This window comes from Bradyrhizobium sp. B117 (genome assembly GCF_038969555.1).
Taxonomy (GTDB): domain Bacteria; phylum Pseudomonadota; class Alphaproteobacteria; order Rhizobiales; family Xanthobacteraceae; genus Bradyrhizobium.
The window spans coordinates 8,249,366-8,307,036 of sequence record NZ_CP152414.1; the positions used below are offsets into that span (position 1 = coordinate 8,249,366).

General features: G+C 57.9%; 36 protein-coding genes and 4 pseudogenes (1 of these 40 cut by a window edge). 15 read left to right on the forward strand and 25 right to left on the reverse strand.

Annotated features, from left to right (window positions below; all coding sequences use genetic code 11):
• Positions 1–423, reverse strand: the 5' portion of a protein-coding gene (locus tag AAFG16_RS39660) for an alkaline phosphatase family protein (RefSeq protein WP_342734152.1). 1,062 nt of this gene lie to the left of the window's left edge; 423 of the gene's 1,485 nt are visible here — the first part of the coding sequence; it begins with the start codon at positions 421–423; its stop codon lies beyond the left edge, outside the window.
• Positions 423–1,565 carry a PLP-dependent aminotransferase family protein gene (locus tag AAFG16_RS39665; protein ID WP_342734154.1) on the reverse strand — a complete coding sequence of 381 codons (1,143 nt, stop codon included), beginning with the start codon at positions 1,563–1,565 and terminating at the stop codon, positions 423–425. The genes AAFG16_RS39660 and AAFG16_RS39665 overlap by 1 nt, the downstream gene beginning before the upstream one ends.
• 1,641 nt (positions 1,566–3,206) lie before the next feature.
• Here AAFG16_RS39665 and AAFG16_RS39670 point away from each other — a divergent pair.
• Together AAFG16_RS39670 and AAFG16_RS39675 are read left to right on the forward strand one after the other, a co-directional pair.
• On the forward strand, positions 3,207–4,406 hold the full coding sequence (locus AAFG16_RS39670; protein ID WP_342734156.1) for a pyridoxal phosphate-dependent aminotransferase: 1,200 nt from the start codon (positions 3,207–3,209) through the stop codon (positions 4,404–4,406).
• Positions 4,407–4,441: 35 nt separating this feature from the next.
• Positions 4,442–5,290 (forward strand): isocitrate lyase/phosphoenolpyruvate mutase family protein, encoded by an 849-nt coding sequence (locus tag AAFG16_RS39675; RefSeq protein WP_342734158.1) that lies wholly within the window; start codon positions 4,442–4,444, stop codon positions 5,288–5,290.
• A 685-nt stretch (positions 5,291–5,975) separates the two neighbouring features.
• On the opposite strand, the gene AAFG16_RS39680 is transcribed toward AAFG16_RS39675, so the two are convergent.
• The 3 genes from AAFG16_RS39680 to AAFG16_RS39690 all read right to left on the reverse strand — a co-directional run bounded on the left by AAFG16_RS39680 (position 5,976) and on the right by AAFG16_RS39690 (position 8,275).
• On the reverse strand, positions 5,976–7,001 hold the full coding sequence (locus AAFG16_RS39680) for a nucleotidyl transferase AbiEii/AbiGii toxin family protein (protein WP_342734160.1): 1,026 nt from the start codon (positions 6,999–7,001) through the stop codon (positions 5,976–5,978).
• Positions 6,994–7,584, reverse strand: a complete 591-nt coding sequence (locus AAFG16_RS39685) for a DUF6088 family protein (RefSeq protein ID WP_081494606.1) — start codon at positions 7,582–7,584, stop codon at positions 6,994–6,996. Before AAFG16_RS39685 ends, AAFG16_RS39680 begins: the two co-directional genes overlap by 8 nt.
• Before the next feature lie 238 nt (positions 7,585–7,822).
• Positions 7,823–8,275 (reverse strand): hypothetical protein, encoded by a 453-nt coding sequence (locus AAFG16_RS39690; protein WP_342741111.1) that lies wholly within the window; start codon positions 8,273–8,275, stop codon positions 7,823–7,825.
• On the opposite strand from AAFG16_RS39690, the gene AAFG16_RS39695 reads away from it, so the two are divergent.
• Positions 8,231–8,899: a hypothetical protein gene (locus AAFG16_RS39695; protein ID WP_342734163.1), complete on the forward strand. Its 669-nt coding sequence runs from the start codon at positions 8,231–8,233 to the stop codon at positions 8,897–8,899. The genes AAFG16_RS39690 and AAFG16_RS39695 overlap by 45 nt on opposite strands.
• Before the next feature lie 46 nt (positions 8,900–8,945).
• Here the strand turns inward: AAFG16_RS39695 and AAFG16_RS39700 are convergent, their stop codons facing one another.
• Positions 8,946–9,953, reverse strand: coding sequence for a CBASS cGAMP-activated phospholipase (locus AAFG16_RS39700; protein ID WP_271608622.1), 1,008 nt, complete (start codon positions 9,951–9,953; stop codon positions 8,946–8,948).
• Between the two features lie 140 nt (positions 9,954–10,093).
• Between AAFG16_RS39700 and AAFG16_RS39705 the strand changes: the two genes are divergently transcribed.
• Together AAFG16_RS39705 and AAFG16_RS39710 are read left to right on the forward strand one after the other, a co-directional pair.
• Positions 10,094–11,257, forward strand: coding sequence for a CBASS cGAMP synthase (locus AAFG16_RS39705; protein WP_342734166.1), 1,164 nt, complete (start codon positions 10,094–10,096; stop codon positions 11,255–11,257).
• Positions 11,250–13,355 (forward strand): ThiF family adenylyltransferase, encoded by a 2,106-nt coding sequence (locus AAFG16_RS39710; protein ID WP_342734168.1) that lies wholly within the window; start codon positions 11,250–11,252, stop codon positions 13,353–13,355. Before AAFG16_RS39705 ends, AAFG16_RS39710 begins: the two co-directional genes overlap by 8 nt.
• A 30-nt stretch (positions 13,356–13,385) precedes the next feature.
• Here the strand turns inward: AAFG16_RS39710 and AAFG16_RS39715 are convergent, their stop codons facing one another.
• Complete coding sequence (locus AAFG16_RS39715; RefSeq protein ID WP_342741044.1) at positions 13,386–13,763, reverse strand: RES domain-containing protein; 378 nt, start codon at positions 13,761–13,763, stop codon at positions 13,386–13,388.
• 888 nt (positions 13,764–14,651) lie between these two features.
• Complete coding sequence (locus AAFG16_RS39720; protein ID WP_342741045.1) at positions 14,652–16,157, reverse strand: porin; 1,506 nt, start codon at positions 16,155–16,157, stop codon at positions 14,652–14,654.
• 898 nt (positions 16,158–17,055) lie between these two features.
• Between AAFG16_RS39720 and AAFG16_RS39725 the strand changes: the two genes are divergently transcribed.
• Positions 17,056–17,334, forward strand: coding sequence for a helix-turn-helix transcriptional regulator (locus tag AAFG16_RS39725; protein WP_271608628.1), 279 nt, complete (start codon positions 17,056–17,058; stop codon positions 17,332–17,334).
• Positions 17,335–17,779: 445 nt separating this feature from the next.
• Positions 17,780–18,882, forward strand: a protein-coding gene (locus AAFG16_RS39730) for an IS3 family transposase (RefSeq protein WP_342734171.1) whose coding sequence is annotated in 2 segments (ribosomal slippage) — positions 17,780–18,041 and positions 18,041–18,882 — 1,104 coding nt in all. Because the reading frame shifts where the segments join, the coding sequence is not laid out codon by codon here.
• Between the two features lie 1,268 nt (positions 18,883–20,150).
• Here AAFG16_RS39730 and ectB read toward each other — a convergent pair.
• Together ectB and AAFG16_RS39740 are read right to left on the reverse strand one after the other, a co-directional pair.
• Positions 20,151–21,449 carry a diaminobutyrate--2-oxoglutarate transaminase gene (gene ectB, locus AAFG16_RS39735; protein ID WP_342734173.1) on the reverse strand — a complete coding sequence of 433 codons (1,299 nt, stop codon included), beginning with the start codon at positions 21,447–21,449 and terminating at the stop codon, positions 20,151–20,153.
• A gap of 261 nt (positions 21,450–21,710) precedes the next feature.
• Positions 21,711–24,179, reverse strand: coding sequence for a CoA transferase (locus tag AAFG16_RS39740; RefSeq protein WP_342734175.1), 2,469 nt, complete (start codon positions 24,177–24,179; stop codon positions 21,711–21,713).
• Positions 24,180–24,985: 806 nt separating this feature from the next.
• Here AAFG16_RS39740 and AAFG16_RS39745 point away from each other — a divergent pair.
• Positions 24,986–25,474: pseudogene (locus AAFG16_RS39745) on the forward strand (transposase); the annotation flags it as partial.
• A 145-nt stretch (positions 25,475–25,619) separates the two neighbouring features.
• Here the strand turns inward: AAFG16_RS39745 and AAFG16_RS39750 are convergent.
• The 5 genes and pseudogenes from AAFG16_RS39750 to AAFG16_RS39770 form a co-directional block, all read right to left on the reverse strand.
• A complete protein-coding gene (locus tag AAFG16_RS39750) occupies positions 25,620–26,369 on the reverse strand; it encodes a hypothetical protein (protein ID WP_342734177.1) in 750 nt (249 codons plus the stop codon).
• Positions 26,370–27,918: 1,549 nt separating this feature from the next.
• Positions 27,919–28,242: a hypothetical protein gene (locus AAFG16_RS39755; protein ID WP_342734179.1), complete on the reverse strand. Its 324-nt coding sequence runs from the start codon at positions 28,240–28,242 to the stop codon at positions 27,919–27,921.
• Between the two features lie 1,694 nt (positions 28,243–29,936).
• Complete coding sequence (locus tag AAFG16_RS39760) at positions 29,937–31,112, reverse strand: Xaa-Pro peptidase family protein (protein ID WP_342734181.1); 1,176 nt, start codon at positions 31,110–31,112, stop codon at positions 29,937–29,939.
• 230 nt (positions 31,113–31,342) lie between these two features.
• Positions 31,343–31,564: pseudogene (locus AAFG16_RS39765) on the reverse strand (IS630 family transposase); the annotation flags it as partial.
• 136 nt (positions 31,565–31,700) lie between these two features.
• The gene (locus tag AAFG16_RS39770; protein WP_342734183.1) at positions 31,701–32,120 is read right to left on the reverse strand and encodes an SET domain-containing protein-lysine N-methyltransferase; all 420 of its coding nucleotides are present in this window, start codon (positions 32,118–32,120) and stop codon (positions 31,701–31,703) included.
• Positions 32,121–32,313: 193 nt separating this feature from the next.
• Here AAFG16_RS39770 and AAFG16_RS39775 point away from each other — a divergent pair, with 193 nt between their 5' ends.
• Positions 32,314–32,559, forward strand: a complete 246-nt coding sequence (locus AAFG16_RS39775; RefSeq protein ID WP_342734185.1) for a hypothetical protein — start codon at positions 32,314–32,316, stop codon at positions 32,557–32,559.
• A 910-nt stretch (positions 32,560–33,469) separates the two neighbouring features.
• Here AAFG16_RS39775 and AAFG16_RS39780 read toward each other — a convergent pair.
• Positions 33,470–33,961, reverse strand: a complete 492-nt coding sequence (locus tag AAFG16_RS39780) for an N-acetyltransferase family protein (protein WP_342734187.1) — start codon at positions 33,959–33,961, stop codon at positions 33,470–33,472.
• Between the two features lie 249 nt (positions 33,962–34,210).
• Here AAFG16_RS39780 and AAFG16_RS39785 point away from each other — a divergent pair, with 249 nt between their 5' ends.
• The 3 genes and pseudogenes from AAFG16_RS39785 to AAFG16_RS39795 form a co-directional block, all read left to right on the forward strand.
• Entirely contained in the window at positions 34,211–34,717 is a 507-nt protein-coding gene (locus tag AAFG16_RS39785) for a GNAT family N-acetyltransferase (RefSeq protein WP_342734189.1), read from the forward strand.
• Between the two features lie 168 nt (positions 34,718–34,885).
• Entirely contained in the window at positions 34,886–35,905 is a 1,020-nt protein-coding gene (locus AAFG16_RS39790; protein WP_342734191.1) for an IS110 family transposase, read from the forward strand.
• A 201-nt stretch (positions 35,906–36,106) separates the two neighbouring features.
• Positions 36,107–37,011, forward strand: a pseudogene (locus tag AAFG16_RS39795) (IS3 family transposase); the annotation flags it as partial.
• A 258-nt stretch (positions 37,012–37,269) separates the two neighbouring features.
• Here the strand turns inward: AAFG16_RS39795 and AAFG16_RS39800 are convergent.
• A complete protein-coding gene (locus AAFG16_RS39800; protein WP_342734193.1) occupies positions 37,270–38,292 on the reverse strand; it encodes an IS110 family transposase in 1,023 nt (340 codons plus the stop codon).
• A 78-nt stretch (positions 38,293–38,370) separates the two neighbouring features.
• Between AAFG16_RS39800 and AAFG16_RS39805 the strand changes: the two are divergent.
• Together AAFG16_RS39805 and AAFG16_RS39810 are read left to right on the forward strand one after the other, a co-directional pair.
• Positions 38,371–38,595, forward strand: a pseudogene (locus AAFG16_RS39805) (transposase); the annotation flags it as partial.
• A gap of 134 nt (positions 38,596–38,729) precedes the next feature.
• Positions 38,730–39,770, forward strand: a complete 1,041-nt coding sequence (locus AAFG16_RS39810) for an IS110 family transposase (protein WP_342734195.1) — start codon at positions 38,730–38,732, stop codon at positions 39,768–39,770.
• Positions 39,771–41,885: 2,115 nt separating this feature from the next.
• Here the strand turns inward: AAFG16_RS39810 and AAFG16_RS39815 are convergent.
• The gene (locus AAFG16_RS39815; RefSeq protein WP_342734197.1) at positions 41,886–43,529 is read right to left on the reverse strand and encodes a class I adenylate-forming enzyme family protein; all 1,644 of its coding nucleotides are present in this window, start codon (positions 43,527–43,529) and stop codon (positions 41,886–41,888) included.
• A gap of 593 nt (positions 43,530–44,122) precedes the next feature.
• Here AAFG16_RS39815 and AAFG16_RS39820 point away from each other — a divergent pair.
• Positions 44,123–45,225, forward strand: a protein-coding gene (locus AAFG16_RS39820) for an IS3 family transposase (protein ID WP_342734199.1) whose coding sequence is annotated in 2 segments (ribosomal slippage) — positions 44,123–44,384 and positions 44,384–45,225 — 1,104 coding nt in all. Because the reading frame shifts where the segments join, the coding sequence is not laid out codon by codon here.
• 616 nt (positions 45,226–45,841) lie between these two features.
• Here AAFG16_RS39820 and AAFG16_RS39825 read toward each other — a convergent pair.
• The 7 genes from AAFG16_RS39825 to AAFG16_RS39855 form a co-directional block, all read right to left on the reverse strand.
• The gene (locus tag AAFG16_RS39825; protein ID WP_342734201.1) at positions 45,842–46,063 is read right to left on the reverse strand and encodes a hypothetical protein; all 222 of its coding nucleotides are present in this window, start codon (positions 46,061–46,063) and stop codon (positions 45,842–45,844) included.
• A 599-nt stretch (positions 46,064–46,662) separates the two neighbouring features.
• Positions 46,663–49,134, reverse strand: coding sequence for a CoA transferase (locus AAFG16_RS39830; RefSeq protein ID WP_342734203.1), 2,472 nt, complete (start codon positions 49,132–49,134; stop codon positions 46,663–46,665).
• Positions 49,135–50,286: 1,152 nt separating this feature from the next.
• Positions 50,287–51,147 (reverse strand): acyl-CoA thioesterase II, encoded by an 861-nt coding sequence (locus AAFG16_RS39835; RefSeq protein ID WP_342734205.1) that lies wholly within the window; start codon positions 51,145–51,147, stop codon positions 50,287–50,289.
• A 438-nt stretch (positions 51,148–51,585) separates the two neighbouring features.
• Entirely contained in the window at positions 51,586–52,446 is an 861-nt protein-coding gene (locus AAFG16_RS39840) for a MaoC/PaaZ C-terminal domain-containing protein (RefSeq protein ID WP_342734207.1), read from the reverse strand.
• Between the two features lie 849 nt (positions 52,447–53,295).
• A complete protein-coding gene (locus tag AAFG16_RS39845) occupies positions 53,296–54,081 on the reverse strand; it encodes an SDR family oxidoreductase (protein ID WP_342741046.1) in 786 nt (261 codons plus the stop codon).
• A gap of 224 nt (positions 54,082–54,305) precedes the next feature.
• Positions 54,306–55,202, reverse strand: coding sequence for a 3-keto-5-aminohexanoate cleavage protein (locus AAFG16_RS39850; protein ID WP_342734209.1), 897 nt, complete (start codon positions 55,200–55,202; stop codon positions 54,306–54,308).
• Positions 55,203–56,615: 1,413 nt separating this feature from the next.
• Positions 56,616–57,446 (reverse strand): enoyl-CoA hydratase/isomerase family protein, encoded by an 831-nt coding sequence (locus AAFG16_RS39855; RefSeq protein ID WP_342741047.1) that lies wholly within the window; start codon positions 57,444–57,446, stop codon positions 56,616–56,618.
• Positions 57,447–57,671: the final 225 nt, after the last annotated feature.

The following is a 57,671-nucleotide window of genomic DNA, read 5'->3' on the forward strand; positions in this document are numbered from 1 at the left end:
GCCGAAATCCTCGGCCTTGTGGTGGAATAGCCTGGTGGTACCCGCTGTGTTGGTGGCGAGGACAGCAAGGCTCCGCCCCTTCGCCGCCAAGATCTCGCCGAGCGATGGCGCCGAATAAAGCCGGCCATTGCTCTCGACATCGAGCCGGCGCAGCAGAACCGCGTCGGACGTGTCGATATAGCGCGGCGGGGTCACGGCTCGATCGAGGTACTTGTTGCCGACCATGCCATGCCGGTCGGTGGTGGCGCCGGTGACAAGGCTCGGGAAAGCGGATCGGGTTTCGCTCGGATAGATGGTGCGATGCTTAGCAAGCGTCACTCCAGCCGCCTTCATGCGCCAAAGATGAGGGGTCAATTGCGGGCTAATGAGGTCGGGGCGCAAACCATCAAAGCTCGCGATAATAAAACGGGGATCGCGAGACATCAGCGAACGCCCGCCATAGCCCCCTTACGGGCCGCTTGGAGAACACCTCCAACCACAGCCATAGCCGCCTCCAACTCATCGCGGCTCTCGGGGCTGCCGATGACAAGACGGACATGGTTTACAGGCAATTTCGGATCAGTTGCAAAAATCCGCCCTGGCCGGATGGTGATATATCTTGAAGCGCATTGCGCAACCAGTTCGTCCTGATCGATAATCCCCTCAAGATCGAGCCAGAGGAAAAGCGCATCCGGCCGGGTCCGAAATGAGATGCCAGTGAGCCATTGCGCGGCAATCCTCTGTCTGGCGACCGCCTCTTCTCTGACGCCGGCTACGATCTTTTGCATCGAACCGCTGGCGAGCCAGAGGTTCACCAGCTCGACAGACAAAGGGGCCGCAAACCAAGTCGACATGCCATAGAAGCGGTCAAGCGTTTTTTGCGCCGCCTTGCCATGAGGCGCAACGAGGTAGCCAACCCGAACACCAGGGCCGACGCATTTTGCAAAACTTGTGATATGCCATGTCATCTCAGGCGCCAACGCGCCAAAGGGAGCTGGAACGCTGTCTGCGAGCACTCCATACACATCATCTTCGATGATGCTCACTCCATATTGCCTTGCGATTTGAACGATTCGTTGCCGCCGCTCGAGCGACATGACGATCGTGGTCGGGTTGTGGATAGTCGGCATCAGAAAGAGCGCCTTCGGCGCGAATTTGCGGCACGCCGTCTCGAACGCCTGAGGTTCGGCGCCGTCGTCATCCATCGCTATTGTTTCTGTCCGAATGCCCTGAAGATGCGCATGCTTGCGAAAGCCGTAATAGGTGAGCTCCTCGGTTAAGATGGTATCGCCCGGCGCAGCGACTGATGCGAGGGCAAGAACCATCGCGCTCTGGGCCCCATTGGTGAGGATGATGCGTTGCGGATCGACAGCCCTCTCGAAGCGCAAGGCCAGCCACTTCGCGGCATGAGCTTTGTCCGCTTCCGTTCCGGAAAACCGATGTTGTCTTACGCCGTTTTGGATCTCCGTTGAATCACTGAGTGCACGCAGGCCCTCTCTGACTGTCTCTTTCAGGTTCGGACAAGCCGGTGGCGTTGACCGTTCAAGGCTGATAGGCGCCGTTCGGGCCTGATGATCTCTAGACATGTGCTTGTTCCGCCGTTTGTGATTGTATCTGTAGTGACGTGAGGCTCGAGAAGATCGCGCGGTGCAGTGCATCAGAGATCGTGCTGGAAACGATTGCCGGTGAACGGCAACGCCCGTCGCTCTCTTCCTGCGTCACGATGGACGATTTGCAGATGCGTTCGCCCGCGGACTCATGGCCCTGCGTGGTTTTAATGAGAGCCTCGAAGATCGCGATCCGGCGCGACACCCTCAATGGAGCGCTCGCATTTGCGGCCCACCGTTTCGCTAGCAGGTGTTGGCGTAAACGGGGCCGCGCTGGGCTCCCACTAGCACGGCGCCCAAAGATATGAATGCCTGGCCCGCAACGTGCGGCAACAAAAACGGATGCCGGCCCGGGTCGGGGCAGGATGAGCATCGCGGTCCATGGCCTGAGGGCCTCTGAGATCAACATCACGATCCGAGCTTGCCAACTGAAGAGACGTACGAGCCGCGTAATCGAACAGATGCTGCCGACGAATTCAGGTTCCAATCGAGCGCTTCCATATCGTCCCGAAAACTCGCAGCGAACGAGAACCATTCCACTTCTCTCGTCGCATCGGCCGCCGTTAGGAGCTTCAAAACCCGGCCTGCTACAGTTGGATGACAGTCAGCGAATAATTCGATCTAAACCAACCAAATACGCGATGCCCAAGACGAGATGTCGAAGGGCGCTGCGGCTCGAAGCAACGTGTTCCTTTCTGACAGATTGGCCGCGAAGAAAGTACGCGCTTGCTGCGATGGCCGGAGCACGCTTATGCTCGTTAAGATCCAGCGCAGCGCCCTATCTCGTTCGAAGCCGATCACCCGCGCCAGTCGCAATAATGGACTGCCTACGTCCGTCAACCCCTCTCCGGGTTGCCGTTGAGGCCCTGCAGACGCTCGTCAACCGCTGAGCGCTGGCTGCTTCGACAAGATGGATGCGAACTGCTCGCCCGTCGCGCCCCATTTACGATTGTTACCAATCCGAGGCTCGTGAAGATCTTCAGCCTCCCGTCGAAGTTGGATAGGACTGCAAACCAACTCATCAGCTCACCATGCATGTACACGACCACTCATCGTTTCAAGCACAGGTCAACGCGACCCTTTGATGTCCTTCAAGACCATTGGGGCATCGACGACTTTGCGGAATCTAATCTGCCTGGACGCAGCGCAATCGCCACCAGCCACTTTGCGTGCTGCTAGTGCGCTCTATCCGTCGGCACCCATTGCTCTAGCCGGGAGCGCCTTCCCACAGATCCGTCGTGAACATGCAGAGCGCGGAAACCGAGCTGGCGTGCCCCGGCGCAACAAGATCGATCACGTTGACTGATGACATTCAAGAACCGCAGACAGTTCACTCCGACGCGCGTCCGCGGCGGTTCCTCGCCGTACGAAGACACCTGGGGCTGCCAGGCGGTATCGAGTGCCGAACCGAGGCGGCTGGCCGTGCAGTCTCAACGTCCGCGAGTCTTCCATCGCCGTCTGGACGGTCCGCAGATGCGGCAGGTCCGGCGGAGACGGCAACTAAGCATCGCCACTTTCGATTATTTCATGCAAAAACATGATTGTGCGATTGGTTAGACTGTTTGGAAGCGGGTAGGAACTGTAAAGAATTTGTCCTTCCAAGTCCGCAGGTCCTCTATCGTGTCTCTCATTGCAGAGCGCCTCCGCGCCGTCCGCCCCTCTGAAACCAAAGCCATGACAGCGCGTGCCGCCGAGCTGCGCGAGCAAGGCATCGATGTGATTACGCTCAGTCAGGGCGAACCGGATTTCGACACGCCAGCCGCTGTTTGCGAAGCCGGCATCCGGGCAATCCGCGGCGGTCGGACGAAGTACACTGCGGTCGCCGGGATCAAGCCGTTGCGTCAAGCGATCCGCGAGAGCTTCAGCCGTGACCACGAGCTCGATTACGCTCTCGACCAGATCACGGTCGGCTGCGGTGCCAAGCAGGTTGTGTTCAACGCGCTCTTTGCCAGCCTCGATCCGGGCGACGAGGTTGTGATCCCGACACCGTGCTGGGTCTCCTATCCCGATATGGTGGCGCTCGCCGGCGGTAAGCCAGTTCTTGTCGCCTGCGATGAGCTCGATGGTTTCAAGCTCCGTCCCGAGGCGCTGGAGGCTGCGATCACGCCGCAAACTAAGTGGTTGATGCTGAATTCGCCGTGCAACCCAACCGGTGCAGTCTACAGCCGAAGCGAGTTGCTGGCGCTCGCCGCGGTGCTGCGGCGGCATGCGCAAATTTATGTGCTGTCGGACGACATTTATGAAAAGCTCACCTATGACGCCGACTTTGCGACCATGGCCGCCGTCGCGCCCGACCTCTATGAGCGCACTTTGACCGTCAACGGCGTGTCTAAGGCCGATGCAATGACTGGATGGCGTGTCGGTTACGGTGCGGGGCCCCTCCCGTTGATCAAGGCCATGAACCTCATCCAAGGCCAGACGTCGTCACACACCAGCTCGATTTCGCAATACGCCGCCATTGAGGCATTGTCTGGCGGACGAGACCATATCGATGAATTCGTGCGCGCCTTTCTGGAGCGCCGCGACCTCGTGATCAGCAAGCTGAACCAGGCGGAGGGGTTATCGTGCCGGGTGCCGGACGGAGCCTTTTACGTTTTTCCCTCCTGCGCGGAAGTTATTGGCAAGCGCACGCCCGGCGGCAAGGTGATCGAAACCGACACCGATTTTGCCACGTATTTGCTCGACGCATTCGCTGTGGCCGTCGTGCCCGGCAGCGGCTTTATGGCCTCGCCCTATATCCGCATTTCATATGCCTCCTCACTCGAGGACCTCACCCGCGCCTGTGACCGCATCATCGCCGCCTGCGCGGCCCTGTCCTGAAAGATCTGCCGATGCCCCCGGCCAAATGCCTCCGTATGCGCCTCTGCGAAACCAACCTCCTCCACATCATGGCTGCCCATAGTCCTCTTTCAGCGATTCTCGCCGAAGAGGCGGGATTTGATGGCCTGTGGGCCTCGGGCTTCGAGCTGTCAGCGCTTTACGGCCTGGCGGATATGAGCCTGATCTCGATGACGCAGCATCTGGATACGCTGCGGGCGATCGCCGGCCGCACGACGCTGCCAATCATCGCGGACATCGACACGGGCTACGGCAACGCCATCAATGTCATCCATGCTATCGGCGAATATGAGCGCGCCGGCGCCAGCGCCGTCGTCATCGAGGACAAGACCTTTCCAAAGGTCACGAGCCTTGCAGCCGATGGGCGCCAGGAGCTGCTGCGCATTGCGGAGTTCCAGGGCAAGATCGAGGCTGCCGTCGCGGCGAGACAGGAGCCGGATTTCCTCGTGATCGCCCGCACCGAGGCCTTGATCGCAGGCCTCGGCGAAGCGGAAGCTCTGCAGCGCGCCCACGCCTATGTGGACGCCGGCGCTGACATGATCCTGATCCACTCGAAAAAGCGGGATCCCTCCGAGATCGAAAGCTTTTCGCGCGCCTGGACCGATCCGGTGCCGCTCGTGATCGTGCCGAACGCCTATCCGGATCTCGACGCCGAACGGGTCAAGGCGCTGGGCAATGTCCGTATGATGATCTATGGCAATTACGGCATCCGCGCTGCTGCAACTGCCATGCAGGAGACTTTCCGCCGGATCATTGCTGACGGTGGCGTTCAGAACGTCCACAAGGATATTCTGCCGGTGGAGGAGATTTTCAGGCTCCAGAAGATGCGCGAGGTCAAGGCCGCTGAAGCTCGCTTCCTTCGCTGAACGCTGCGCTTTGATCCCTCCGCAACTCACGCATGCTTGCCCCGCCATCGCCTGCTTGAACATCTCGGCCGCCTTTTCAATTCGTGGTCGAACGGGACGCGAGACTTTTCCGTCTCGCCGCGCAAGCGAAGGTCCTTGAGTCGGAATACCTGTAGCCGCGTCGGATGCGCCAGATTTTTCAGCATGCAGCGGCTTTGCTGGCCGATATCCCGGTCGGCAGTTTTGGAGTTTATCTCGCCGGAAATGACGCGTCGTGCCACCAGTCGACATAGCTTAGACCGTCATTCTCCGTCACTTCGATCAACGACTTATCGCCAACGAGTTGAATAAACTGCTGCGGGGATTGAATCCGGCTGGTCCGCCCAATCCGCAACTGTTCGGGTGAAATCCCTTTAGCGCGTCGCCCGGCTACGGCTTCATGCTCCTGTTGGAGCCGGGAGAGAGGCGGCACAGACGGGTTCAACCTGCCCAACGACGGCGGCACACGCCTCAGGGTCTCTCGTGAAGTCCCTCTGCGGCAAGCACTTCTAATCTGTTGACTGTTGCTGCGGCGGCAGCCCCGGGAATCCGTAGCCGCCAATCCAGCACCTGTCGCTCGAGTACGAGCTGTAAGCGGAGTTTTCGTCGCGGTTTAGGTGATCTGCACGATAACTGATCGAGCTCAGCGCATGAACTCCGACCATCTCTAGATTTTCAAGGCTGGTCTGTTCGCTCGGCGTTCGATGTCCGCACACCGTTGCATTAGCGTCTCAAAGGTCTCCGGCTCATCCAGCAAGAGGCCGTCGTCGACCATGTGTTGATAGTCCTGTTCCAAAACGGCTCGCGCTTCGCCTTCAGGGACGAGCTTCAATGCACCATTGACTACCTTGTGATAGTCAATCGTCGTACCGGCACGGTCCTTTTCAGAGAAGAACCATGTTTTATGCCCTGCCACCGTGTTGGCCAGTTCTCGGTCTTTTAATGCGGCGTCCGCGATCCCCGCGTCATCCAGCCTCACGAGATCGTACCAGTGGCGAGCAAAACGCTCGCCTCGCAGTTTGCCCTGGACACAAAAAACATGGATGGCGGTCGCCTTCTCCCAGAAGGTGCGCTCCGCTTTCATGGTTTTCGGCCGTGCAGTGGGAAACTCGAGAGTTTCAAGATACTGGGCGGCGTCGCAAACCACGTCGTGAAGCTCGCTCGGCTCGCCGGTGGATCTTGCGCCGAATTCAAGCATGACGGCGGGGCTCACATAGCCATTGCCTGTCTCCAAGGGAGCGTATCGGACGAAGATTTTGTCATCATCGGCTTCCGCCTTTGCACTCAGCTTGTCGTTTTCCAGACACTGATTGACAACGGGAAGCGCCTTTTCTTTCACCCAAACTGGAAGTCGCTCTCGGACCTGGTCGCTCCATTTTTTGCCCTGGCTTCGGGTCTGAGGGACGGGATTGCTCTCGCTTGTTTTCACGAGATCAGGGGCTATTGCCCGAATATCGTAGGTAAGGTCGACGTCCTCTGAGAAGCGGCGGATTGCGCGGTACGCCTTGGAAAGGGAGGTTCCGCCCTTGAAAACGAGGTGCTCTCCCAGTGGAGAGGAAAAGAGTGCGTTCAAGCACCAAACAACCCAGACATCTTTCTCAAGGAGATGTGCCGGACGTCCTGAATTGGAAGCAGCAACGCCGAGCGCCTCTCGGCGCTCGGCGTCAGACAGATTTAGGAACCTGTCAGACATGTAGTTCGCTTACCGGCCTGGCAAGCCAAGTCGGCAATGAAGACGCCGCAGACTTGAGTTCCCTCACTTCGGTTGGTGTCAGTTTCTGACTGACCGACCGCAATGCTCGTTCTGCCGTCTTGGGACCCACCCAGGCAAGCGCACGCACCACCTCACCAGCACGACGGTTCGCCAGCGTAAGCTGCCAAAGCGGCGCATGCTTGAGCTGGACAACTTGCTTGCCAAGGTGGAGCTCGCGAGAAGGACCAGAGGTCAGGTAAACCTGACGGACAGGTACCTGCGTTGTCAAACCAAGATGGTTGGCCGCCGCCGCGCCGCTGGAAACAATGGTCTCACCACTGCGAGCCTTGGTTTCTTCGACGACTTTTTCGACCGACGGAGCTCTAACCCCGAAACGGCTTTCGACCGGACGCAGATACACCCCTCGCCTCGCGCGCAGGAGCTTTCCTCGCTCGGCAAGACGCGAAAGGGCCTGATCGACAGCAGCACGCTTTCCAAGGTGCAAAAGCGCCTTGGCAGCAATCGGCGCGCCTTCGGGCAGTTCTTTGGTGACTTCCAAAATCCGGGTGCTAAGGGCGGTCATGGCTCTCACTCCAGTGTCAGAAACATAGGAGAACTTCTGACACCCTACAAGAGCTAGATTTCAAAAAGGTTTTCGTTGCCAAATCAATGATTTACACGATTGCGGCCGATTCGGACCTTTTTTTTGGAGACAAAAAGGTGGTTCCTGCCCTCCCCGTCCAGCGTGCTGGGCTGGATCGGTATTCAGATGGGCCTGGTTATCGGCGGAGCAACCGCAATCGCTTCCCATATGATATGAACTAGCGACCCTCAACGAGGGTTGCCCGCCTCCCACCCACGAAGATCTCCAGATCCCGGGAAAACAGGCAGACGAGATCGACACCGCGGCTCAGCGACAATGAAATTGCGCTGTTGTAAGCCGCACCCCTGTTTGCCTCTGCCGCACCAGATGCTGTTGTCGCGACAATGCGGTAAGACCAGCCCGCGCACTTATAGGAGCTGGACTTCCTCGATCGGCCGAACGCAACCGCTCCATCGTGGGCGCTCTCGTTATCCGCCATTGCTTGCCGAACCCGGCTGCCAAAGTCCTCGCCAAAGACAAAGCCTCCACTCAGCATCGGAACGCGAAGCATCGAAACACAATCCGGCGGCTCTTCGCTTCCGGTGAAGAACACGACCAGCAAAGGGTAGCGAGGAAGTCCTTCAGAATGTACTTTCCGAAGCAGCGCTTCGATAATCATTTCCTCAGACATTTGCTTCGGACATGCCTTCAGGCTTTTCGATCTCAGTTATCATCATCGTTGCGGCCGCGGTCTGGGCAATTTCACTCCTGTACTGCGGTCTGGGCAATTTCACTCCTGTACTTCGGAGTAGACCTATCCTGGGATTACGCCAAGCCATTTTCGGTCACGGTCGCGGTCGTCACCGGCCTCTTGACGGCCTTCGACCGGGTATTATGGCGGCACTGGCCGTTCCGGCTTTTTCACAAGAGACCCGACCTCTCCGGCGAGTGGGGCGCTGAGTTATTGTCCTCCTACGCCGAACAGGGCGGCCGAGAGAACAAGACGATAACCGGCGCCGCCACGATTACGCAAACCTACACATCGTTATCGGTTCGATTGGTGACAGGCGAAGAGCCCAACACAAATAGATCCTTTCAGCTAGCTGGACGGCTGATCCGTCACAATGACGGTGTCTATGAAGTGATTGGCGTTTACCAGAGCGACCCCGACATTCTCGCCCGCGGCACGCAGACCGAAATCCACTATGGCGCATTCCGCTACCGCGTCATCGGTACGCCGCCGAAGAAGATGAGCGGTCATTACTGGACCGATCGCAATACCAAGGGATCGATCCAACTCAAGAAACGCCTATGAGAACTTGGTCTTCCAGGTACCGACTTTAGAGCGTTCGCCGTTCAATCTAAGCCGAGGTCACGCCGGGAAAGTCGGGCGGATCGGGCTTGTGAGTCAGAAATTTTTGAAGTGCAGGATCAGCAGAAACCTTCTGGAAGCTACCTTCCGCCAAGCCAAGCAACGTGCCTTGAGCGTTCGCGTCAGCAACATCCAGGGCCAAATCTGCCTGCTGCTCTTCCGATTGGGTGGCATCGATTCGCAGATAGCGTTCGCCCAGTTGGTGGCGCAGCATGTAATCGACGAGCTGCTGCTGTGAGGAAACGATCGTTCTCAATAGCCGGCCTCGCATCATCCATTTCGCGCTGCCGAGATCGCGACCGAGGGATCGCTTGAGGGAAAATCCGGTCGAAGTGGTGCCGATGCTGAGGATCGAGATCTGACACACATCTTGCTTCAGAAAGTGCGTTGCCTCGTGCAGGGCACATTGGTCAGGGGCATTGGCGACGAGACCGCCGTCGGCATAGTGCGCAGCGCCAACCTCCGCCAGTGGGAAGTAGGTCGGCGCGGCGCTGGTCGCCATGACCACGTCGACCAATCGCCGCTTGGGATCCAGCGTGAAATCCGGGTGATGGCCCGTCTTGAACATCTGGACACTCCCCTTCGTCATGTTGACCGCGGGGATGATCAAGCGGTGCTTGCAGGCAGCCAGCATCGTTTGGTCGCCAATAATTTCGGAAACAACGCTCCGCAAGGCTTCGCCATCGTATTTCGGACCAAGCACTGACCGCCCCGCGTCGATCCAGCCGAACTTCGGCCGCGGCCGGCCCGAAAAGATGTCTCGACCCCGCTCGATGAAGAGGTCTCGCATCCGGGCAGCCGGCACATCCAGCGAAACGCCCGCTGCAAGGATCCCACCGACGGAAGTGCCAGCGATCAAATCAAAACAGCTTCCAATGGGTCTGCCAGCCCTTTTCTCCAGGCGGGCAAGGATCTCGGCCGCGTACAGCCCGAGGTACCCGCCCCCGCTGAGCGCAAGTATCTGAAACGGCTTCTTTTTGGTGGATTCTGTTGTCAATTCGTTCTCCAAAGCCCCCCCCCAAAAGCGCTATTCTATAGCGTAGCCATCGATTCGTGCCGCTGGATGCAAGCCGTCCCCGACGCCCGGATCGCCGAACCGTCGGTGGCGAGCGAGCTGTAACCAGAAAAGGTACCACTGTGGCAAACGTCGATAAGCTGCTTCACGGCGCCCAAGGGGGCGTCGATCTTCTTGCCAAGCTCGAGCTGCTAGCTGACGAACAGGACAAGCTACAAAACGCCAAGCGAAAGATCCGCGCCCATCTGAGGACGGTGATCGCGAGCGAGACGAAACGGCAGTTCGGAAGACAGATCACACCGCGCTTCTTCACGCAGGGCAGCGAGGCGTACAAACTGCTCAATCGGCGCGCATGGATGCCGCCGCAGCAGATTGACGTTGACGACGGCCTCTATCTGCCGATGACATTCGTCAAGGGCAACGGTCCCGCCGAAGCGGCGAAACTCTACTTCGACATTATCGACGCGGCCCTGAAGGTACTGATCAAGCGCGAGAAGTGGAAGGGCTTCGAGGAGAAAGACACCTGCGCGCGGGTCATCATCGACGATTGCCTCCACGTTGACGTCCCCTTGTATGCCATTCCCGACGATCAGTTTGGCAGGCTGACTAAGGCTGCGATGGACCGGGCTATTGCCGACTCCGAAGACAACATCGACTTTATGGGTTCGCGAAAGATGCGGATCGACCGCTGGGATCAGGTCGATTCCGACAAGGTTCTGCTCGCGCACCGCAAGGACAACTGGAAGCAGTCCGACCCGCGAAAGATTCATGACTGGTTTCTCAATGCCGTCGATTTCTATGGCGAACTCTTGCGGCGCGAATGCCGCTACCTGAAGGCCTGGCGGGATTATCACAAACTTGAACATATCTCGTCGATCATACTGATGGCCTGCGCCTTCTACGCATTCGAGGACGTTGGCCATCTGAGTGTCCCGCGCCGCGATGATCTCGCGCTCCTCGAGGTGACTTCGCGCCTGGCCGATATGTTCGCCGGTGAGATTCTCAATCCGGCCGACACCGCTGAAGTTCTCGGGTCATCCTGGACCCGCGAGCAACGTCAGCAGGCCATCAAGGCTGCCAACGCGATGCACGAGCAGCTGGATGACGCAATCAACCATTGCTACCTGCCAGAGGTCGCCGTGGACCATCTGAAAGCCGTCTTTGGCGAGCGAATTCCCAATCGTCCCGATCTTGTCAAGGCTCACGCCGCTGCGGCTGCGGCTGTTGTAGCTGCACCGGCCATCATCTCGCCGGCGCCGTCTGTGGGACGGTCGACCAGTGGATGAGCAGGAGGTCCTCCGAACCATCGATGCGGCACTAAGACAGGAGGGCTTCAAGAAGGATTGGAGCCAGAGCGCGCATCCATACTACGTCGGCCGGATCGAACGGCATGGTCTGGAGGCCGAGGTGTCGATCGAGGTGCCTGACCTTGATTTCGTCGATCCGCCGGTCATCAAACTGCTCTCGCGCGGCAAAGCGGAAGGTAAGCGAACGCCACATTTGCTCGGGCCGGACGACCTGGTCTGCTATGTCGCAAAAAGCGCCATGGTGTTGGATCGGTACGATCCCGGCGGGACCGTTCTGCAATGTCTAAAGCTGGCGGAGAAGGTTCTGGGCGACGGGCTTCGTGGCCGCTCCGATCTCGACTACGTCGACGAATTCAGCCAGTACTGGACCGCCGGGCCTTCAATCCTGGTGGATCTGCCAGAGGGTTTTCGAGGCGAAGGTGAGATATTCTATGTCGGGCTATCGCGGACGGCTAAAGACAAGCTGGTGCTGGCACCGAAGGACGGCCTCGCCCCTTCCCTCAAGGCACTACATGCGGCTAACCGCGGCATTAAGGCCACTCCGGAAACAGTCCCCTGCCGGATCGTGCGCGTGGACCGCGATCTTGGCGCAGATCGAGGCGGAGCCCTGCCCCGCAATCTTCGAGGCCTTGCCGCATTCCTCGACAGGATTGGCGTAGCACACGAATTGAAGCTCGCGCTGGAGCTGGGCACCGGTCTGACGCGTTGGATCGCGATCTGCGCACCAAATGCCATCTGTCTCGCCGAGATCCAGATTCCCAAACGATTTGATCGCCCCGAATTCATGAAATCCCGGAAGTCGGCCCTGCCCAAGCTCCTGCTCGACCGCACCGAGGATGTGGCGGTCGAACGCCATCTGGGTTCTCCAATCGATGAGCGCTTCCTCTACCAGCGCAATCTTGGGACTGTGCCAAGCCTCGCCGGAAAGAACATTGTTCTGATCGGTTGCGGGACCATCGGCGGCTTTCTCGCCTACAATCTCGCGCAAAGCGGCGCCGGGTCGCTAGGAGGATGCCTCACGCTGATTGACTCCGACAGATTATCGCCGGCCAATCTAGGGCGGCATATTCTCGGAATCTCATTTCTCGGCCAGAACAAAGCGGGCGGTTGTGCCGAGTACATTCGCGAACAGCTTCCGCACCTTGCGGTCGACAGCCGTCCTGTGGACGCGACAGCGATCCTGAAGCGATTGTCGGGCGACCTGGTCATCGACGCAACGGGTGAGGAACCGTTCTCCATCGCCTTGAACCATCATGCCGTGTCGCAGCGACCGAACTATCCGCCAGTTCTTCACGCCTGGATTGTCGGCAACGGCGGTGCGGCTCAGGTTTTGCTCTGCGACGGACCGGAGCACGGGTGCTTCAAATGCCGAAAGCCCAACCTTGCTGGCGAGCCGCGCTACCGGGTCATGCGTCCAGACTCCGACAACGAGCTGCTACGCAATCCGGCCTGCGGAGACGGGCTCTATGCACCGTTCCCGGTCTCGGCATCGATGTCAGCGGCGGCCTTGGCGCTCGACCTCGTTCTCGCATGGAATAGCGGCGAGCCAAGGCATCGCTACCATGAACCTCACACCCGCTCCAGAGTGCCCAGCTTGCCAAACACGGGCTCAATGATCTTCCGCGCTGGCATGCGGCTCGTCGTCGTCCACAACCAGGTGATGATGAGGATAGAACGCTACTTGCGCGTTCCCGAGAATGCGACAGAGGCTGGAGGGATCCTGATCGGCTGCTACAGAGGTCCCCACATCGAAATCACCGAATGTTCGGAGCCTCTGCGGCGCGACCGCCGTGCACAACTTCGGTTTGATCGAGACGATCCCGGGCATCAGGGTCTCGCCAAGAGGCGATGGACCGAGAGCGGGCGCACTCATACGTTCGTTGGTGAGTGGCATACGCATCCCGGATTTTCGTCGACGCCATCCGGGACCGATCTCAAGACGTGGCGAGAGGTCACGCGGAACAACCTCGCCGGGAGCTCGGTCTTCCTCATCAAAGGCGGCGATGGCTGGTGGGCGGGCCTTGGCGTCGGAAGAATATTGACAAGGATGTCGATCGTTCCGTCCGACGACGAATGACCGCCACTGCAGTCTTGATTGTTGATCGGCTCAAGGGGCCAACTCGACCATAAGGTCGTCCAGCACAGTCGCGAGGCCGGCCACGCCGCTCAGAGGCTGCACTCCGATAGCTTTCAATTTTGGCACCGCGCGGTCGAAGAGGTTCGTTTGGCCGTTTGACCGTGACGGATAGACGATGCCGTCTGGCCCGGACGGATGTTCGTGCCAAGCGAGCGACCAATGTCGCGCCAGCGTTTGCCTTGAGGCCCGCGCAACATCGGTCGGAACTCCCATACGGACAGCACCGTCGCCACGCAAGTCAACCATATTCAAGTGAGAAGCAATCTCGATCGTGACGTAGTGTCTGTCTTGAAACTCGTTGGCGACGCGACTCCTTGAGGGCCAGGCCACGCGAGGGCCTGACGCCATCTGCGGGACGCCCAGGCCAGAATGCGCAGCGCAGGTCGATTTCGTCAAAAACGCCGTACTGCCGGTATCTCTATCAAGGTGAGATCAATCTCGTGACTTGATAAGCCGAGCAACGAGTGGGAGGACCGCACCGAGGGCGATCAAGCTGAAGATCGGCTGAAGTTATCGCATTCGCGCATTGCAACGCGACGATGCCGGTGAGGATGAGTACTGCAAGAAGCGCCTCATAGGCCCCGAGCGCGCTCGCCATCTCACTGATGCGCTCCAAGATACCCTTGACCAGCTGAGCCAATGGTCCGGTTGGGAAATGTTGCGCGGGGCCGGCGTGGCGATGGAGGGCTCGATGGGGGCAAGCCCGGGCAACTGTCGGCGCCGTTTTGCACAAGGGCGCGAAGAACCTTTATCCACCTTCTTAGATCTCGTTTTTGCAGACATGTCTTCAGCTACGGCGAGTGACCAGAGCTGAGAGGAGTGCGCAGCGTCAACGGCGAAATCGGCGACTAACCGCGAGGGTTAATCTTGCTTTAGTGGTCCACGCCGGCGTTGAACTGCCGGGTAGAGACCAAAAAAGCCCGATCCGCCCAGCCAGATTGGCGCGCGGAGCGCCGCGTCAGGCCGCCTTTGGGCTCGGTACGGTGGTTGTATGAAAATCGAGAGCGAGCAACAAAATCCGGCCCAAAAAGCGGATGCAATATCCTGCTTTCATTGAGGAAATTCCTTTGGAGCCGGTGAAAGGAATCGAACCCTCGTATTCAGCTTGGAAGGCGGCCGACGCGCGTCGGCCGCCTTCCAATGATGTTAGCACCGAGCTAGCCACCCGATCGAGGACGGCCGCCTCGACCCTCGCGAACTCTTCTGGAGCATATTTCCGCCCGTCGAAGCGACGACCTACCAATTGCGCTGGATGCGCAGCAGCATACTGAACGCGCTCTGGTTCTTGAGTTCATATACTGCAGCAGGTTTGGCAACTGCCGCGACCGCCGGCGCCGCAATAGTGCCAGAATATTTCTGATCGAGGAATGTGGCGAACAGATCCGCGGAGAACGTCAGGTTTCTGACCGGCGTCCAGCGCGTAACCGTGCCGACCGCAGCAATATTGAAGTCGGGGTTGCAAACACCTGTCAACCCGAGTGCGGCCATGCCAGCGCTGCCGCAAATCTGAGCCTTGGCCGTATCGGTGTAGCGAATAGCGGCCCACCCGCCGTAAACCGCAGTATTCCAATACGGATCCCAGTTATGAATGTAACCACCGTTAAAGCCGTACGTCGTGGTCAGCTGAAAAGCCGTGCTAGTTGCCGACGTCGAGCCGGAATAGATGGCATCAGCAACGCCGGCGAAACCGAGGCTCTGATACGCCCCCGGTCTGCCAGTGCCCCCGTACATCGCCCACGCGGTCGGGATGTTTTCCTGGATGCTAAAGCTGCTGGCACCCTTGGTGTAAGCCGCCTGCAAATTGATCGTGTCCCCCGGGCCGGTCGGAATATTCTTGATCGATAGCGCCAGCTGACCGGCCCAGCCCCACTTATCGTCGGCGTGTCCTGTGACTTCGCTCCCACCATAGTACGCCGCATGGTTGTTGTGCGCCGCGGCCGACGCCTGGAAGAGACCCCAAGCCTGGTCGATCCGCATCATGCCGACAATATCGGGAGCCACGGTGCCGCCATAACTCTGCGAGCCGTAAGTACCCGTCACGATGCCGGCGGCCGTGGCATTCGTCGTATTCCAGATATTGGTCTGGTAATAGGCCGTTGGATCCTGCGCAGAAAGCGTCGCCGTAATCCCCTGGCCGAAGTCAGCAGTATAGCTGAACTGGTTGACACCCGAGGCATCGCCACCGCCGCCCGGCAGACCATCGAAGAAGTTGTTCGCCGGATAGTTTGTCCAAGGAGCGCTGAACTGGGAGACCGCCTTTCCCATCGTAAAGCCCGCGAATTGGATGAAGGCATACCAGATGCTAAGCGTCCCGAGCCCGACCCCATCGCCGGAATACGCTGTTGCGCCCGATCCGGCCGCACTCGTCGAACCCGTCTTCCAGGTAAAGTTCCCCTCGAAAAAGGTGCGGACCACGCCGTATTCGCTTGCTGTACGCGTGTCGATGCTGAGGTCTGCGCGAGACCGAGCGGTGTAGGCATTGCTCAGGCGGTTGTGCGCAGCACCGACACCGGAAACCGGGTTCAGAACAAAACTATTGCTGCCCAGCATCACGTCGGCGCGAACGAAACCACCCAGCTTGATGCAGGTGTCCGTGCCCGGGATGTAATAGAATCCGGCACCATAGGTGGAGCACACCTTCACGTACTCGATCGCTTTGGCTTTGACGGGAAAATCGGCCGCCTGCGCCCCGCCAGAGGCGATCACGCCTGCCGCTGAAGCCAGCACGACCTTCTTAACAATCGTGTTCGAATAGAGCGGGGGCTCTTCAGCGCTCGCGTCAATCACGACAGAGCGTGACTTGGTCTCGGCCACTCTGGTCAACAAGCCCCGACGCCCCTCGCGGCGGCGATGCAACGACCGGAAAGATATTATTGAATAGAAGGTTGGCCCATCCGCTCTTAGTCCGAAGATGTCTTTCAGCACCGAAGTTCTCCGCTCAAAAGTACGCAAACATATACCCCTATGTTTCTCACGTAGGAAAATACAAACCCGTCGATGTCGGTGTTCGCCCCTGTCGCGCGCGGCACCAAACTAACGAGAAGCGAACGCGCTACACATCAGGCCGCTCGTGCTCGGCGTGACCGGGCACCGTCGGCAACTCGCTGCGCGCAGAACATCCCCTGCAGGCTACGGAATGCTCGCGTTGCCTCAGCTCAGTACGCCGCACATACACGGCTAAGAAACGAGGTGCGCGCGCACATGAACTGACCGTGCGGCGTGTACGAGGTACGCTCACACGACGCTCTATCGGCGCGCTCGCAATTCGATGAGGACTAACAATGTCGGCCGTCGACTTACCTTGCGCAAAGTCGCAACCATGTAAGCCAATGCACCGAGTTGAAAATGCCATGTCTTTGTCCCCACGACCGCGCTCGTTTCGCCGACGCACTAACGTGGGGACGCAATGGTTAGGTGACAGGCATCAACTAATGCGATGGACGCCCCTGAATTAGAGATGAATTTGTTCGGAGGATCTGGGGCTTCTCAAGCCAGGCGGCGTCGCCATTTGCACAATCAAGATGCGCGACAATCCAGCCGCCAAGCGCAGGCTCCGCTTACCTGTATCAGGAACAAACTTACTGTAATAGTTTGGTTTTATACCGTGTTTTGATGGCCTAACAAATGGCTGTTTTAGCGCATGAGAGCTCGTGCGCTGGTAGGCTGGAATGTGCGCCGGATCCGCGTGGATCGCGGCATTCCGCAAGAGCAACTCGCTTACGATGCGGGCATCGACAACTCCTATATGAGCGGTCTGGAGCTCGGAAAAGCGAACCCGACGATTGATCTTCTCGAGCGTATCGCCGATACGTTAGGTGTTCCCCTGACTGACTTGGTTGTTCAGCCAGACCAGGGGGCGACAGTTCCGAAAACCCTGCCCAAAGGCCGCAAGCCGAAGCGCCCACGCGATACCAAATAGAACTCTCCACGTAGAATCACTTTGTGGCACAGGAGCCCGCAACGGAACGCTATGCCTGGTTGAGCGTCGTGCAAGTTGCCGAGCCATAAGCTAACCAAGCAACCAAATAGAACGTTCACGCGAAACAAACGCTCCGAGGCCTCCGGCGCTTTCAAGAATCCCCGTCAGCAATTTGGAGCTTAGGCGGTGCAATCCCACGGTGTGAGGCCGCTCGACGGAGCAAGATGGTCCGAGGCCAACATCATGAGGCCAGCTGAGGCGAGGATTCACTAGCAGCTGGGGCAAGCCGCGCGCTGAAGAAGACGAGCTGCCCGATCCCTTCGGGTGGGCTTTGGGAGTTAGGTTATATTTGCCGTTCTCCCGCATGATCTGAGGCCGGCAAACTGGACCAGTTTTGGCTAGAGTTTTCGCGGCGTAAATCCCTCGGCTGGGAGGAGCGACGACGATGAAGGCCTCGAAGTTTTCGGACGCCCAGAAGGCGTTCATTCTCAAGCAGGGCAGCGACGGGGGCGCGGTGGCGGAGATCTGCCGCAAGGCCGGGATCAGCCAGGCGACCTACTTCAATTGGAAGAAGAAGTATGACGGTCTGCTGCCGACCGAGATGCGCCGGCTGAAGCAGCTCGAGGACGAGAACGCCAAGCTGAAGAAGCTGGTGGCCGATCTGTCGCTCGACAAGGAGATGTTGCAGGACGTGATCCGCCGAAAGCTATGAAGCCTGGTCGGAAGCGCAAGCTCGTCGATGAGGTTTGTGGTGAGTGGCAGGTCTCGATCCGCAAGGCTTGTGAGGCCCTCGAGTTCGATCGATCGACCTACCACTACAAATCTCGTCGCTCCGGCCAGGCCGCTCTCGAAGCTCGGATCAAGGAGATCTGCCATGTTCGCGTTCGCTACGGCTATCGCCGCGTCCACGTCCTGCTCCGCCGCGAGGGATGGGGTCATGGGCAGAACAAGACCCGTCGCATCTATCGCGAATTGGGCCTGCAACTGCGCAATAAATCGCCGAAACGGAGGGTCAAGGCTAAGCTGCGCGATGACCGCAGGCCAGCGACGCGCGCCAACGAGACCTGGGCGATGGACTTTGTTCATGACCAGTTGGCAACTGGTGGCAAGCTCCGGGTGCTCACGATTATCGATATCTTCTCCCGCTTCTCGCCCGCCTTGGAGCCGCGGCACACTTTCCGCGGCACCGATGTCGTGGAGGTGCTGGAAAGGGTTTGCAACGAAGTGGGCTTCCCGGCGACGATCCGCGTCGACCAAGGCAGCGAGTTCGTGTCGCGCGACGTCGACCTCTGGGCCTACCAGCGCGGCGTCACGCTGGACTTCTCACGCCCGGGCAAACCGACCGACAATGCTTTTATCGAAGCGTTCAATGGCCGCTTCCGGGCCGAATGCCTCAATGCCCATTGGTTTCTGTCGCTTGCGGACGCCCGGGAAAAGGTGGAGACTTGGCGCAGATACTACAACGAGGAGCGGCCCCATGGAGCCATCGGCAATCGGCCGCCGATTTTGCTGCAAAATCACGCCGGCGCCACCAGCCCGCCAACGTGATAAGAGCGCAAAACTCTAGTTCTGGGTGGTCCAAAGTTCGGTCTCGCTGCAAGAGCAAAACTCTAGTTCTGGGTGGTCCAAAGTTCGGTCTCGCTGCAACTTCGGGCCGGACTCTAACTCCTTCTGGAGGAAATACGCAGTGGCAGGTCAACACTGCCAAACGGCTGGGAACGATGAACGAGACAGCAAAAGAGATGCGGATTATTCAGGATGCGGTCTCTATGGTTAGGAAGAGGGCGCGAGCAGATGCCGGAGGAAATCCACAAGAACGTTCTCAGCCCCAAACATGCCTCAACACATTTAACGTACGAGAGCCGCCATGAAGCCCCCGATCTTTCGGCCATTGACTTCGTCTCCTCCGGCCTGGACTAGTACGCGAGGGCTCGCTTGTATCGAGATCAGGCGCATGGGATGACCGATATTGTGACCGGGTAGCCGAATTGGGCCAGATACTTCCTACTGTCGCACGCGGCTGAATTGGCAATTCAATCTGTTTTGGTCCACTCGTCACAACATCCATAGGCGTCATTGCCGGGAAAGCGCCAGGCGCTCCTGATCTAGTTTATGCGCATAACTGTCGGAACGGAATGACGTCAATCCACTGTTTTGCGCCAGGTTGCAGTACCTCAGGAAGATACACAATGACTACGTAGCTCGTTACCCTAAAGGCCGTCCAAGTTTGTCGCGTCAGAGTTTGATGACGCAGTCGTTGCGTTGCTATCATATGCTTCACAGCAAATCCGCGTCACGTGAATTCGATCTAGCTTCCGGCGCGGCGGGTTGGTCCCGGTCCCATACTTTACGTGGTCGCACGTTTCTAACAGACCAGATTCTCCGGAATGGCGACTATCGACTTGAGCCACGACTGCTACAAATTCTTCTGTAACGCCGCATGGGAGCTCGCGCGGATCAGCGTGCTGCGCCCCGGCCGCGCCGCTCGGCGAAACATCGAGACGGCGAACGACTTTGGCACCACTGGTCGATCACGAAGTTTGGCTCCGCATGGCTCGCGAGGGCGTCGTCCTGTCCATTTCTGGAAACGAGCCGCATGTCCCAAGTTCCTCGTGGGCTTTGTGCCACACTTCGGCCCTGGGTTCGGGCACGCGCGGTGGAGGCGGTTCGTACCTACAGCCCGCAAATTAGCTTGCAGCCTGTTCGGTGGCTGACGCCGCAGGCGGAATCTATCCTGCTTGCGACGGCGATCGCCCAAAGCGGCGACGAAGCAAAGATGCTGAAGAGGTACCAATCCATCGGCGGCCGCTCGCGTTTTAGATGCCCGATAACTTCGAGCTTCTTAGTGTTTCGGCCAAGGATTCCTCGAATATCTCAAGACCTTGACTTAGCGTATCAGAGTCAATCGTGAGCGCAGGAAATAATTTTAGAACCTGATCATCAGGCCCGCATCGTTCGACAATCAATCCCTTGTCAAACGCCTTACGCGAGGTCACTTCCGCGATTTCGGCCATCTGGCAATCAAAGCCTAACGCCAGACCTCGCCCTCGAACGGCAAACCTGTTTCCGTGCTTGAATGAGATGGCCTCAAGCCGGCGTCGAACAAGGTCTGACAAACGTCGGATATCCTCCGAGAACGTCTGACTGCGCCAATAGATATTAATAGCTGCGGTTGCAGATACGAGCGCTAGGTTATTACCTCGGAAGGTACTCGTGTGCTCTCCGGGCCCCCATGCATCGACCTCCTCTTTGATCAGCAACATTGACAGTGGCAGACCGTACCCACTGAGCGATTTCGACATTACGACGATATCTGGCGACAATCCTGCGAACTCGAAGCTAAAGAATTCGCCCGTGCGGCCACAGCCCATTTGGATATCGTCGACTATGAAAAGAGCACCAGCCTCTTTTGCTATGGTTTGAACTGATTGCAGCCATTCCTTGCTCGCTACGTTTATACCCCCTTCTCCCTGTATAGATTCGATGAGAACAGCTGCTGGAGCATCAATGCCGCTGTTACAGTCCAGCAGTACTTTCCGCATGTACTCAGCCGTATCAATAGCCTGCCCAAAATAGCCGTCATAAGGCATGAAAGTTATACCCGATAACGAGACCCCGCTGGCCTTGCGATGAAAACGACTACCGGTCGCAGCAACCGCTCCTAAGCTCAGACCGTGATATGCATGCGTGAATGAAACGATATTTTGCCGCCCCGTGACTTTGCGAGACAGTTTTAAAGCTGCCTCAATTGCATTAGCACCTGTTGGTCCCGTGAATTGAAATCGGTATTTCAGCCCCCGCTCCTGAAGAATGATAGAGCTGAAAGTTTCCATAAACTCGAGCTTTGCAGGAGTGGCCATGTCAAGTCCATGCACCACAGCATCCGATGCCAGATACTCTGTAATGGCGGCTCTGATTTGGTGATTGTTGTGCCCGTAGTTCAGGGCTCCAGCACCAGACAGGAAATCAATGACCTTATGCCCCCCCTCCGATAGCATAATGGAGCCGCGCGCGCGACTGAACAAGGCTGGGAACGAACGCGAGTATAGCCGGACGTTTGATTCTAATGCTTCGAAAGTCTGCAAACGACGTGAATCGCCAGTCGCTCCAGCCATAGTTGTCTCCTTCGTAAATAAGCGGTTCAGGAAGTAGCGACAGCCTTCTGCCAAGAAGGACGTGTTTACTTACCTGCGGATCGGCAGCAATGAACCTACTCTTGCTGGTAGTCCTCCATGCATCAGAGTTAGGCGCTTGAGACTCGGCCTGCCGTGAAGTGGTGCTGCGTCGCGCACTCGGGCGGAGACTCGGTAGGACTTTGCGGGGCGACAAATCCCGGCCAGCAGGCGGCCCATCTGCCAAGGCTGAATGTGGCTAAGCTAGAGGGTAGGCTCGATCTTACAGTCCGACGACACGTTGTTTGATTCCGCGAGTTCTCGTTCGGAGAGCATCTTCGTGCCGATGATGCCTTCCCTCGCCAGCTCTGTTATCTCGCTCTCGGAGAGGCCAACAAGCTCTGACAGGATCTCTTTATTATGCTGCCCGAGCGTCGGCGCCGCTGTGCGGATGGATTGGGGTCTGCCTCCTTCGCGAATTGGCATCGAGGGCTGGGGATGCAAACCTATGAAAGCTCGTTCGACCTCCTGGAGGTATGCACGCGACCGAAGATGCGGATCTTTGAGCAGGTCAATTGGAAGCCGGGCAACGCCCGCGGCAACCTTTGAGCTCTGCAACTCCGACATGGCGGTATCCGCATCGCGGCTAAGCGTCCAACCTGCGATCTCCATCTCGATGGCGCTCTCAATCGCCCGGCGAGCTTCATTAGATTTGAGCGAATCATCCTTCGCCCAGTCGGACCGGCCAATGAGCAGCGCAAGCCTATGCCACATCTCCGAGTCGGTCGCCGCCACCACGATCCAGCTGTCCTCACCCGCACATCGGAAGCAGCCGTGCGGCACAAACTGCGGATGTCGATTACCGTATCTTATCGGCGGCGTGCCGCCGATCGACTGGACGGTCATCCATGGGGCCACGAACGGCATCATGCATTCGATTTGCGCGAGATCGATAAACTGGCCCTGTCCCGTGCTGTGCACGTGAAGCAGAGCCACCAGAACGGCAGCACAGCCGTTTAACCCGCCGATGGGGTCGCCAAAGGCGGTGTGGCTCATCACCGGTGGCCCATCGGGATTCCCGATCACGCCCGGCAACCCCGATGCCTGTTCGAGAGTCGAACCGTAGGCCCGGCAATCGCGATGAACGCTGTTCGCACCAAAGGCTGACATCGACATCATAACGAGCCGCGGGTTGAGTGTTCTCAGCTCGTCATATCCAAGACCGAGCTTCGACAGCACATCAACTGAATAATTGTCAACAACCACATCAGCTCCGGCGATAAGCCGCTTTGCAAGGGCGAGGCCTTTCGGTCTTTTCAGGTCGAGTGTGATACCGCGTTTGTTGCGGTTCAGGATGCTAAAACGTACTCTTTTTTCGTACATCTCAGCGTCGACGTAATCAGGTCGACGGTCAACGCCGCGGAACCAGTCCGGATACTGGATGGCCTCGATCTTGATGACGTCCGCGCCCAGATCAGCCAATGTGCGCGTACACAATGGCCCAGCCCAGCCCATAGAGAAGTCAATCACGCGCATCCCATGCAATGGCTGCCGATCGGCATCGATGGAGCCAGACGACTGTGCCCCAGAGTTGGATAGGTGCCTTCGCGTGTTCGAGCGAACCTGCTGCTCGCCAGGAGCGGGAACTCTTCCGCCCCGGCGGGGCGGTGTTAGTGTCAGCCGCTGCATCGAACCGGCGGTCAAGCCCTGTTCATTGCCGATAAAGATAGGTACGATCGCGCCGCGCGCCTTCTTCTCAGAGTCCTCGAGCAGATCAGCTATCTCAGGCAGCGGCACGATGGGGATTTTTCGTTTCAGCCCCTCCGCAAACCATTCTTGCGCTGTCCGCGTTTTCAGCTGCGGCGCAAAGTGCAGGTCGATCTGGTCCATGTGTTGCAGACGATCTTCGCCGGAGAGGAGCGCCGGGTCATTCGACAGCTCGGACAAACCAAGCATATCGCAGAACGCGAGCCACTGTGCTGGCGTTTGCAGTGTGACGCCGAGCCACCCTTGTTTGGTGTCATAAATGCCGACCGGAAAGCTAGGCCAGAACCGATTGATGCCGAGCCGCTGCATAACGTCGCCTCGCACGAACGCCTCACACATGAGATATTCGGACAGCACAAGACTCGCTTCGAAGGTATTGAGCGACCATGAGCGCCCTGCTCCACCGCGCTGTTTGGCAAGCGTCGACGACGCAGCAGCGATGAACCCCCAAAGGCCGGCTACGATACCCGTCTGAAAATCCGGTGCCTGCAATGGCGGGCCCTTGAGAGGTCCAACTAGCTTGATAAGACCAGCGAGCGCGCGGACCGCCGAATCCGTTGCCGCAAAGCCGGCATAGGGGCCTTCTTGACCGAACCAGCTTACGCCGAGGTGGATCAACTCGGGGCGGCTCTTGCGGATCGCTGCGACATCAATCGATGGGCACTCCGCAGAATCAACATCACGGCCGTCGACGAGGACATCGCAATCCTCGATCAGCTTCGTCAGCCGAGCGATCGCATCTGGGTCCTTAGCATCGATGATAATGCTCGACTTATTGAAATTCAAAAATGCGAACCACGCGCTCTGCCCACCAGGTGTAAGTGGTGCGCTTCGTCGGAGACTATCGCCCACTGGCGGTTCGACTTTCTGAACATCGGCTCCGAAATCGGCAAATAGCCGGGCGCAATAGCTGGCTGCAGCGGAGCTACCGATCTCGATGACCCGCATATGCGATAACACTTCCATCGATGTCTCCATAGTTCCGTCAATTCATATGCGCGGTGGAAAGTCACCTTCTGACCAATGCGAGCCTGAGGCCTCCCAGGTGAGGCAACTGGGGGACTCGCGTCAAAAGACCGCCCTCTACGGCGCAGATTCGACGGCATCGACGGCGTTGCTAATTCCTGAACGTCGGGTCCGGCGACAGTGCTTCGGTGTTGGCATAAAGCTCCGTCAACCTCTCTACGCGAGGATCTCGACCTCACGTGGTAATTGAGGCTAGCGATGTTCCGAAGGGCCTGCCTGGAGAAAGAGTAAAGACTCTCGGTCAGCTGGAGCATTTCAGTTTTCCATTCTCGTGAACAAATAACTCTCACCAAGTTACCTATACTCGGCATCTGGAGCGACTCGTGCAGATCCTGGAACTCCTACGAACAAGTCGGCCTTGCCTTTCTTCGACGAACTAGACCATTCGGTGGCTCGCGCGTAGCTACCAAAGGAAGTGGGTCAGATGATCTAACGGGTGCCGTCGCGGCAGTGTCCGAACAGCCGGAAAGTCCAGATAATTCAGTCGCGTCTCGCACACTTTTACAGATGAAGGGGAGTTAACACGCAACTCGCGCCCAGATAGTCTCCATCACCGTGCCGCATCATAGAAACACCAGTGAATATGGCCGCATGCCTCAAGATCGATATTAGCTCTGGTAAGGATCTCTGGGCTTGGTCTCGTCTGCCTCAAGCAAGGAACATGGCACCGAGCCGTCGACATCGCCGGTTCGAACGATATGGCACAGATTTCTAGGCTAACAAAAAATATGGTCAGCCGATAACATGTGGAAGAGCAGATTATCGCGATATTGAAGGAGCATGGCGCTGGGGCGAAGACGGCTGACCTGGCTCGCAAGCACAATGTTTCCGAACCGACGATCTACAATTAGAAGGCAAAACTCGGTGGCTCGTTTCCGCAGCAAAGCGTCTGAGCGCCCTGGAGGAGGAGAACGGAAGTTGATTATGGCCGAGCAGATGCTCCATGCGGCCGCACTTCGTGAGCTCCTATCAAAATAATGGTACGCCCGCCGGCAAACGCGCTGCGTCACGCACCTGTAGGCCATCATGAGCCTGTCGGAATTGCCGGGCTGTTTGGTCGTGGAGTGCGGACACGAAAATGATCCGCTATCGCTCCAGCCGTCCGCCGCCGGACTCATTTCTGCGTGGCCGATTGCGCGATCTCGCCAATGAGCGGCGGCGTTTCGACTACTGCCGGCCGTTCCGTCCTGCTGCGGCAGGAGGCAGAGCCATCGGGGATCACCTGGATCTACCGACAACACTATCGCTGCAATTGCTGCGTCTTACCGTCCGTAAGATAGCAGCGGTACGATTGTTTGCGGCGGGGAGTTGACGTGCGGCCGCGGCAAGGGGGCCCCGTCCGTGGGGTCACTTTAGAGCATTTGCGCGGCTGCACGCCCGCTAAGCACCACCTGATCCTGCCGGCAACAATGACGGACTCAGGCGCACGTCGATCCCATCCTCGTGATCAAGCCGGCTCCTCAACTCCACACCGGTTGTCCAGGAAAGCCAATTGTCTTCCACAATATCGTCTTCCACCAGCTTCAATTTCGCGCCGCCAGCCTCATGATGCAGCATATCGTCGACCCCTTTATCCAAGGTCCAGCGCGCTACAAGCGCACATAAGAAGTCAGGCTCCCACATGGCAAAAGAAAAGCCGTGCGTGATTTGCGTTATGATCCTGCGTATCCCTTGTCCTCTAAGGTCTCCGCGGACCCAAAGGTCCCCGTGGTAGGCTACTTTCCCGCTGATCTTCTTCGCGCTTGGTGCTGTGCAAGTACAGCAGTCTTGAGGATGGGCTTGCCCATTCGGGTCGGCGTAAAAGGCCTTCAAGGATTCAAGACATTCCGCAAAGTTGCTATGGGGAAGCCGGTATAGTCGAGCCGCTTCAAGCCCTGCGACATCGTTATTCTTGTCAAAACCCACGATCCAATACCCCTCGCCTGCATCAATTTGCGAGCGATCTGGACGAAAATTCGGATTTGTCGGCCCCTTAGTTGGAGTCGCCCGTGCGATTGATATATACTCATTGAAATCGAATCCTATCAAAAATCTCATGCCTTTCCGAGCGGCGTGGTCATCATGTACTTGAATGAGACGTGAAGCGCGTAATGTAGCAGCTACGCTTTGCATTTCTGCATCCCTTGCCATCGTGATAGTCCGCGTCGCCAACTGTAGGGCGTCTGATTGAGACTACTGCATCAGCAGCGGAACGAATCCCTACCTATTTTGATAAGGATCGGCATGAGCACAGATTGTCATTCATCTCAGTGCATTGAACGGCCGCTTCTGCCGGAATTAGGTCGCGGCCGAGCCCAACCTCGCAATCCTAATCGACTAGCATCCGCTCATCTGCGCTCAAATGCTGTCGTCGGCAGATGCGAGGGATGACACCTGCCGAGCATCTAATCAATCCTCAGTAATCACATGCACAGACCATTGAAAGTGTTTCGAGGAGCTTTGGTACCAAAGTATGACGTTGCTGAAACGATTGCAGAGCATGTTCGGCTCTTACCGACTGCGAGCGCAAAGCCAGCTATCCTTTCCAGCGAAAGGGTCCGACGGGGCAGGCTTGCCGATGCGACGGAGAATAACATGCAAACACCGGGCCCTGTATCTAAGGGTGGTGGAATAGCCAAACGTTTTCAGAACACGGCGCACCCGGTCAATAGCAGATTTTGCGCCTGATCTCATGCGGCTCGGGGACCCACAACACGTTTGGAGCGAGGTGATCGCACTGGTCCTGCGAGCGAATGCGGCTCTTTGATTTTTTGGCAGAGCTTCAAGCAGTTTAGGAATTGTTTGCGCACGCGCGCTTGCCCGACCCGCAGCTTGCCAATTGGCGGCGGAGCAAACTGGTATCCCTGATGAACTTCCCGCGCGGAAACATGATGCTGCGTCGCCGGAGCCCAATTGCGGACGTCACGTCCTCGATCAAGCGTCGGCGGACGGACTCACCTGCGCCACCGAAGCACCTCCTGTCTGAAGCTCTGAAAAGCCGATTCTCTCAGACAGGAGGCGGGCGCTACGATTCAACCTAATCACATCCCACTGTAGTAGGCTTGCTCTGTACCATTGTGATCATCCAGCGGTTGGGCCGATCGGCTCCGCCCAACCACGTCACCCTTCAAAACTAGTAGGAGGGCTCCCTTCCGCTATCGCTGTATTGTTCGCGAGTAAAGTCGACGCTTGGTTCGCGACTGGAACGCATAATCTTGAGGACGGCTGCCCGGGAAATGACCATTCGAGTCTACGAAATGAGAGAGCGCCAGACACTGTTGCACTGTTCCAGAACGCTCATCATCCAGAAGCCATCCTCGAGTTATCGCCTGACATCGAACTCGATATTCTCACCAACCCGCAACTCGCCGAACACGGGCGCGCTTGGCCCGATAGGCGGCCCTAAGAGGATCGAGCGGCTGAGCGTTGCTGCATGTCAGGAGCATTAGATCGCCATATCGCCCTAGAACTTATGCTGACATCGAGCCTCGATGTGCGGCCTGAGGATAGCTAAAATACAGCGCCAATCTCTCGCTTGCAAAACAGACTGCTTGAGTTGCCACGCCCGCGACAGCATCGGCGAGCGCCAAAACAGAAGAGGAATAGAGTGCCAATTCAAGAGAAAGCCTCTAGCTATCAAATCCGGTGAAGAATGGCAGAATCGCCCGTAGTTTTCGTTCGATGGTCATTTTGTCCAGAGCTACGACGTGTGGGCGCCGATTGGCGCCTCGGTCGTTAGCATGCGGCGATCGGCGGTTCCTCCGCATATTTGATGCAGCATGTGCGATCGGGGTTGGATGATTGCCCGGTCGTTCTCAAGCAGGCAGGAGGACGCGTCGGCGCAATGGTGGGTCGCTTTGCGCGGCCATACATTTGGCACTTGACCGCTTTGATCCTGCTGATCTGTCTTTCGCGCGCACTGGGTTATCCAGGAGTTAGTTGTTGCCGCGCGAACCGCATCGATGTCGCGCCCGATGCTGTTGGCAAGGCTCTTGATTTCGCTATTGCCTGTTGCGCGATCCATTCAGCGAGCTCGGCAATATCGTGCCACTGAGGATGGACACAAACCGCTTCGCCAGATCGGCCGCTGTGGTGAGCTCCGGAGCTTGCTCAAACAGGTGGCCGAGGAACAGCCTGGCTTTCAGCATCGATCTGCTGCGGGTACTGGCTCAAATACGAAGCGCAGCGAGGATGCGTGGGTGCTTTCCAGTCGGGCGTCGTCTTGCTGCTCCTCCGGCATCTGCATGTGTACGCCTGTCAGCGGCCGATCGCGCAATAGTCACTCCAGTATAAGCCTGTTGCGGTCGGTAGGGACGCTAGTTTCCCAGCCCTCAGCTCAGATCCGTATCTCCCGGATAGAATGGCTCTGCACCTTGAGAAGTTCAATCTCTTCGCGCTCCACCAATGATGAGTATCGCGCGGAAGCGCTCTTGCTGAGGATTTGAACATCGCTGGCGGAATGCCGCCCGCCTTTCGAAACAATCTGGTTCCTAAAGGCTGTGACACCCCTGCTTCCAGCGCGGCTTCTTCGCTACTTCGCCCGGCAGCGATACTCGCCAGAAACTTCCCCGTTCATTCCGTCCAGCTACAGGCGGTCGTCCTGGCGATGATGCTCGCCAGACCGTGCCGATCGCCGCTTTCGAATGCTCATCGCAATCTCAACTCGAGAGTGTTGCCAGGCCGCTTGAAATCCGTCCTGCCCTCTACAAGAGCCCGAGCCTGTATCCAGATCGCGTCCTCTAAACGGTCGCAATCCCGCAGTATCCAGGCGCCTGACGGATTGATCTCAAGGATGGCATGCGCGCCCTGATTTTGGCACTTCCAAATAATTTTCACGTGATATCGGAAGATCCGCTTTCGCTCGCCTTCCGGATAGTCACCTGCCCCGTAAACCCGGGACTTTTGCAACACTTGCCGCGCCTTTTTAGCGAAGCCATAGTGTCGTGGTTTTGCATCTGCTGCTGGAGCCGATGCAGGAGGACCAATCTCCTCTTCAATTAAGCTGAACACATCAGATTCGGTGTATTCACCTCCTCTATGCTCTGCGGCACACCATGCCAGATCACTTTCAATAGATCGCCTCTGCGTCCGCGGAAGCAGAACAAATGGCACTCAGGGGATCGCAGCACCTCTTGCACCTGCAGCGACAATGAGGCGATACATTTACGCATGTCGGTGTGGTCCGTGCCAACCTACCCCCGAACTCCCGTAGATCCAGAGCCTCGATAATCCGGCGAAGTGTCTCAACGTCGATGCTCGCATCAACAACGACGCGCCGCCCGCCGGGGGAACCAAGCGTCGACCGACACAGTTGAAGTCGCCGGTGACGGCAGCTTACCTGATATCGACCGACGCCGGAATGGTCCTTGCCCGGATGCAAGTCGGCGTCCGACTTCTTTTCCATCGGTTTTGCCCCCGCGGCGCAACAAGAGAGCTGTTGGTATCGGCCGCCCGAACTCCACGATCCGCTCGACATCGCCGGCACTATCGACGTGAGCAGGGGGGGTAAATCTAGCTGGCCTGGGCTCCTCGGGAACAGACTTGTATCGCCCGTTCCGACCAGCGGCGGCATGTTATCGGGGGAGCACAAACCCAAGCAACAGGAAGTGCTCTCCTAGCCGCTCGGATTGAGCCAGGAGGGAGACTCTCTGGTAGCAGCAGCCACTAAGCGCCGCGCTCGGGCAGGACACGCGGCGACTACTCCTTAGAACCCTGTCTTTAGCCAAGCTCGAAAAGCTTTCGTGGCGCACTCGTCAATACCTCGGCGCCGCACTCGGTCACACGAAAAGTCTCGCTGATGACATACCCGAAGTCCTCATCAATCATCCAGTTACCTAAATGCAGATGGAAGGTCATGTTCGCCGTCAACACTGTCATGTCCTCTTCGGCAATGCTGGCGGTCCGCTCCATCCAATCGATACCAACAGGGTAGCCACAGCGCGATTCCTTCTTGAGACCCAGCTTTCCAATCGTGCGATGGATTGCTTTGGCGATGTCGCTGCAGGTACATCCCGCGCGGACAGTAACCAGCGCGGCTTCCAAGCCAGCGACTCCAGCCTCATGCACGCGATGTAGACGGTCAGAGGGCCGGCCAATTGAAAAGGTGCGGCTGATCGGGGCAGTATAGCCATGGCGCACACCGGAGATCTCAAGGTTTATCTGTGAACCTTGGCGGAAGACGTCCTCACTCCACGTGATGTGGCTTGTTCCCGTACGTGGGGAAGAGCATAAATACGGAATTTCAATCATCGTTCCTGGCTTGCCATTGGCGCCGCGTACCAGCGTCGCCAAGATCTCGGCCATCGCATCGGCTTCCCGCAGCCCGGGGCGCATCACATCCGCCGCACACGCAATTCCGGCATCAGTGATAGCGGCGGCCTCTTTCATGACCACTATCTCGATATCGGACTTAACCATTCGGATCTTAGTTACTGTGCCGGTGGAATCCACGATATTCGCATGCGGCAGTCGCGCCTTGAACTTCTCCGCCGAATGCACCGACATGGCCCCAAGTTCGAGACCCACGCCCCCGTTTGCGCTGCCTATCTCGAAGAGGAAATCGATCAGTGCGTCGTAGCCATCCATTTCTGTATTTCCGATGAGCACTTCCGGATAGCCGACTACTTTGCCGCGCTCGATAAATGTCTGATGCAGTGCTGCCGGCATATCCATCTTACGCAAGATAAACGTCGGTTCCTCTTCATGAATCGAAACTACTAGTCCTTTTGGATCATTTGGTGACTTTGCCGTGTAGCCCGTAAGGTAAGTAATGTTGGAGCTGTCAGTTACGACGAGCGCATCGAGATTCCGCTGTTCCATTTGCGATTTGACGGCGGCAAGCCTGCGCAGATACTCTGTGCGAGGGAATGCCTGCGGCCCTTTGCTGATCGTCATTGTTTTGACTCCATCGATTTCAACTCGGCCTCTGCTATGTTGAGCCAAGCGAGAGAAAGGGGAGGCGAAAAGTTATCGCCGATCTGCTTCCCGAAAGCGAGACGCCTGACGACCCTAGCATACTACCAGATATAAGGGGGCGGCTCGGCAGACGGCGGCATCGGGCGCGATTATGTGCGATGCGCATAAAATGTTTGCTGGCCAGATTGTTCGTGATGGGTATCGGCTCGCTTGAGAGCCAGCATGAGCTGATGTTCGGCATTAGCGCTGAAGCATTCGCCGTTGATCAATCCATCGAACACACAACGACTGGTGAGACCACCCCATCGCAGAGCGAGGAGAAACGTCAACACTGGCCAGTGGCCATGCGGTGCAAAGCGCTCTATTCGGTTGCCCTTCCGTCCCCAGCCGCGCAGCGGAGTCATATTGGTCTTGATCGAGAGTTCGTCGAAAGAGCAGGCGTCGGAATCAAGACTGATCTGCCCACGGATCTGCGGCCCGATTTCCCGCAACACACTCGCGTCCAAATGACTTGCTCTCTGATCCTCATACGCGCTCTTAGATTGATCAAGCAACGACCGTAGCACTTCAGTCAATGAATTTGATGCTAGAAGGATAAGCCGATATGTTCATATAGCGATGTGTTATTTCCTCATCTACCTTTATGTCTTTTATTGCCACAATACTCGCCCAAGCGCCGGACTCTTCATCGTTCCACAGTACCTCTGCATTCGGGTTGAACGAGTGGTTCACCATCGAGATCACGCCGAAAACAACGTAGCCTGTCAGAGGGACGCTCCTGAGATGTTGATCGGGCCGCACGAAGTAGTATTCGAAGATCCCCGTGCGATCCAGTAGCTTGGCTGCGGCACCATCAAATCCCCAGGTCGGAGCGCGCTCGATTAGATCTCCAACTTTGAACGGAACATTTGCAAATACGCCACGGCCTTTTCCTGGCACATTTTTGAAATACAGGGCGTTACTGCGATCAAAGACCTTGTCAATCATCGTGTGTGCCTTCTCGACGCTGAGCATGGACTGCTTGCACCATTGGCAAATTCGCAGTCAATCGGACCTCTTCCAGCACCCACCAATGCTGATATTTATAGCTTGTCCCCACACTGCCGATAGCCGCGAGAGGACACAGCTACCAATACGGGTGGGTATCTGTAGCTCAGCTACTGATTGACTCAGTTTCGAGTTGATCAACCGCAACTCGCGTTGGCGTAGAACGCGCTTTGGACTTTCGGCAGCTGATGCCTTCAATCCTGTTAAAGCCGCACGGATGCTCGCGACCGAAACGAGCGGCATCGCTCAGTTGATCTCGGCTGAGCGCACTGTAGCCGCTGCAGCCTGGCTGGTCGATCATGAGCGCAACGTTGATCAACTCTGGACGACCGCCACCGCGCGGATAGTTGCGCTCGGCGGGCCGGGCTTGACGGCCTAATCACCTTGCAATCTGAAACACTCCTACAACTATCGGGACGGCTGACATGATATGCTGAAGGAATTTCGTCTGCTCGACCACTGCCTCCCGACCTTGCTTTGCGAGGACGACAGGCGATACGCCCCGATCGGCCAGCTGTCTTGAAAAACCGAGCTCGATCGAATGGAGCCGCATTCAGCAAGCTGGTTCTGACCAGCGGTGCACGTCACTCCGGCGAGCACGACGCCGTTTTGATCCTCACTGTTCAATAATCGGCCCGGGTAACGCATTGCGTATCCGCCTCAAGCTCTCGAGCATCTCCGGCGAGACCACGATAGTTTTCGGCCGACAGAGTCCAATGGGTCCTGGTCTTCCTGCCACCTCGCCGGCGGCCCTGCCCCTCTCGACGTCGCGTTTCGCACGCTCCTAGCTGAGCGAGCCGCGAAGAATGGCTAATGATCTTCATGACGAATGGGAAGCACGAAGTAATTTGGCTCGATGCCGCTCGGAATCTCTGCTTCCGCGTCCTGTTCGATTCAGCCAAACTCAGACGGTGCGTCGTGGCTAGCACGGTTTCAAGCAGGAGGTCGGCTTCAGGCACTATGAAGTGGCGGCAAGCGCGGCTTGCATCCGCCGCGCCATGTTATTCATCAGCGCCTACTTTCCTCATCTTCGAAGAAAGACGAATCCTTCCTCACGACCCGCTGGCCCGCATTCACAACAAAGATCGCGGCTGTCAAATGCCCCCGCCGCGCTTCCGCTCAGAGCCCAACTCACATGCCGCACTCGATCGCCACCATCCGGTGGCGTCTCGCGAGCACTTTTGAGGCGGGTAATTACATATCCGTGCCACTCAGTCCAAATCGAGCCCTATGCACCGCGATCTGTAACGCTAGAGGACTAGGCGCGTTCGCGGAATGCCACTTGCAACTCATCTTAGTTGTTTCCAGAGCCAGACGTCGTTGTGCCATTCACCGCGAATGCGTGCTGCTTCGTGTAGCACCGCGACGCGACGGAATCCGAGAGAACTAGTGCTTTTTAGACTTGCGATATTCCTCTCGAGTGCGCGCGACACCAGCAACCGCAGACCGAAGTTGGATGCGACTTCTATCAAGTAAGCATGCATCTTCCTGCCAAGTCCCTTACCTCGACAATTTTCGTCGATGTAGCATGATGTTGCTGCGACATCTGTATATTCAGGACGCACCGAGAACTTGTTCAGCGAACACCAACCGATCACTGCACCATTCTCACTCTGATAGACAAACGCCGGATAGGGATCTTGATGTTCGCTAAGCCAGGCCGTACGTTCGCCAGGAGTATCGGGAGCGATTTGGCTTGTGGCGAAGATTCCAGGCTTGAGCGCCTGATTATATATTCTTGTGATCTCGTCGACATCGGCATGAGTTGCACGTCGGAGCATTGATCTGTCCGTTCTGGGTCAAGCAAGGGGCTTTAGTACCACTGGCGCGCTTCGGTCTCTATCGAGCTCTGCGGAGCCTGAGAACCGAACGCCTACTTGTCCCTTGTTTAGCGTAAATAGCGCCGTCTCCATGCTCCACGCAAGCTCCCATATCTTGCAGGTTGCGGCAAATTGGCAAAGCATGCATTCCGTGAATATCTCATACTCATCATGTGAGACGCGATAAGAAACGAGATCGGGAAGAATCTGATGACCTACGAAGTACGTCCTTTGCGACTGGATGATGCGCCAAGTGTGACAGAGATCTATAACGCGGCATGTATGGCAGAGGAATCAACACATGGATTTCGCCGCTGGAACGTCAACGAAATGAAACACTTTCTTTTCGAACGACACCCGACATTTGACTCGTATGCGTGCGTCCATAAGGGTGCTGTGGTCGGGTGGACAGCATTCACTCGACATAATGTCTTGGAAGGTTATCAGCACACGGCCGAGATGTCGCTCTACGTTCAGGATTCATTTCGTTTTAAGGGCGTTGGGTCTGCCCTCGCGCATACTCTTCTAAATCGAGCAAGATGCCTTAATCTGCACTGCATTCTCGCAATGGTATGCAAAGATATGCCGCACGTCGTTGCCTTCGCGGAAAGGAAATGTGGATTTTCCGTGGCCGGATGCCTTCCAATAGTCTTTTCCCACAGCGGAAAATATCGCGACATTTTAATTTTGGAGAAGCTTGTAGCACCACTATTTTGATCAGCACTACGTCCTCTCTCCTGTCGTAGCAATCGGCCTTGCGGGAGCATGAAGCGCAGCCGCTTTACGGAAGAGATGGGGTATTCGGTCCCGATCGCCTGACCTATTTGCTGCGCGGCACGTTTTGACTGACGATCATGGACCAACTCTATCCGAAGGAGAAACGTCATGATCTACGTCGGCCTCGATGTTTCGCTGAATTCCGTTGCGGTATGTGCGGTGGACGAGACCGGAAAGCTTATCCGGGAGGGAACGACGTTGACGGACGCGCCATCGATTGTGCAGTACCTCGAACCATGGGCTGGTCAAGTTGAACGGGTGGGCCTTGAGGCAGGACCGACGTCAGAATGGCTGACCGCAAATCTAATCGAACTGGGGCTGCCGGCCGTCAGTTTGGAAGCCCGCCAAGTTAAGGCGGCGCTTTCGGCCATGCCGGTGAAGACCGATCGGGATGACGCCCGTGGGATCGCGCAGGTGGTGAGAACGGGATGGTTCAAGCCTGTTCACGTCAAGAGCATCGGCAGCCAAAGGGCGCGGACGCTGGCCGCGGCTCGCAAGCATATCGTCCGCTCCATCGCTGCCACAGAGCAAGTCATCCGCGGACTTCTGCGTCCGCTCGGTCTCAAAGTCGGAATCGTCTCGCGGACTCTGTTCGCGACGCGAGTTCGTGAGTTGGTCGGCGATGACGCCTTGCTGGTGGCGATCTTGAATCCGCTGCTTGCCGGACGCGAAGCGCTGATGCGGGAGTACGCCCGACTGCATCGTCTGGTTCTGAAGGCCGTGCGCAGTGACCCGGCTTGTCGGCTCTTGATGACGATGCCAGGGATCGGCCCGGTCTCTGCGTTGACCTTCCGCTCCACTGTGGACGATCCCAGGCGATTCCTGCATTCCCAATCTGTCGGCGCCTATCTCGGGTTGACGCCCCGGCGATACCAATCTGGCGAGGTTGATCGGGTAGGACGGATCACAAAAGTCGGAGATGGAGAGACGCGCACAGCCCTGTTCGAAGCTGCCAACGTCGTTCTCAGGCCATCAACCCGATGGTCTCCGATGAAGGGCTGGGCGGTGCGTGTTGCCCACCGGCAAGGAAGCAAGCGTGCGAAGGTCGCGCTGGCCAGAAAGATGGCTGTCGTCCTTCACCGAATGTGGGTTGATGGAACCGAATTCCGATGGACGGCGGTGGCGTAAGGACGCCATCGTCATCCCAAGAGACGCCCGTCGCGGGGCGTGGGGATGGTCGAGTTCGTATGATCTGTCGTGGCGTCCGCCCTCCAGGTCGGGTGACTACGCCGAAGAGCTTGAACCGACCATTCAACCGAATCCCATCGTGTGGCGGCTTTGCCGACCACGAACAGAAGCAAGGTACCCGCGGCACGCGCTCTTAAGGGATTGACAGAAGCAGACCGAATACAGAAACAGATCATCGGGATTTTGAAGGAACATGAGGCCGGCGTGTCGGTCGCCGATCTTTGCCGCAAGCATGGCGTCAGCGACGCCAGCATCTACAAATGGAAGGCCAAGTTCGGTGGGCTGGAGTGTCGGAGGCCAAGCGGCTGAAGACGCTGGAGGACGAGAACACGCGGCTGAAACGGTTGCTGGCCGACTCCATGCTGGACAATGCGGCGTTGAAGGACCTCTTGGGAAAGAAATGGTGACGCCCGCGGCCAAGCGGAAAGCTGTCGCGCATCTTGTGGATGCCCACGGGATGAGCGAACGGCGGGCGTGTAAAGCCATCGGCTGCTGCCGCATGACCATGAGATACCAGACGACCCGGGCGGACGAAGCCGGCCTTCGCCAGCGCATGAGGGCGATCGCCCAGGGCGCCGTCGCTTCGGCTATCGGCGCCTGCACGTGCTGCTCAAGCGGGAGGGCTATCTGGTCAACCACAAGAAGCTCTTCCGGCTCTACCGGGAAGAGAGGCTCGCGGTACGCCGCCGTGGTGGCCGCAAGCGGGCAATCGGGACCAGGGCACCGATGATGGCGCCGATGGCCCCCAACGATCGTTGGTCGCTCGACTTCGTGTCGGATCAGCTCACCGACGGCCGTCGCTTCCGCATTCTGACCGTGGTCGACGATTGCACCCGCGAGTGTCTGGCGCTGGTGGCCGACACCTCGCTCTCGGGCACCCGGGTTGCGCGGGAGCTGGACCGGCTGATGATTGAGCGCGGCAAGTCAGCGACAACGGCACCGAACTCACCAGCAACGCCATTCTGACGTGGGCCGATCAGAGCCGCGTCGCTTGGCACTACATCGCGCCGGGCAAGCCCATGCAGAACGCCTTCATCGAGAGCTTCATGTGTAGACGGCCCCGCGGGTGCAAGAGGTTTTTACAGCATTTTGGATATCGGTCGGGTGCGTTCATGTATACGGCCTGTTAGTGCGACCGATGCCATGGCCGCTGGCCCTGATGGAGATCGCGGATCGAGGCCTCATCAACGGGTCGCGCTTGTTGCGCTTAAAGCTCTTCGGGCTTGCTCGATCCCCAGCTCCGCCGGTGTCCATCATGCTGTCATTTGCCCTCACACCATAAGGTGGCCAACATACGCGGAAAGTCAGGCCGCGAGCTTTGACCGATAGAATTCTCCGGTCGTCATCATCGCCCAGACGATCCGGGCCAACTTGTTGGCAACGGCGACGGCGACGACCATGGGCCGACGCCGTTCAAGCAGGGCTTCGATCCAGCCGCCTCCAACCCGGGAGCGTGCCTTTGCGTACCGAACGACGTTACGTGCTCCGATGACAAGCAAGTGCCTGAGATAGGAATCGCCCTGTTTCGTAATCCGGCCGAGCCGATCCTTCCCGCCAGTGGAATTCTGCTTAGGCGTCAGGCCAAGCCAGGCCGCGAACTCCCGCCCGGAGCGGAACATGGTCGCGTCCGGCACGGTCGCGGCGAGAGCCGTGGCCGTTATGGGACCGATCCCGGGAATCGAGGACAGCAACTTCGCCATCGGATTTACTCGCTGGATCTGAGCTAGCTCGCGCTCGATGGCCTCGACCTGCCGGTCCAATTCCTTCAGTTGGTTCATAAGAACGGCCAGTGCGATGCGGGCATGGGCCGGCAGCGTCAACCCCTCGTCATCCAACAAGTCCACCAGACCATCCACCCGTTGCCGGCCTTGCCCGACAATAATTCCGAACTCAGCAAAGTGAGCCCGAATGGCGCAGGCTGTCATGGTTCGCTGGCGGACCAGCAAGCCTCTTGCACGATGAAGCATCAAGAACCCTTGGTTCTCGATGCTCTTGATTGGAACGAACCGCATATTTGGACGGGTGACGGCTTCGCAGATCGCGGCCGCGTCAGCGGCGTCATTCTTGGCTCCTCTTCGTACGTAGGGTTTGACATAGGCCGGCGGAATCAATCTTACATCGTGTCCAAACTGCCGAATCTCCCGCGCCCAGTAATGAGCGGTCGCGCAAGCCTCGATGCCGACCAAGCAAGGTGCGAGCGAGGAGAAGAACGACATGATCTCGCCTCGCCGGAGGCGCTGGCGACTAGTCACTTGGCCTTGGCTGTCAACTGCATGGATGTGAAACACGTGCTTCGAAATGTCCAATCCAATTGTCGCGACTTTCATAGGGAATAGCTCCTGTTCGCGGGTCCGTAATCGCCAGTATATCGCCGGCGCCGAGGGAGCGGGGCCGTCTTCCCCATCAGCGGCCGGCTGCGGGACGAATTGTTGAACGAGACGCTGTTCACGTCGCTGGCCCAGGCCCGCGTCGCGCTCGGATGCTGGCGCGCCGATTACAACGACACACGACCACACTCACGGCTCGGATGGAGGATGCCATCCGAGTTCGCCACCACCTGCAACCCGCGACGGGATCTGGCGCTGCGCTATGTTGAGGGCTCCGCGCCAGCTCGCGCCGCTGCCACCGCCCAACCGGCCAAATCCAACAGCCGGGGCGAACTCAGGACTGGACAAAACTTGATGTGGTGGAACGGCCCGCTCCAACAGCATCAAAGTGCTAGAACGTGGTCGTTGTTCGAACGCCACAAAGGAGGGACCGTTCCGTGAAACAGGTTAGCACCATCGGGTTAGATTTGGCCAAGCACGTTTTCCAGGTTCACGGCGCGGATGCGGAGGGCTCGCCCGTGTTCAACAGGAAATTGCGGCGCAGCGAGGTTCTGCGCTTCTTCGAGAAACTGCCACCATGCCTGGTGGGGATGGAAGCCTGCGGTAGCGCCCACTATTGGGCGCGCGAGATCGCAGCTCTCGGTCATGAGGTGCGGCTCATTCCGCCGGCTTATGTCAAACCCTTCGTAAAGCGAGGCAAAACGGATGCGGCGGACGCAGAGGCCATCAGCGAAGCGGTGACCCGCAAGACCATGCGCTTCGTCCCGATCAAGACGGCCGAGCAACAGGCTGCCGCGATGGTGCTGAAGACCCGCGCCCTTCTAGTGCGGCAGCGAACGCAGGCCGTCAACGCGTTGCGCGCGCATCTGGCCGAATTGGGCATCATCGCCACCGCTGGCCTGGCAAAGGTTGAGGCGCTGGTCGCAATCGTACGGGATGAGACAGATGCTCGCCTGCCCGCAGCAGCGCGCTTCGCGCTGAGGGCTATTGCCGACGAGATTGAAGCTTCAGCCGACCAAATCGAGAGGCTCGAGCGCGCGATTGTTGTGGAAACCAAGCACGACGAGGACATGCGTCGGTTGACCACGATACCTGGCGTCGGCGCCATCACGGCGGCGACCATCAAGGCGCTCGTGCCGGATCCCGGCGGGTTCAAGTCGGCTCGCCACTTTGCCGCCTGGCTCGGATTGACGCCGCGGCCTCATTCAAGCGGAGGCAAAGAGCGACTGGGAGGAATATCGAAGATGGGAAATCCGGAACTCCGCTCTCTGCTCGTTGTCGGGGCGACGGCCGTCTTGCGGGTTGTCCGAAACGACGCTCGGGCGCGGCCGTGGCTGAAGGCGCTTCTCGCCAGACGGCCCTTCAAGGTTGCCGCGGTCGCGCAGGCAAACAAGACGGCGCGGATCATCTGGGCGCTTCTGAACAAGGGCGGGACGTACCGACGTCCCGACCCGCTGACTGCCGCGGCCGCCGTCTGATAGACGCAGTGACCGCCAAAGCGATCTGACCGGCGCAGGCCGGCAGAGGGCAAGGTGCAACAACAGCCGATGAACCCATGGGACGACATCCCGAAACGAGTGAAGCTACTGCCCCCAATGCGCTCAAACGCGTAAACTTGATTTAGCTCCTCGTTCCGCGGATCTCATCGAGGCCAGCGGCCATGTGCCGCGCGCAAAGGCCGGACATATGACCGCACCGTTCCAATGTGTGAAATCGACTGAAAAAGCTCTTGCCACGCGGGCCGTTCCACATATGGGGGCAAGGTCAAGTCATCGAATGGCGTAGCTCTTGGGGTAAGGTGATGATGGTGCGCATAATCGCGTCGCGCCGCTTCGGCTGTGTGCCCGCCAATGCAGGCCCGTTCTTCACACGCGGTGCTGCGCCGAACAAGGCGCGGAAGATGCGCTAAATTAACATCGTGAAGCGGGTCCTGCGTTCGACCGATTTGCCGACTGCCGAGCTGCCAAGGCCCAGAATGAGGTCTTCCTCCCAATGTCTCGGCACCGCGCGATCAGGGCGCTGACGGACTGATCTCCGGCGAGACAAAGCTCTTGTCCGCGTACTCGTCCCCTAGGCATTCGCAACACGCGTCCTGTTCGCAAGCAGGTCGTCAGCACTCGGCGCAACACTCCCCGGCTCTGAACGAAGAAGGACTGATAGATGGCTTCGTGGCTGATGCGCATCGTCTTCTCGTTCGGGAAGTCGATCGAGGGGCGTCGGGCTATCTGCTCGGCGCTGCAGGTCTTAGCGCATCGCCGATCCTTTCGCCGGCCATGCCGGCGGCCCTTCCACGGAACTGCCGAATCACCAACGGGAGCGCCGCTCGGGGCTACGACGACGCGGGCAAGTCTCTCCTCCACATAAGTGCGCATCTGGGGCGACGTGCCGGCCGATCGGCATACCACTGGGCCGTCGTCGCCCGATACTCGAACCGCCCGCCGCGTATCGCTGCAATTGCCCGCAGTTTTCGCGAGATCGTCCAGGCGGATCGACTCAGGCCGCCCCGAATCTCTCCGACGCAACTGCCCGGCGCCGTGAGAAGCGCAATCCTTTCGCGCACCACTAACGACAAATATCGCCGGGAGAGCGGCTTTGCTGAGGACTTGAACACCGCTGGTGACATGCCGCCTACCCTTCGAAATCATCTGATTCCTGCAGGCTGCGTCACCCCGGCTTCCAGCGCGGCTTTTTCGCTACTTTTCCCGGCAGCGATAGCTCGCCAGAAACTTCTCTGTTCATCCCGTCCAGCCACAGGCGGTTGTCTTGGCGATGGTAATGTCGCTCGCCGAGACGGTGCCGGCCGCCGCTTTCGAACGCCTGTCGCAAACTCCAACTCGAGAGTGTTGCGACGACCGCTTGAATTCGCCCAGTACGTTTCAGACGAATATTGCCCAGCTCTTGCCGTCGCCGGCCTCGCCGCATCGGATGAGTCCCAAGGCCGACTGCTACGACAATGCTCGGATGAAGAGCTTCTCCCTCAAACCGAGCTCGTTCACCATCGGCAGTACCGGACCCGCACCGAGGCCCGGCTCGATATCCTCACCTTCATCAAGGGCTTCTACAATGAACCCGGCTCCATTCCGCCATCGGATATATCTCTGCGATCGAGAGGGAGCAAGGCCACTTAAACCCCCCACTTTGTTGGGGGAAGATCATTTCGCATCCATGGCTGTTTCTTCTAGATTTGCTCTGAGGTGATAGGTCAGCAGACCGTAATGGACCTCTCTGTACCGCCAATCACTTCGTCGCTTGGCTTTTAACATTGGACCGGAACGTCAACCGGTAAGAAGAAAGGCCAGCCAGCCTGGCACGCGGCCGCGAATGTAAGTGCCTTTCTCTTTCTTCCTATCAGATAGATCATCGCCTGTCGTTCTGACCCTACAACTTCGCGCGAACTCCTCCAGTCTCCAAAGATTTTCGCTTCCGTGACTGCGCTTGCCGAACAGCTTCTTCAACGAGGCAGAGATCTCAGGATTTTCTCGATCACTGATGCCGATGCGATGAGGACATGCCAGGGGTAGCCATGGCGGTGTTTGGATGGCTTAAAGATCGGTCGCTCGCAACTGGACGTGTAGGCCGAGTTGGTTCAAACGTCATCCCCAGCGCTTCGCTTCGGCGTCATATGCGCCGGCAAGCGGATCGCTAACCATCAGCTCACGTTTGAGCACTTTATTGCTGGAGGTGGTTCTAGGAAGCGCCGAAATGAAAGCAATGTACCGCGGCACCTTGAAAGCGGCAAGGTGCGCACGAGCATGCTCGAGAATGCGCCTCACCGCCTGATCGTCTGGCGTGACGCCCTCCCTCAGTTCGACGTAGATCTTGACCTCCTCGCCACGCTTCACGTCGCGAACGGGCACGGCCGCCAAATCAGCAATTTCGGGAATCTCGCGGATCACGGCCTCCACCTCCCGTGCGGCGATGTTCTCGCCCGAGCGGCGGATCATCTCCTTTTTGCGCCCTACGAGCCAATAGAAGCCTAATTCATCGCTACGCAGCAGATCACCGGTCTTGAACCATTCTCCTTCAAACGAGGCGGCATTTTCGTCCGGTTTGTTCCAATAGCCCTTCAAGATACCGCGTCCACTTACCCATAATTCGCCGACCTCGCCGATCGGTGTGGCACGCCCATTTTCGTTCATCAGCCGCAACGTTCGGAAAGGTGCGCGGATCCCAACCGAACCTGATTCGGCCAATTCGTCGAGGTCGCTCGGCATTAGTGTGCCGAAGGCGATTTCGGTCATGCCGTAAGCATCTTGGGTGCGCACCGGGAACCGCTTGCGGAATTGGCGTAGAGTATCCGGACTCCACCCCCAATTGAGGGTCTGCTTGAGGCATGTCGCCTCGGCTTGGTCGTCGGGACCGGTCTGCCGGCCTATCAGCTCGGGAACCTGGCACCACTCGATGCGGTGCTGCTTGACCCAGCCGAAGAAGCGCCTCGAACTGGGTTGCGGAGCCAGGTAAAGGGTGCCGCCCTGTCGATACGACCTCAGAAGATGGCCTTGCGGATCGCCATAGAAGAAAGGTTGTGCAGACAAATATCTCTGGTACGAGTGTCTGTCCCAGCACACCGCTTGGTACGAGCTCACGCCCCAATAGTCGTGCGTCAACATGCAGCCCTTCGGAAAGCCTGTTGACCCGGAAGTATATTGAAGATTCAATAGGTCGTCGGGACGTATATCCTCCTCCACCAGAGAGTCGTTGGCACCCTTGACTAACTTATCGAGGGCAATGGTTGTCCCGTGCGAAGGCTGTCCAACGAGAATTACTCTCTCCTTGTGTAGCTCTTGCGGCCAAGGCTCCATCGCGGAGAACACCGACCATGCCGCCGTGTCGACAACGGCAAACCCGGCCTGTGTATCGCTGAGAACGTATCCGATTTCCCTCGGCGTGTAGCGTATGTTGATGGGAACCATCACCGCGCCGAGCTTCGCAATCGCGAACCACAGCGCCGGGAATTCGATGCGGTTAGGCAGCATCACGCCAATGCGGTCGTGCTTGTGTATGCCGAATGCACGCAGCGCATGCGCATATTTGTTAGATAATCGGTCCATCTCCGCGTAGGTCACACGCTCGCTACGGTCGAAAACGTCGATCGCGGTCACGGAGCTGTGCGTTCTGGCGCGCATTGAAACCAGCTGTCCGACTGTGATAGCCTCATATTCGGCTTCTAACAACTCGATCTTGCGCAACGCATTCGCGACGTGCTCTTTCCACTTGAGTTTTGTAGAGATCGTCATTGGATGAGCCTTGGGTCCAGGGACAAGGACGTGCAACTTTTTCCGTTTCGCAGCTCGTTGATGTAGCCAGTTCACCGAAGCATCCGCATTGTGGATTCCCCGGGCCCAAGGATGCATGCGACGTGATACGTCGGTCAATCAGGCGCGCCGACCTTACGGGGCGCTCGAACTGGCAACGCGCAGCTCCTTCTCGTATCGATATCGAACGGAGGGGCGATTGCAGGGGACACCGTGCGATTTGATCAGCCGTGTGCAATTGCAACGTCTTATCCGAGCGGCTTTGTGGTGAGACGTGCAATGATTAGTTGGCTTGCCATTGTGTTGTACCCCGTCTGATCGTGATGAATTGCGTCAGCGTCAGCAAGTTCTCAACAATCCTAACTCCTTAACAACAATCGAGATACTGCCGATTCTGGTGAGGACTATTGTGTGACTACTCGAGGGTTTGGCACTGGGACGTATCAGCACGCGCTCGATTTGAAATTGCGGCCTGGTACGGGTGAAGCAGCCGCCTGATCTGAGGCCGGCAAACTGGACCAGTTTTGGCTAGAGTTTTCGCGGCGTAAATCCCTCGGCTGGGAGGAGCGACGACGATGAAGGCCTCGAAGTTTTCGGACGCCCAGAAGGCGTTCATTCTCAAGCAGGGCAGCGACGGGGGCGCGGTGGCGGAGATCTGCCGCAAGGCCGGGATCAGCCAGGCGACCTACTTCAATTGGAAGAAGAAGTATGACGGTCTGCTGCCGACCGAGATGCGCCGGCTGAAGCAGCTCGAGGACGAGAACGCCAAGCTGAAGAAGCTGGTGGCCGATCTGTCGCTCGACAAGGAGATGTTGCAGGACGTGATCCGCCGAAAGCTATGAAGCCTGGTCGGAAGCGCAAGCTCGTCGATGAGGTTTGTGGTGAGTGGCAGGTCTCGATCCGCAAGGCTTGTGAGGCCCTCGAGTTCGATCGATCGACCTACCACTACAAATCTCGTCGCTCCGGCCAGGCCGCTCTCGAAGCTCGGATCAAGGAGATCTGCCATGTTCGCGTTCGCTACGGCTATCGCCGCGTCCACGTCCTGCTCCGCCGCGAGGGATGGGGTCATGGGCAGAACAAGACCCGTCGCATCTATCGCGAATTGGGCCTGCAACTGCGCAATAAATCGCCGAAACGGAGGGTCAAGGCTAAGCTGCGCGATGACCGCAGGCCAGCGACGCGCGCCAACGAGACCTGGGCGATGGACTTTGTTCATGACCAGTTGGCAACTGGTGGCAAGCTCCGGGTGCTCACGATTATCGATATCTTCTCCCGCTTCTCGCCCGCCTTGGAGCCGCGGCACACTTTCCGCGGCACCGATGTCGTGGAGGTGCTGGAAAGGGTTTGCAACGAAGTGGGCTTCCCGGCGACGATCCGCGTCGACCAAGGCAGCGAGTTCGTGTCGCGCGACGTCGACCTCTGGGCCTACCAGCGCGGCGTCACGCTGGACTTCTCACGCCCGGGCAAACCGACCGACAATGCTTTTATCGAAGCGTTCAATGGCCGCTTCCGGGCCGAATGCCTCAATGCCCATTGGTTTCTGTCGCTTGCGGACGCCCGGGAAAAGGTGGAGACTTGGCGCAGATACTACAACGAGGAGCGGCCCCATGGAGCCATCGGCAATCGGCCGCCGATTTTGCTGCAAAATCACGCCGGCGCCACCGGCCCGCCAACGTGATAAGAGCGCAAAACTCTAGTTCTGGGTGGTCCAAAGTTCGGTCTCGCTGCAAAGAGCGCAAAACTCTAGTTCTGGGTGGTCCAAAGTTCGGTCTCGCTGCACGCCCCCCCGAAGGCAAGGCTGAGTCGGCAGGGATTCCAGGAGGCAGTTTGTGTTTCAAGATGTTGGCTGCGACTAACTGTGTCTGATGAGCCCGCCCTTCCAATAATCGGGGTGAGCATATGGCCGCAGCCGTGAGGGTGGCGGCGCGGTTCGGTGTTTCATTGTTCCCAGTGTTGAAGAGGTCGCAGCGCTATCGCGCGATGGGTTCGGCGACGGGATGGGCGGCAGCGCCGGCCGGTGTTAGAACCCCATCGGGCGTTCATTAAGATGCCGATCATCCGAACACAGCATCTGACGTTCACAGGCTGGAAGATGAACTCGTTGAGCGCTGGGTTCATGTCTCGTACAATGCAGTTTGGATGTCCTTGCGGCACAGGCTGCAGTTCAAAACGGTGTTCTCCGTTGAGCAGTGCCGCTCCGGTCTCGCGAGGTCGCCGCGGACCGTGTGTCGTGGCAGATCAGCCTTGATCCCGGCGCCTGGTCTTCATCGACGAGATCTACATCAAGACTAATATCACTCCACCGCACGGCTTGAGGGACCGAGGACGACCGAGTAGAGGGCTTTCCGGCGCACGGTCGCTTGCGGATTTTGACATTTCTCGGCGCTCTGCGCTGTGATGGTCTCACCACTCGTTGTGTGTTCGACGGATCGATCAACGGCGAATGGTTCAGCACTTATGCCGAACAGCACCGCGCTCGTTCTCAAGCCCGCCGCATGAACAATCTCGGCAGCCATGTATCGACAGCTCCGCGCCGCATCATCCACGCTGCCGACGTCAAGCTTCGGTATCTACCGCCTTACTCACCTAAGCTCAATCCGATCGGAAAGGCCTACGCGAAGATCAAGTACTGGATGCGCATCGCACAGAGGCATGCCCTCGAGGACCCATGGCGACACATCGTAATCTCGTCAACACAATGAATCAACTACTTCGCCAACGCCCGATACACTTCCGCCACAGGTGAAACGGTTTAGACTCGGGTGCGAGTGATCCACGGGCTCGCTGGCGGGCCCACGAGCACTACGGCATCAAAGGTTATGCGCTGCTGCCCGAGGCCTAGAAAGACCAAAGGAAGGCAGACCCAGCCGGAAGGCACTTCAGTTAGGACGCGAAGATCGATGCCTACTGTTTCTGTTGCGCCCGACGAAGCGTATGGAAGAAACACGAGCGACCGCATCAAAGTCCGGCACCCGGTGCCCAAGGCCGCGTGCGCAGCATATCCCTGAGAGCGCGGCATCTTACTCCAAAGCGCCCACCGGAGCATTGCGCGTCGGAAACACGAAGACATCTCGACACCTTGCCGAGAGGCCGGACAACGCCTGGAGGATAAGCCTTAATTGTTAGTCACGTCTTTCTTCTTTATGAGCTCTTTCTCGGAAAGCATCGCAGTACCAATGATGCCCTCCCTAGCCAATTGCGCTATTTCAGCGTCGGAGAGGCCGAGGAGCTCTGATAGAATCTCGTTGTTGTGCTGTCCGAGTGTCGGCGCCGCCATGTGGATCGCAACGGGCCCTGCACCTTCCCGAACCGGCATCGAGGGCTGCGGATGCAAGCCTATGAAAGGACGTTCTGACTCTTGCAAAAATGCACGCGACTGGAGATGCCGATCCTTGAGCAGATCAATTGGCAGCTGGGCCACCCCGGCGGCGACCTTTGCAGCCTGCAACTCGGACATCGCCTGATCCGGATTGCGAGCGAGTGTCCAGACTGCGATCTCTTTCTCCACGTCTTCCTCGATAGACCGGCGAGCTTCTGCAGATTTCAGCGAGGCGTCCTCTGCCCAGTCAGGCCGACCAATAAGCAGCGCAAGCCTATGCCACATGTCTTGGTCCGTCACTGCCACCACGAGCCAGTTATCCTCACCTGCACATCGGAAGCAGCCATGCGGCACGAACTGCGGATGTCTATTGCCATACCTTTTTGGTGGCATGGCGTCCATCGAATGGAGGGTAATCCATGGCGCAGCGAACGGCATCATGCATTCAATCTGCGCAAGGTCAATAAACTGTCCGTGCCCGGTGTTCTGAGCGTGAATCAGCGCAACCAGAACTGCAACGCAGCCGTTCAATCCGCCGACGGCATCCCCAAAAGCGACGTGGCTCATCACGGGTCGGTCATCGTGGTTTCCTATTACGCCTGGCAGCCCCGATGCCTGCTCGAGAGTTGAGCCATAAGCCCGGCAATCTCTATATATGCTATTCGAACCGAAAGCTGACATCGACATCATCACGAGCCGAGGATTCAGCGCTCTTAGCACGTCATAACCAAGCCCAAGCTTTGGCAACACGTCGACTGAATAATTATCGACGACAATGTCAGCTCTCGCCAAAAGTGATTTTGCAAGGGCGACACCCTCGGGCCGGGTCAGATCGAGCGTGATACCACGCTTGTTGCGGTTCATCATACAGAATCGCGCAGTTTTTTCGTACATTTGCTCATCAATATATGCCTGCCGCCGGTCAACGCCACGCCACCAATCCGGATATTGGATAGCCTCAATCTTGATGACGTCCGCACCGAGATCAGCGAGTGTGCGGGTACATAATGGGCCAGCCCAGCCCATCGTGAAGTCGATCACGCGAATGCCATCTAATGGCTGCCGATCGACGTCGCTGCAGGGGGACTCTACCAACGGCCTGCTGATCAGTTGTCTTGGCCTATTTGCGAAAACCTGCTGCTCACCAGTAGCCGGAACCTTCCCCCCGCGGAGCGGCGGGGTCAATGTTAACCGCTGCGCTGGACCAACCGTGAACCCTTCCTCTTGGCCGAACAGAAGAGGGACGATCGCGCCACGCAGCTTCTTCTCCGAATCCTGAAGCAAATCTGATACTTCGGGCATGGGCACGATCGGGATTTTACGTTTCAGTCCCTCGGCAAACCACTCACGAGCCGTGCGCGTCTTCAATCTGGGAGTGAACTGTCGTTCGATCTGTTCCGCGCGCTGCAGACGCTCTGCGCCAACGATCAAAGTTGGATCATCACGAAATTCGGAGAGGGCAAGCATGTCACAGAACGCACGCCATTGTGCTGGCGTCTCGACCGCGACCCCGAGCCAGCCCTTCGTCGTCTCGTAAATGCCCCACGGAAAGGCACGAGAGAAGCGGTTAATGCCGAGCCGGCGCATCACGTCGCCGCGCTCAAACGCTTCAAACATGAGATATTCGGTGAGAGAGATGCTCGACTCGAAAACACTGAGCGACCAGGACCGCCCGGCCTCACGCTGCTTTCGTCCTGTTATCGAAGAAGCGGCAGCAATGAAGCCCCACAAGCCGGCGAGGATGCCAGTCTGGAAGTCCGGTGCGTGCAACGGGGGGCCGTCGACGGGGCCAATTAGTTTGATCAAACCGGCGAGCGCACGGACCGTGGAATCGGTTGCTGCAAATCCGGCATAGGGCCCCTCGCGGCTGAACCAACTCGCTTCGAGGTAGATCAACTCGGGGCGACGCTTCCGGATCACCGGAATATCAATGGTGGGACAATTTGCCGAGTCGATGTCGCGACCATCGAGCAAAATATCGCAACTCTCGATCAAAGCCGAAAGCCGCGCGCTCGCGTCCGGCTTAGCGGGGTCGATTACGACACTAGACTTGTTGAAGCTCAGAAATGCGAACCACGCGCTTTGGCCGCAGGGCGTCAGTGGCGCGCTGCGGCGAAGCGGATCACCTGCAGGCGGCTCGACCTTTTGAACGTCGGCGCCGAAGTCGGAAAACAACCGCGCGCAATAGCTGGTTGCGGCCGAGCTACCGATCTCGACGATCCGAAAATGCGATAACACTTTCTTCGACGGCGCCGTTTTATCGGTCATGCTGATGCTCCAGTACCTTATTTGTCCCGGCTGTCGCAATCGTCGAGACCGCACTCGCTGACTCGCATTAAGCTGGTCATTTGCGATTTGCGCTAATTATCGCAGTAGACTAAACGCCCCGCGTTCATCCTTCATCCAAACGTCTGTTCTCCAATATTCGCTGCCGAATAGCAGCACCACACACTTAGGCGCGAACCATATGATAATCCGGTCTGAACCGCGAGATATGCGACGTGTCGCTGGTGGTGCAGTCATTTGCTTCGGGGAACGTAATACGTACAATAGATCAACTGCCGTTGTCATTGGCTCCGCTCGAGCTATCGTGACGTGCTGCGGCACACGTTCGTGGCAAGCTTCCGATACACAATACAATGATCAATGAAGGCCGAGCACTACCTACTCTGGTGAGAAGCGTGCGGCGTAGAGCGCATCAGCATTCAAAGGTGATGCAGCGCTCTTGAGCATTGGCGACTGAGACCAGCCGCTGCGACAGATGATGTCCCGCCCGGCGAGCCATACCCCCTATGGCGCGCCGACTAGCGTCCTTGACGACCGATGTCGAGACGGTGGTAGTCCTGTCGCGTCTGCCGTCTACGATTGCTGCTGAAGTTCAACGACTGACCACCATCGGGTCGTCAAATTGCCACTGGCTCTCGGTTCGGAGTAATATCGCATTCTGACACTCTCCTGTGCTCTTTAGAGGTCGACCGTCCACCTGTTTTGGTGCGAAGGTGTGGGTCTTCTGGCCTTTTTCGGAGCAGGACGTCATATCCGATCATCAGGGGTAACATACGCGTTAACGCGCTCAAGTTAGCTCTCAAAAGGCTTCCTGTTTGCCAGTGCCTGAAATCTTCGCCGCAATATGATCATGAGTTGGATCCAAAGACAGAATTTCGGCTGCCGATCTGATGGGCCGCGAGCTCGCTGGCGCTGATCAGGCTGCCACGAGCGCGCTGCGGGCGAGAATAGCCGTAGCGGACAGCTGCTGGCCTCGAAGTGAACATCGACTTCGGTGCTCTCATTCAATCGGGGAGACTGATAGCGGCAGCATAACCCATCCACTCGCCGAGAACTCCCGCCGAAAATGAACCGTCTAGGTAGAACTAGTTGGGCGGTGACATGTGCTAGAGCAGCCCTTCGCACGGTGAGATCTTAGCGCCGCTTGCGGACTACGCCCTCCTGGGCGACCGAGGCCACCAGTGCGCCGCCTAGATCGAAGATCAACCCGCGCGCAAAGCCACGTCCACCTTGCGCGCTCGGCGACTCTTGCACGTAAAGCAGCCAGTCGTCGGCCCGAAACGGGCGGTGAAACCACATTGCATGATCGAGGCTCGCCGACATCATGCGCCTGTCCCACAGCGAGCGGCCATAGCGCGCCATTACCGTATCGAGCAGCGCCCAATCCGAGGCATAGGCTAGCGCACACTTATGCAGCGCCGGATCATCGGGAAGTTTCGCCGCTGACTTAATCCAGATGTGAGTGCGGGCGTCATTGATATTCTCACCGACATTGCGGTCGATCTCGACCGGGCGCAGTTCTAGCGGACAATCGGATTCGCAGTAAGCGCGGCTCCGTTCCATCATCGCGGGAAGGGTCGACCGCTTGGATAACCCCTGGTGGGTGTGCCTTTCCGGGGGTGGCAAGGCGGGCATGTAGTCCTGGTGATCAAAGACGCTCTGCTCATGTGCGTGAAATGAAATCATTATCGAAAAGATCATATTTCCATGCTGGATCGCGGTGACGCTCCGGATTGAATAGCTTTGGCTATCGCGCAGCGACCCGACCTTGTAGAGGATCGGCACCCGCGGGTCACCGGCGCGGACGAAATAGCCATGCAGCGAATGCGCCACCTGTCCTTTCACTGAGCGGGATGCCGCTACCATAGACTGCCCAATGATTTGGCCGCCAAATACCTGTTGCGAGCTGGCATTCGAGCTCTTTCCGAGAAACAGGTCCGTCTGGATCCGTTCGAGGTCGAGGATGGTGAGCAGGTCGATGGGCCTTTTGGACATTGGTGTGCTTTCGGTTGGTTCAACATCTTTCGCGGGCAGGGCCCAGCACTGAGACTCAAAGCTTCCGAAACCGGGCCGCCACCTGAAATCCTTCGAGACAGACGACGGCTCGCCAACCATCTGAAAATTCGCATTTAGCTCCTGGGCTGCCCTTGCGGTAAATCGGGGCGAGGCGATTTAGACCTCGTACCCGCTTTTGATGGGTCTCCTGCAGGATTGTCGAACCCAACATGAATCAGAAGTTCCGCATCAACTACGTCATGCCTTCCCGGTTTCGCGCATTCTTGGGACCGAGCTGATGCGAGTGTGCACCAGAAAATCTACGCTCAATCTAAGCCGCTGCGCCAGGAGCTTTGTATTCTTGCAAGGTCGTTCCGTCGGGCCGCTTGGCAACTTGGGTTTTTGCTAGCTATTCCACTGGATGACCTCCGAAAGGTATCAACCCAGCACGGTCTGCCCATTCTTGGCAATGGTAACTTGGCGCTCTCGCACATGAGCCTCGAAAGAGATCGAATTGCCGTCCTTCCAGAGGTTGACTGTAATGATCTCGCCCGGGAACACCGGGGCGGAAAAGCGGACGCGATGGCGCCGGAAAGCAGAAGGATCGTAGTCGGCATACGTCTGCAACACAGCCCTACAGGTCAGTCCATACGTGCACATGCCGTGGAGAATTGGTTTGGGAAAGCCGGCCCACCGTGCGAATTCTGGATCTGCATGCAGCGGGTTTCGATCACCCGATAGCCGATAGAGCAGCGCTTGGTCGGGTCGTGTCGGGATATCGATTGATCTGTCTGGGGCTCGGAGAGGTACTCGGTGCGGCCCCGGCATTCCCTCTGACGGTCCGCCGAAGCCGCCGTCGCCTTTCGCAAAGATTGAAGATGCAATCGTGACTAGCTTGTCGCCCTCGCCATCTTTGACCAAGACTTCATTCTGAATGATCGCGCCTTTCTCCTCACCCTTGTCATAGACCCCGCGCACGCGCGAATCCGCGGTAACGCTGGCCGTGACAGGCATGGGCTTGTGAAATGTGATGTCGCGTTCGGCATCAACGACCATGATTTGATTGAGGTCGATAGGTCCGGGACGCGCTTGCCAAGCGCAGACCGAAGCAAAGGTCGGAACAACCTTGAGCGGCTTAGGCGTCGCAAATGCTTCATTGACAAACTGGAGCTCATTCGCGTTTAGAGGGTCCGATCCCATGCCGATGCCAAGCGCATAAAGCATTACCTCGCGATCGCTCCAGCCATATGGAACGGCGTGGCTCCTTAGATTAAGTATGGCGGGGTAGTGGATTGGCATCGGTCCCATTCCTTGTTGCCGTTGCTCTCCGTTGCGCGGATGTCTAGCGCGGCAGCGGCGGTTCACCCCGACAGACAACTTTCACGTTCCGTGTCCAGTTTTCAGGAGGTTCTTTCCTCCTTCAACGCGTCGAGCCGCATCGTCGAGTGCCGCAACTCAGTCGCGTCGTGCAACGTGTCGCGACCTGTCGCAACCGTGCGGTTTGAGAACGTGCTCGTACCCGAGCTTGCCTCAGGCATAGTACCCTCCGGAATGGAACCATGGATAGAGATTTAACCGCAAACCGAGATGAGCGGTAGGCGATCGCAGAATCAGGAGATGTTCTCCGGGTTGCGCGTGCGGGCTCGAAAAGCCAGATCCACCTTTTCTTATCGAGCGCTCGCTTCCTGGCGAGTGGCATTGCACTAGAGAGATCTGCTTCGCTTCGGCAAGGATCGAGCTCGACATGAGATCCAATCATCTGGGCGGCAGCGAAATGTGGCTCTCTCACGCTAATAACGTGAGCGGTTTTCCAAAACGTGTCGTGCGGCGGCCCATCGGGACGCGATCTGCTGTTGCATTTCGCTCTCCATTCTAATTTCTCGACGATTTACGGCGACCGCTCAGCGGCGCCTACAGGACAATTAGGCTTGTCAACATCGGGCCGACTTAATCCGTTGATGAACCCTAGACTAAGCGAACGAAACCATTGGCTATCTCGCTTGGACAGCTATCAGATCAAGTAGGCTAGTAAGCTAGTGCATCTGTCATCGCAGCCCCAATCTGACACCGACCTCCGCAGTGGTATCGCTCTCATCTGAGCTGGCTACTCGCAAGAGGCGTAGACCTAACCCATTAATGACGCGGCCCTCACCAAATCAAGTGCAAGCCTGCGTCCATGCGGACACACTCACCCGTCATGTTGCTCGAAGCGGAACTCGCCAGAAAATAAACGAGCTGAGCGATGTCCTCTGCACTCGAGGCGATCTTCAACGGTACCTTGGCAGCCGTTGCATCACGCACCTGCTTGGCACGCGCCTCGCCGCACCCCTTAGTGTACCAGGGAGTGTCGATGTAGCCGGGACAAACCGTGTTGACGCGGATGGCAGGCGCGAGGGCTTTCGCGAGCGATAGAGTCATTGCGTTAAGAGCGCCCTTACTCGCGACATAAGCTACTGATGAACCGTAGCCACTGATACCGGCCACAGAAGAGACGTTGACCACTGCCGCCGCTACCCCGAATATCTTGGCACTCGCTTCCAACAAGGGCCGCGCCGCACGAATCATCTGATACGGGCCGATCGCGTTAACGGAATAGATATGCTGAAAGTCCTCAGCCGACAATCCTTCAAGACTGTGGTGCGGCACGTGCTTGGTGGTGCCGGCATTATTAATTAGCACATCGAGCTTTCCCCAGGGCGCCGCGGCTGCAACAATTTTTCTGCAGTCTTCGTCGCGAGACACGTCCCCCTGCACAATGACGACCTCGGCGGCGCCTGCGTTGCGGCAGACTTCGGCGGTGACTTCGGCTTCCAGCTGGCTCTTGGAATAGTTGATCACGAGACGCGCGCCATCCTTAGCCAACAGGCCAGCACTTGCGGCCCCAAGTCCCGACGCCGAACCTGTGACAATCCCGCACAAACCACGTTCTGACATCATTCCTCCTCCCATTTCGGAACCGCTCGTTGTCATTGACACGATTGATAACGGGCAAGTCGCGCGAAAAGAGCTATCTTCGGATGTAAGCTCGCGACTAACCGTCCTAAATGCCTGCATAAGGCCACAGCACCGAGCCAATCGAATACTTCCCAGTATCACCTACAACCTGGGTCTTCAGTCAACAGGCCTTGGTTTAAACTCTTACACGGAAACTTTGACTATCAGGCATGGACCTTGAGCGCGAGCTTCTCGCGGACTTCATCCGGGCTCATAACCCGTACTCCCATCCTTTCAAGAATCTCTACGGCCCGTTGCACGAGCTCGGCGTTTGTCGCTAGACGTCCGCGGGAGAGGTAAAGATTGTCCTCTAACCCTACCCGCACGTTCGCGCCGATCAAAGGCGCCAATGCCGCGTACGGAAGCTGCATCCTCCCAATCGAAAACGCTGAGTACACGGTCCCTGGCGGGAGTTGGTGCACTAGCGCCATCAGCGTTGTCAGATCGTCCGGCGCGCCGTACCGAATCCCCATGCAAAGTTGGATCAACGGTCGACGGTCGATCAGCCCCTCCTCGATCAAGTCGCGCACCACCACCAAGTGACCAGTATCGAACACCTCGAGCTCGGGACGCACTCCGAACTCCTTCACGCGGGCGGCCATCGCGCGCAGCGTCCCGGCAGTGTTGACCATGATGTACTGACTGCCCGCCCCCCAGTTCATTGACCCGCAGTCCATTGTGCAAATCTCAGGGCGCAGCTCTTCTACGTGCACGAGCCGCTCAAGCGCGCCCGCCATGTCCGTCTTCCCAGGATCAGGGGGCAAAGGAGACTCAGGCCCACCAAGCGTAAGGTCGCCGCCGACCCCCGCGGTTAGGTTCATCACAGGGTTTACGTCCGACTTTCGAATGCGCCGCACCACTTCCCGAAATAGCGCCGGATCACGCGAGCCGCGCCGGGTTTCGGGATCACGCACGTGGATGTGCACTACCGCCGCTCCCGCACGCGTCGCTTCGATCGCCGACTGTGCGATCTGCTCGGGAGTTACCGGCACATGCGGGCTCCGCTCGACCGAACTCCCAGCCCCCGTGAGCGCACAGGTAATGAATACTTCAGTGATCATGCTCACCTTCTCCTTTTGCGCAAAGGCTTGCCTCTCCGCCCCCGGCAAGGGCCATACCTTTCAACAGCTGTTTCCGGCTTTTGGATTTCCGCGCGTAGCGCGTTGGCTAGGATCAATTGAGCGGGTCTCATCGGGAGTTCCTCGGGACAGGGCCTCTCTAGCCGCCCGCTTCATTCCAGCAATCGGCGTGCCATTCACGGGACGCGGCTTGTTTAACGCGAGGAACCACGCATATAGTTAGCAGCGCGCCCTTGGAACAAGCCAGACGTTTGCCGGATTTCCGACATTGCCGTAGTCAATCGGACGCCGCTGGTATGACAAGGTGGAGTTCTCATGTGAGGCCGGTCGCGTCATGCCGAGGTTGGCGACTGCCTGACAATGATGTCGATGTTGATTTCACGGCCGACGAGCTGGACATCAGTGTATGGTCCGGCGTCGCGATGCGAGACATCGAGGTGCAGTCATAACTTGATGTAAGTTGACGCGTTGTCTCCGCAACGCCACAAGAGCTGCGTCGGGCTCTACAAGGACCGGATCCGGTGGATGGCGATCATATCGACTAAATTCTTAAGCCGCTACCGGGAGAGAGCAGCAAATTGGCGCGCAATCTATTCGCCCTCGAGATCCGGAGGTGCCGACGTGTTGGTTATCGATTTAAGAGGCGTATTACGCGAGTGGATTTGCCGAAGGACATCAACTCTCAGTAACGAGGCATTGCATGCGCGCTCGCGACTAGGATCGTCCCTTCGCTTCGAAGTGGGGACCGGGTCCCCGTTTTGATTAATTGCGGATATTGGCAAGTATCTCACCAGCCACCTGCGAGCGTAAGCGGTGGGCGCCCAACGAACGTGACGGCGGAGGACAAATCTCCATTCGCTGGTTTGTCGGTTGAGCAGCTACGGCACCATTCAGCCCAACGCGATCCGCCGACGCTGGGGCGACGCGCGGTTCCGGGCACCCTTCGCCGAGCAGCATGTAATGGATGTAACAACCGAAAAGAGGCAAGATGGGCGACGCCGAGGGGAAAGAGCCGACCGTCCGACAAGTGCAAGAAGATCTGCGAGACTGATCCGGATGTAAGCAGATCCCCTAAACCGCGCTGGATCCTTTCGAGCCCGGTTCCCGTGCCCTCCCGATGTACTGGCCTTGACTGAGGCGCGTCAGCCCCAACTCATCCGCGCCGCGACCATCACTCATCGAGACTACAGTGCCAATGTGCTGACAACAGGTTTCCGCTATCGCCGCGCAGCGGCGGGAGGTAGGCGAGCGCACCTTCTGAATTAGTGATTGACATTAGGTACCACCTGCACAAACGCCAAAGTGCATCCGAGCACCTATGATCCGCGACACCGCTATCGGTGGCGCGCAGGATCGTCAGGCTTGAGTTACCGAAAAGGTCAGTTTGAATGCCACTTAGTCAGCTCCACCATCCGGCTTCGCTTGCTCGTATACCGGACGGGAAGATGTCTCAGATTCGAAACGCGCAAAAATGGAGTCGCGCCACTCGAGTGCGGCCTTGATACCTTCATTACGATGCAACTCACGGAAGTGCTGGAACTCGGAGTCAGAGCTGCTGATGAGCACGTCGGCAATGAGGCTGTATCGCAGAGCAGACTCGAGTCCTGCCGCCAGGAGCGTATTGTTGAGTGCTTTCTTGCTCCACACCAACGTTGGGAGTGCGATGCGAGACGTACGCTTCGCGATGCGCGTGACTTCTTCTACAAGGCGATCCTTCGGAAAGACACGGTTTACGAGCCCGAGCCGGTAGGCCTCCTGGGCGTCGAACATATCTCCTGTGTAGACCAGCTCGCGACAACGCTGACCGATCAGGTGCGACATGATCGGGAGTTCCGTGTCGCCAATCCCCATCCGGGCCTCGATCGCACCGAAGCGCGAAGCATCAGAGCAGTAGCGGATGTCACACCACATGGCCAAATCCAACGCCGCGGCTAGGCAATAGCCGTCGATCATCGCTATAACCGGCTTGGGGCAATTGAACACGGAACGCATGATCTTGTTGGCGTGGTCGAAATACCTGCTCAGATTTTCAAAACTCCAAGCAGCACGATCTGTGGGTCCGAACTCTGTTGTGTCTTCGTCCACGTCGAAGCCACTAGAAAATGCCCGGCCGCCCGCTCCCTTGACCACAACCACACGCAGCTCTGGATCGCGCTCGGCGATCGCGAGTGCGTCTTGGAATTCGTTGCAGAGCTTGAGAGACAGTGCATTCCTTGCTCGGTCGATTCAAGGTGATCCACGCGACACGATCATTGGACTCGTAGAGAATGTTACTGTATGCCATCACATGACTCCCAGGTTTATTGCTGATCTTGCCGACCGCTTTAAAGCATGGCTTTCACCACGCGCACATTGCCTCTTCTGGTGGGTTCCCCGGGAGCCGGCGAGCCGAACTGCAAGGACCTATCGACGCCAAGGAAACCACAAAGTACGCGAGCTATTGGAGAAAAA

Coding starts and splice junctions, on each gene's coding strand:
- ectB (WP_342734173.1), bottom strand. CDS start 21,449: ATGGCTGGAGCGACTGGCGATTCACGTCGTTTGCAGACTTTCGAAGCA.
- AAFG16_RS39825 (WP_342734201.1), bottom strand. CDS start 46,063: ATGGCTGCCGAGATTGTTCATGCGGCGGGCTTGAGAACGAGCGCGGTG.
- AAFG16_RS39685 (WP_081494606.1), bottom strand. CDS start 7,584: ATGACCGCCCTTAGCACCCGGATTTTGGAAGTCACCAAAGAACTGCCC.
- AAFG16_RS39695 (WP_342734163.1), top strand. CDS start 8,231: ATGTACTTTCCGAAGCAGCGCTTCGATAATCATTTCCTCAGACATTTG.
- AAFG16_RS39665 (WP_342734154.1), bottom strand. CDS start 1,565: ATGTCTAGAGATCATCAGGCCCGAACGGCGCCTATCAGCCTTGAACGG.
- AAFG16_RS39770 (WP_342734183.1), bottom strand. CDS start 32,120: ATGATTGACAAGGTCTTTGATCGCAGTAACGCCCTGTATTTCAAAAAT.
- AAFG16_RS39785 (WP_342734189.1), top strand. CDS start 34,211: ATGACCTACGAAGTACGTCCTTTGCGACTGGATGATGCGCCAAGTGTG.
- AAFG16_RS39690 (WP_342741111.1), bottom strand. CDS start 8,275: ATGTCTGAGGAAATGATTATCGAAGCGCTGCTTCGGAAAGTACATTCT.
- AAFG16_RS39790 (WP_342734191.1), top strand. CDS start 34,886: ATGATCTACGTCGGCCTCGATGTTTCGCTGAATTCCGTTGCGGTATGT.
- AAFG16_RS39850 (WP_342734209.1), bottom strand. CDS start 55,202: ATGATCACTGAAGTATTCATTACCTGTGCGCTCACGGGGGCTGGGAGT.
- AAFG16_RS39835 (WP_342734205.1), bottom strand. CDS start 51,147: ATGTCCAAAAGGCCCATCGACCTGCTCACCATCCTCGACCTCGAACGG.
- AAFG16_RS39755 (WP_342734179.1), bottom strand. CDS start 28,242: ATGGATCGCGCAACAGGCAATAGCGAAATCAAGAGCCTTGCCAACAGC.
- AAFG16_RS39800 (WP_342734193.1), bottom strand. CDS start 38,292: ATGAAAGTCGCGACAATTGGATTGGACATTTCGAAGCACGTGTTTCAC.
- AAFG16_RS39845 (WP_342741046.1), bottom strand. CDS start 54,081: ATGTCAGAACGTGGTTTGTGCGGGATTGTCACAGGTTCGGCGTCGGGA.
- AAFG16_RS39780 (WP_342734187.1), bottom strand. CDS start 33,961: ATGCTCCGACGTGCAACTCATGCCGATGTCGACGAGATCACAAGAATA.
- AAFG16_RS39680 (WP_342734160.1), bottom strand. CDS start 7,001: ATGTCTGACAGGTTCCTAAATCTGTCTGACGCCGAGCGCCGAGAGGCG.
- AAFG16_RS39840 (WP_342734207.1), bottom strand. CDS start 52,446: ATGCCAATCCACTACCCCGCCATACTTAATCTAAGGAGCCACGCCGTT.
- AAFG16_RS39725 (WP_271608628.1), top strand. CDS start 17,056: ATGAGAGCTCGTGCGCTGGTAGGCTGGAATGTGCGCCGGATCCGCGTG.
- AAFG16_RS39760 (WP_342734181.1), bottom strand. CDS start 31,112: ATGACGATCAGCAAAGGGCCGCAGGCATTCCCTCGCACAGAGTATCTG.
- AAFG16_RS39750 (WP_342734177.1), bottom strand. CDS start 26,369: ATGGCAAGGGATGCAGAAATGCAAAGCGTAGCTGCTACATTACGCGCT.
- AAFG16_RS39830 (WP_342734203.1), bottom strand. CDS start 49,134: ATGACCGATAAAACGGCGCCGTCGAAGAAAGTGTTATCGCATTTTCGG.
- AAFG16_RS39715 (WP_342741044.1), bottom strand. CDS start 13,763: ATGGCGTCAGGCCCTCGCGTGGCCTGGCCCTCAAGGAGTCGCGTCGCC.
- AAFG16_RS39815 (WP_342734197.1), bottom strand. CDS start 43,529: ATGACGATCTCTACAAAACTCAAGTGGAAAGAGCACGTCGCGAATGCG.
- AAFG16_RS39740 (WP_342734175.1), bottom strand. CDS start 24,179: ATGGAAGTGTTATCGCATATGCGGGTCATCGAGATCGGTAGCTCCGCT.
- AAFG16_RS39675 (WP_342734158.1), top strand. CDS start 4,442: ATGCGCCTCTGCGAAACCAACCTCCTCCACATCATGGCTGCCCATAGT.